Source organism: Pseudarthrobacter sp. S9, from assembly GCF_050156545.1.
Classification (GTDB): domain Bacteria; phylum Actinomycetota; class Actinomycetes; order Actinomycetales; family Micrococcaceae; genus Arthrobacter.
Window position 1 is genome coordinate 1,139,969 of record NZ_CP189576.1, and the last position, 57,671, is coordinate 1,197,639.

Annotated in this window: 42 protein-coding genes, 2 tRNA genes and 3 rRNA genes (2 of these 47 running past the window's edge); 19 read left to right on the forward strand and 28 right to left on the reverse strand. The window is 65.4% G+C overall.

Going from position 1 to position 57,671, the window contains the following annotated elements; genetic code table 11:
- On the forward strand, window positions 1–137 hold the 3' portion of the coding sequence (gene fliW / locus ACQCSY_RS05315) for a flagellar assembly protein FliW (protein WP_427133813.1). It extends 118 nt beyond the left edge of the window; the window shows 137 of its 255 coding nt (coding positions 119–255); its start codon lies off the left edge, out of view; it ends in the stop codon at window positions 135–137.
- Window positions 134–271, forward strand: a complete 138-nt coding sequence (gene fliW, locus ACQCSY_RS05320; protein WP_427133815.1) for a flagellar assembly protein FliW — start codon at window positions 134–136, stop codon at window positions 269–271. Before fliW (ACQCSY_RS05315) ends, fliW (ACQCSY_RS05320) begins: the two co-directional genes overlap by 4 nt.
- Before the next feature lie 25 nt (window positions 272–296).
- Here fliW (ACQCSY_RS05320) and ACQCSY_RS05325 read toward each other — a convergent pair whose 3' ends face one another.
- From ACQCSY_RS05325 to ACQCSY_RS05340, 4 genes are all read right to left on the reverse strand, one after another.
- Window positions 297–842: an AMIN-like domain-containing (lipo)protein gene (locus ACQCSY_RS05325; protein ID WP_427133817.1), complete on the reverse strand. Its 546-nt coding sequence runs from the start codon at window positions 840–842 to the stop codon at window positions 297–299.
- Between the two features lie 278 nt (window positions 843–1,120).
- Window positions 1,121–1,423: a DUF4193 domain-containing protein gene (locus ACQCSY_RS05330; RefSeq protein ID WP_090956868.1), complete on the reverse strand. Its 303-nt coding sequence runs from the start codon at window positions 1,421–1,423 to the stop codon at window positions 1,121–1,123.
- Window positions 1,424–1,603: 180 nt separating this feature from the next.
- Window positions 1,604–2,098 (reverse strand): GyrI-like domain-containing protein, encoded by a 495-nt coding sequence (locus ACQCSY_RS05335; protein ID WP_427133819.1) that lies wholly within the window; start codon window positions 2,096–2,098, stop codon window positions 1,604–1,606.
- A 197-nt stretch (window positions 2,099–2,295) separates the two neighbouring features.
- Window positions 2,296–3,147 carry a hypothetical protein gene (locus ACQCSY_RS05340; RefSeq protein ID WP_427133821.1) on the reverse strand — a complete coding sequence of 284 codons (852 nt, stop codon included), beginning with the start codon at window positions 3,145–3,147 and terminating at the stop codon, window positions 2,296–2,298.
- A 488-nt stretch (window positions 3,148–3,635) separates the two neighbouring features.
- Between ACQCSY_RS05340 and ACQCSY_RS05345 the strand changes: the two genes are divergently transcribed.
- From ACQCSY_RS05345 to ACQCSY_RS05355, 3 genes are read left to right on the forward strand one after another with little or no spacing between them, the layout of a single operon-like run.
- Entirely contained in the window at window positions 3,636–4,670 is a 1,035-nt protein-coding gene (locus ACQCSY_RS05345) for a nitrilase-related carbon-nitrogen hydrolase (protein ID WP_427133822.1), read from the forward strand.
- Complete coding sequence (locus tag ACQCSY_RS05350) at window positions 4,667–5,692, forward strand: agmatine deiminase family protein (RefSeq protein ID WP_427133824.1); 1,026 nt, start codon at window positions 4,667–4,669, stop codon at window positions 5,690–5,692. Before ACQCSY_RS05345 ends, ACQCSY_RS05350 begins: the two co-directional genes overlap by 4 nt.
- 13 nt (window positions 5,693–5,705) lie before the next feature.
- Entirely contained in the window at window positions 5,706–7,277 is a 1,572-nt protein-coding gene (locus tag ACQCSY_RS05355) for an APC family permease (protein ID WP_427133827.1), read from the forward strand.
- A gap of 194 nt (window positions 7,278–7,471) precedes the next feature.
- On the opposite strand, the gene ACQCSY_RS05360 is transcribed toward ACQCSY_RS05355, so the two are convergent.
- From ACQCSY_RS05360 to ACQCSY_RS05370, 3 genes are all read right to left on the reverse strand, one after another.
- Complete coding sequence (locus tag ACQCSY_RS05360; RefSeq protein WP_427133829.1) at window positions 7,472–11,005, reverse strand: choice-of-anchor D domain-containing protein; 3,534 nt, start codon at window positions 11,003–11,005, stop codon at window positions 7,472–7,474.
- A 453-nt stretch (window positions 11,006–11,458) separates the two neighbouring features.
- Window positions 11,459–11,535, reverse strand: a tRNA-Thr gene (locus tag ACQCSY_RS05365).
- A gap of 205 nt (window positions 11,536–11,740) precedes the next feature.
- Window positions 11,741–12,631, reverse strand: coding sequence for a DsbA family protein (locus ACQCSY_RS05370; protein ID WP_427133830.1), 891 nt, complete (start codon window positions 12,629–12,631; stop codon window positions 11,741–11,743).
- Window positions 12,632–12,902: 271 nt separating this feature from the next.
- Between ACQCSY_RS05370 and ACQCSY_RS05375 the strand changes: the two genes are divergently transcribed.
- The 4 genes from ACQCSY_RS05375 to ACQCSY_RS05390 all read left to right on the forward strand — a co-directional run bounded on the left by ACQCSY_RS05375 (window position 12,903) and on the right by ACQCSY_RS05390 (window position 18,099).
- Window positions 12,903–14,312, forward strand: a complete 1,410-nt coding sequence (locus ACQCSY_RS05375) for an alpha,alpha-trehalose-phosphate synthase (UDP-forming) (protein ID WP_427135691.1) — start codon at window positions 12,903–12,905, stop codon at window positions 14,310–14,312.
- On the forward strand, window positions 14,302–15,141 hold the full coding sequence (gene otsB, locus ACQCSY_RS05380; protein WP_427133832.1) for a trehalose-phosphatase: 840 nt from the start codon (window positions 14,302–14,304) through the stop codon (window positions 15,139–15,141). The genes ACQCSY_RS05375 and otsB overlap by 11 nt, the downstream gene beginning before the upstream one ends.
- 272 nt (window positions 15,142–15,413) lie before the next feature.
- Window positions 15,414–16,496, forward strand: coding sequence for an ABC transporter ATP-binding protein (locus tag ACQCSY_RS05385; protein WP_427133834.1), 1,083 nt, complete (start codon window positions 15,414–15,416; stop codon window positions 16,494–16,496).
- A gap of 187 nt (window positions 16,497–16,683) precedes the next feature.
- Entirely contained in the window at window positions 16,684–18,099 is a 1,416-nt protein-coding gene (locus ACQCSY_RS05390) for a DUF4032 domain-containing protein (RefSeq protein ID WP_427133836.1), read from the forward strand.
- Between the two features lie 59 nt (window positions 18,100–18,158).
- Here the strand turns inward: ACQCSY_RS05390 and ACQCSY_RS05395 are convergent, their stop codons facing one another.
- The 8 genes from ACQCSY_RS05395 to ACQCSY_RS05430 form a co-directional block, all read right to left on the reverse strand.
- A complete protein-coding gene (locus ACQCSY_RS05395) occupies window positions 18,159–19,529 on the reverse strand; it encodes an FAD-binding oxidoreductase (protein WP_427133837.1) in 1,371 nt (456 codons plus the stop codon).
- 58 nt (window positions 19,530–19,587) lie between these two features.
- Window positions 19,588–20,079, reverse strand: coding sequence for an SRPBCC domain-containing protein (locus tag ACQCSY_RS05400; RefSeq protein ID WP_427133839.1), 492 nt, complete (start codon window positions 20,077–20,079; stop codon window positions 19,588–19,590).
- A gap of 122 nt (window positions 20,080–20,201) precedes the next feature.
- A 5S ribosomal RNA gene (gene rrf, locus ACQCSY_RS05405) occupies window positions 20,202–20,318 on the reverse strand.
- 250 nt (window positions 20,319–20,568) lie between these two features.
- A 23S ribosomal RNA gene (locus ACQCSY_RS05410) occupies window positions 20,569–23,715 on the reverse strand.
- A gap of 541 nt (window positions 23,716–24,256) precedes the next feature.
- Window positions 24,257–25,782 (reverse strand): 16S ribosomal RNA (locus ACQCSY_RS05415).
- The 16S, 23S and 5S rRNA genes sit together here, the layout of an rRNA operon.
- A 492-nt stretch (window positions 25,783–26,274) precedes the next feature.
- Window positions 26,275–29,973, reverse strand: a complete 3,699-nt coding sequence (locus tag ACQCSY_RS05420; RefSeq protein ID WP_427133841.1) for a 1,4-alpha-glucan branching enzyme — start codon at window positions 29,971–29,973, stop codon at window positions 26,275–26,277.
- 1 nt (window position 29,974) lies between these two features.
- Window positions 29,975–31,771: a maltose alpha-D-glucosyltransferase gene (treS, locus tag ACQCSY_RS05425; RefSeq protein ID WP_427133842.1), complete on the reverse strand. Its 1,797-nt coding sequence runs from the start codon at window positions 31,769–31,771 to the stop codon at window positions 29,975–29,977.
- A 5-nt stretch (window positions 31,772–31,776) separates the two neighbouring features.
- A complete protein-coding gene (locus ACQCSY_RS05430; RefSeq protein ID WP_427133844.1) occupies window positions 31,777–33,849 on the reverse strand; it encodes an alpha-1,4-glucan--maltose-1-phosphate maltosyltransferase in 2,073 nt (690 codons plus the stop codon).
- Window positions 33,850–34,000: 151 nt separating this feature from the next.
- Here ACQCSY_RS05430 and glgP point away from each other — a divergent pair, with 151 nt between their 5' ends.
- Window positions 34,001–36,619, forward strand: coding sequence for an alpha-glucan family phosphorylase (gene glgP, locus ACQCSY_RS05435; protein WP_427133846.1), 2,619 nt, complete (start codon window positions 34,001–34,003; stop codon window positions 36,617–36,619).
- Here the strand turns inward: glgP and ACQCSY_RS05440 are convergent.
- Both ACQCSY_RS05440 and glgX read right to left on the reverse strand, forming a co-directional pair.
- The gene (locus ACQCSY_RS05440) at window positions 36,609–36,764 is read right to left on the reverse strand and encodes a hypothetical protein (protein WP_427133848.1); all 156 of its coding nucleotides are present in this window, start codon (window positions 36,762–36,764) and stop codon (window positions 36,609–36,611) included. The genes glgP and ACQCSY_RS05440 overlap by 11 nt on opposite strands.
- Window positions 36,765–36,791: 27 nt before the next feature.
- On the reverse strand, window positions 36,792–38,906 hold the full coding sequence (gene glgX, locus ACQCSY_RS05445) for a glycogen debranching protein GlgX (RefSeq protein ID WP_427133849.1): 2,115 nt from the start codon (window positions 38,904–38,906) through the stop codon (window positions 36,792–36,794).
- 135 nt (window positions 38,907–39,041) lie between these two features.
- Between glgX and ACQCSY_RS05450 the strand changes: the two genes are divergently transcribed.
- Window positions 39,042–39,851 carry a carbon-nitrogen hydrolase family protein gene (locus ACQCSY_RS05450; RefSeq protein ID WP_427133851.1) on the forward strand — a complete coding sequence of 270 codons (810 nt, stop codon included), beginning with the start codon at window positions 39,042–39,044 and terminating at the stop codon, window positions 39,849–39,851.
- A 473-nt stretch (window positions 39,852–40,324) separates the two neighbouring features.
- Here ACQCSY_RS05450 and rlmB read toward each other — a convergent pair whose 3' ends face one another.
- The 6 genes from rlmB to ACQCSY_RS05480 form a co-directional block, all read right to left on the reverse strand.
- Window positions 40,325–41,311, reverse strand: coding sequence for a 23S rRNA (guanosine(2251)-2'-O)-methyltransferase RlmB (gene rlmB / locus ACQCSY_RS05455; protein WP_427133852.1), 987 nt, complete (start codon window positions 41,309–41,311; stop codon window positions 40,325–40,327).
- A 113-nt stretch (window positions 41,312–41,424) separates the two neighbouring features.
- A complete protein-coding gene (gene cysS / locus ACQCSY_RS05460; RefSeq protein WP_427133854.1) occupies window positions 41,425–42,879 on the reverse strand; it encodes a cysteine--tRNA ligase in 1,455 nt (484 codons plus the stop codon).
- Between the two features lie 61 nt (window positions 42,880–42,940).
- Window positions 42,941–43,291, reverse strand: a complete 351-nt coding sequence (locus tag ACQCSY_RS05465) for a hypothetical protein (protein WP_427133855.1) — start codon at window positions 43,289–43,291, stop codon at window positions 42,941–42,943.
- Window positions 43,292–43,339: 48 nt separating this feature from the next.
- On the reverse strand, window positions 43,340–43,924 hold the full coding sequence (gene ispF, locus ACQCSY_RS05470) for a 2-C-methyl-D-erythritol 2,4-cyclodiphosphate synthase (protein ID WP_427133856.1): 585 nt from the start codon (window positions 43,922–43,924) through the stop codon (window positions 43,340–43,342).
- 2 nt (window positions 43,925–43,926) lie between these two features.
- Window positions 43,927–44,745 (reverse strand): IspD/TarI family cytidylyltransferase, encoded by an 819-nt coding sequence (locus ACQCSY_RS05475; RefSeq protein ID WP_427133858.1) that lies wholly within the window; start codon window positions 44,743–44,745, stop codon window positions 43,927–43,929.
- A gap of 171 nt (window positions 44,746–44,916) precedes the next feature.
- The gene (locus ACQCSY_RS05480) at window positions 44,917–45,399 is read right to left on the reverse strand and encodes a CarD family transcriptional regulator (RefSeq protein WP_026266570.1); all 483 of its coding nucleotides are present in this window, start codon (window positions 45,397–45,399) and stop codon (window positions 44,917–44,919) included.
- A gap of 327 nt (window positions 45,400–45,726) precedes the next feature.
- On the opposite strand from ACQCSY_RS05480, the gene ACQCSY_RS05485 reads away from it, so the two are divergent.
- The gene (locus ACQCSY_RS05485; protein ID WP_427135693.1) at window positions 45,727–46,281 is read left to right on the forward strand and encodes a hypothetical protein; all 555 of its coding nucleotides are present in this window, start codon (window positions 45,727–45,729) and stop codon (window positions 46,279–46,281) included.
- Window positions 46,282–46,390: 109 nt separating this feature from the next.
- Here the strand turns inward: ACQCSY_RS05485 and ACQCSY_RS05490 are convergent, their stop codons facing one another.
- On the reverse strand, window positions 46,391–47,071 hold the full coding sequence (locus ACQCSY_RS05490; protein ID WP_427133860.1) for a response regulator: 681 nt from the start codon (window positions 47,069–47,071) through the stop codon (window positions 46,391–46,393).
- The gene (locus ACQCSY_RS05495) at window positions 47,068–48,336 is read right to left on the reverse strand and encodes a sensor histidine kinase (protein WP_427135695.1); all 1,269 of its coding nucleotides are present in this window, start codon (window positions 48,334–48,336) and stop codon (window positions 47,068–47,070) included. The genes ACQCSY_RS05490 and ACQCSY_RS05495 overlap by 4 nt, the downstream gene beginning before the upstream one ends.
- Before the next feature lie 207 nt (window positions 48,337–48,543).
- Between ACQCSY_RS05495 and phoU the strand changes: the two genes are divergently transcribed.
- On the forward strand, window positions 48,544–49,206 hold the full coding sequence (gene phoU / locus ACQCSY_RS05500; RefSeq protein WP_427133862.1) for a phosphate signaling complex protein PhoU: 663 nt from the start codon (window positions 48,544–48,546) through the stop codon (window positions 49,204–49,206).
- 108 nt (window positions 49,207–49,314) lie between these two features.
- On the opposite strand, the gene ACQCSY_RS05505 is transcribed toward phoU, so the two are convergent.
- A complete protein-coding gene (locus ACQCSY_RS05505) occupies window positions 49,315–50,061 on the reverse strand; it encodes a phosphoglyceromutase (RefSeq protein ID WP_427133864.1) in 747 nt (248 codons plus the stop codon).
- A 115-nt stretch (window positions 50,062–50,176) separates the two neighbouring features.
- On the opposite strand from ACQCSY_RS05505, the gene ACQCSY_RS05510 reads away from it, so the two are divergent.
- Complete coding sequence (locus tag ACQCSY_RS05510; RefSeq protein WP_427135697.1) at window positions 50,177–51,085, forward strand: class I SAM-dependent methyltransferase; 909 nt, start codon at window positions 50,177–50,179, stop codon at window positions 51,083–51,085.
- A gap of 46 nt (window positions 51,086–51,131) precedes the next feature.
- Here the strand turns inward: ACQCSY_RS05510 and ACQCSY_RS05515 are convergent, their stop codons facing one another.
- Entirely contained in the window at window positions 51,132–51,494 is a 363-nt protein-coding gene (locus tag ACQCSY_RS05515) for a DUF2516 family protein (RefSeq protein WP_427133865.1), read from the reverse strand.
- A gap of 9 nt (window positions 51,495–51,503) precedes the next feature.
- Window positions 51,504–52,724 carry a trans-sulfuration enzyme family protein gene (locus ACQCSY_RS05520; protein WP_427133867.1) on the reverse strand — a complete coding sequence of 407 codons (1,221 nt, stop codon included), beginning with the start codon at window positions 52,722–52,724 and terminating at the stop codon, window positions 51,504–51,506.
- 88 nt (window positions 52,725–52,812) lie between these two features.
- Here ACQCSY_RS05520 and tmk point away from each other — a divergent pair, with 88 nt between their 5' ends.
- The 5 genes from tmk to ACQCSY_RS05545 form a co-directional block, all read left to right on the forward strand.
- Window positions 52,813–53,493 carry a dTMP kinase gene (tmk, locus tag ACQCSY_RS05525; protein WP_427133868.1) on the forward strand — a complete coding sequence of 227 codons (681 nt, stop codon included), beginning with the start codon at window positions 52,813–52,815 and terminating at the stop codon, window positions 53,491–53,493.
- On the forward strand, window positions 53,490–54,632 hold the full coding sequence (locus ACQCSY_RS05530) for a DNA polymerase III subunit delta' (RefSeq protein WP_427133870.1): 1,143 nt from the start codon (window positions 53,490–53,492) through the stop codon (window positions 54,630–54,632). Before tmk ends, ACQCSY_RS05530 begins: the two co-directional genes overlap by 4 nt.
- Window positions 54,633–54,742: 110 nt before the next feature.
- Complete coding sequence (locus ACQCSY_RS05535) at window positions 54,743–56,326, forward strand: alpha/beta hydrolase (protein WP_427133872.1); 1,584 nt, start codon at window positions 54,743–54,745, stop codon at window positions 56,324–56,326.
- Window positions 56,327–56,484: 158 nt separating this feature from the next.
- Window positions 56,485–56,557: transfer RNA gene (locus ACQCSY_RS05540), tRNA-Thr, on the forward strand.
- Between the two features lie 626 nt (window positions 56,558–57,183).
- Window positions 57,184–57,671: the 5' portion of a hypothetical protein gene (locus ACQCSY_RS05545; protein WP_427133874.1), read on the forward strand. It continues 322 nt past the right edge of the window; 488 of the gene's 810 nt are visible here — the first part of the coding sequence; its start codon is at window positions 57,184–57,186; its stop codon lies beyond the right edge, outside the window.

The window sequence follows — 57,671 nt, forward strand, 5'->3', positions numbered from 1 at the left end:
AGGCCGGCACCACCCCGGTGCGGCTGTTCCTGGCCGACGCGGCCGTATTTGTCCCGAGCTACACCCCGCCGATTCCGGCTGCCTCGCTGGAAGCCCTGGGACTGGAGCCGCGCGAGGCCCCCAGGTGCTCGTTGTGATCAACCACTCCGCCGGAACCACCACGGTCAACCTCATGGCCCCGATTGTGCTCAACCCCGGCACCCGCCGCTGCACCCAGCTCGTGTTGGACGGCCGCGACTACCCGCTCCGGGCGGACCTCAACTCGCTGTAGCGGGAACTCGCTTCAGCCCCAGCCATCACCAGAAGTGGGCGACGTCGATCACGAGGCGTGAACCGGCGTCCGGCCCGGGCAGGGTGAACACCCGGAACGGCAGACGCGCACGCACCCCGAGCCCCAGGCTGGTATAACCCTCGAAGCTGCCGGCCCAGGCCACCTGCCGGAACGTCTGATAACCGGTCACGTTGGTCAGCTCGTTCTTGTCCGCGGGGTTGTACGTGGAATTGCCGTTGTCGTCGTAAGCCGGGGCGTTGACCGTGAACTGGATGAAGGCCTGGCCCCTCAATGGGACCGGCAGCCCCGAACCGTCCTGCACCACCTGGGGCACATAGCGGGCGGTGTAGCCGGCCACGGGCCCGTTGAGCTCGATGACCAGCCGGTCAAAGCAGTAGTGCTGCCCGGTGCGGACGTTGACCACCTTTGCCTGGCTTATGGCAGGATCTGTCTTGACCAGCGATCCCCACACCAGTCCGCAGTAGGAGTCTGCAGCGGCCGCGCCGGGTGCAAGCAACCCCAGGCCCAGGCCCATCACAACGGCCGCCAGCCATACCTGAATCTTCTTCAACTCGGCCACCCCCTCAAACGATCAGACACTTCAAGCGTAAGATTGCCGGAGCCTGCCGACGAGGCCTCCGGCGACTTCGGCGCCCAACCGTTAGGCTGAGCGGCGCCTGGTCACAAGACGGTATTCGCGCCGTCGTCGAAGTCGTCGACGCCGTCGTCCACGCGGTTGACGAATGAACCAGGGAACGGCGAAGCGCCGGCACCCTTGCGGGTCCGGCGCTTCGCGGGGCCTTGCTGTGACGCCAGCTGCCGTGTAGCTGCTGGCGGACTGGAGGGCTCCTAGCCCTCGCAGTCGCGGCAGTACTTCATGCCATTCTTCTCCCGGGCGACCTGGGACCGGTGGCGGACCAGGAAGCAGGAGGAGCAGGTGAATTCATCGGACTGCTCGGGAACAACAATGACAGTCAGCTCTTCGCCGGACAGATCCGCGCCGGGAAGATCGATGCCTTCTGCGGTGTCGTTCTCGTCGACGTCGATAACAGCAGTCTGGGCGCCGCCGCCGCGGGACGCCTGAAGGGCCTCCAGCGATTCAGCGGGAGACTCTTCTTCTGTCTTGCGTGGGGCGTCGTAATCGGTAGCCATTTCGGGGTTCACTTTCGTTGCTGCGCAGCACCATTTCAGGCACCTCAGTGAAGCAGTTTAGGTCATTATGCACGCAGTTGGAGAATAGTGTGTTTAAAGCGACACTATGAGTCGCCCGCGAGTGGCCCATGCGTCTTCAGGGCGCGCGATCCAGACCGCGCGGCAGTCGTGTCACACCGTTCAGGCGACCGGCCAGACGACGAGTGTCTGCCACTTGGCAGGGTCCGGTTCGGTTGCCGGATCGCTGAGGTAGTACTCCCACATCGCGTCCCCGGGGGTCACGCCCTCGGCCTGCATCCGGGCCAGGATCGCGCCGTAAGTCTGCTGCAGCGAGTCATACGGGCCGATGTGCATCGCCTCGAAGGCCGGCCCTGCGGGGAGCGTTCCGGCCGTCACCCCGGTGTCTCCGCCGCCTGCTCTCGTGAACGCCGCGGCCAGCGGGAAGCCGGCTTCGACGTCGACGACGTCGGTGGGCATCCCCCGGTACAGCGCGAACGGTGGCCCGGCCAGCTGGACATGCTGTTGCTGCACCGCCCCCATGACCGCCCTGAAGGCGCGGCCGAAGAAGTCGCGCAGGGCGTTCATCGGGACTGTTTCCCGCACCACCGCCGTCGGCTGTTCCTTGAGCTCGGTGGACTTGATGTCCGGTGTCGTTTCCGGGTTCGATTCACTCATACGCCAAGAGTCCGCCGTCCGGTATCCGCGGACTGGGGCCTAACGTCCCGGCGCCCTTGACCGGGCACCGGCAGGCTTCTGTGTGCCTCAATGATGACGGGAGATGTTCACTGACTCATTCAAGGAGCTTCCCGGATTGTCGAACCAGGCTGGGCCGGTTCCGGAGAGACCAATGACCGTGACGGCGATTGCCGCCATCAGGGGGAGCGCGCGGACGTGGGCGGACCCGGCTGCAGCCCGTTGGCGTTGGTGGCAGCGTTCTTGAAGCACGCGTCCAGGGCGGCCTGATTGACCGTCGTGGTGGTGTTCACCGGCGTGGGCATGCACAGGCTCCGGACGCCGACGCGTACTGTCCGGTCCGGCTGGCTCAGCAGCCCGTTGGGTGCCTTGGTGGCACGCAGGCGGGCCCCGGTGTCCGCCCCGGTGCTGTCATGCAGACCGGCGATCTTGGGATCGTTGAGCTGGACTGTCACGGTTCCGCCGGCGGCGTTGGCCACCTGGAGGGAACCGTTGGCGTAATCCAGGGCGGTGATCACGCCGCGGCCGCCGTTCAGTGTCTGCTGGGATATGAAGGCCAGGGCGGCAATGTGGCGGGTGCCGACGATATTGCCCACCGCCTGCGGCTCCAGATCCTTGGTGGGCAGCGGTGCGCTGCCGCCGGTCCCCTGGACGAACTGCGCCCAGCTCAGCGTGTTGGCCAGCATCTGGAAGACCAGATTGCACGGGATGGTGATGAGGACGCCGTTCAGCGTGACAGTCCCACCGAACGCGGCCGGATCGGTGATGGAGGGACAGTCGGCGTTGCCGACCGTGGCGTTCTGCGCGAGACCGGTGTCATCGAAACCGTGGAGCTGCGCAGCCGGAACGGAGAAAGCCGGCGTCGGCAGGGTGGGCACGACCCAAGGTGAGACTGCCCCTTTGGGCGGCTTCGCTGTGCCGCCGCCCTTGGCGACGGCCGGACCAACACCGGCGGTCACGACGAGACCGGCCGCCGCGAGCACCACGACCAGTTGCCGGAACGATGTCGGTCCGGTGGAGTGTTTCGTCATGGTCTATCCCTTCAGAGAACATCAAACGGTGTACGGGGCCCGGAAGGAACGTAGGAGCCCAGCCCTCTAAAAACTTCGCCCATGAAGTTGCCTCGACCGCAGACGGCCGGAGAGCAGACGGCCCGTCATTCCTGCGGTGACGCCGACGGTGAAATCCGACTATCACCCCGCATCCTGCGTCGATGGTCAGCCGTCGCATCTAACGGCTCCGTCGGGAGCTTTCCACGCCCCGGTTGGAAAACCTTTGGACAGCTGACCATGGATTCATGCGGGGACTTTCAAAATGGGTCGGTCAGCCCGCCGTCAGCCCTCAGCAGAACCTCAGGGTGGCCAGCCGGTCCGCAGGCCGCGGGAGTGGCCCGCGGCGCATGCCGCTTGCAGTCACAAAATGAACTTTAATCATTTAGGTCTTGCCTTCCGATGCGATGTGGCCTCATACTAAATGAACGTTATTCATTTAGTGACCGCCGTCTCCTTGGAGTAGTAAATTGATCGAGATCACCTGCCTTGATTCGCCAGCTTCCCTGGCCCGGACAGCGCCGTCTTCCCGCCCGGCACTGCGGATCGGCGTGGTCCAGCACCGCTGGCACCGCAGCATGGCCGCCCTCCGCGCCGAACTGGATGAGGGAATCGAGCGCGCCGCACGGCTGGGTGCCACTGTTGTCTTCCTGCCGGAGCTCACGCTCTCCCGCTATCCCGCGGACAGGCTCCCCGAAAACGACACCTCACGGTCAGGAGCCACCCGTCCCCGCCCGTCAGACACAGCCGAAGACCTGCTCACTGGCCCGACGTTCCGTTTCGCTGCAGATGCGGCCCGCCGGCACGGGATCTGCGTCCACGCCTCGCTCTACCAGAGAGCCGATAATCCGGACGGATCGGACGACGGGCTGGGCCTGAACACCTCCATCCTGGTTTCCCCCGAAGGTGAGCTGCTGGCGCGCACCCACAAGCTGCACATTCCGGTCACCGCCGGCTACTACGAGGACAAGTTCTTCCGCCAGGGCCCGGACACCGGCGACGCCTACGAAGTCCACTCCCCCGTCGAACTGGGCGGCGCCAAGCTCGGCATGCCCACCTGCTGGGATGAGTGGTTCCCGGAGCTGGCCCGCCTGTACTCCCTGGGCGGCGCCGAGATCCTGGTCTACCCCACCGCGATCGGCTCCGAACCGGACCACCCGGACTTCGACACCCAACCGCTCTGGCAGCAGGTAATCGTCGGCAACGGGATCGCCAACGGCCTGTTCATGGTGGCCCCGAACCGCTGGGGGGACGAGGGCGGACTGAACTTCTACGGTTCCTCCTTCATCTCCGATCCCTACGGCCGGATTCTGGCCCAGGCCCCGCGGGACGAATCCGCCGTCCTCGTCGCGGATCTGTACCTGGACCAGCGCAAGGACTGGCTGACGCTCTTCCCTTTCCTCGCCACCCGTCGCCCGGAGACCTATGCCCGGCTCATCGAACCCGTCCGCCACGACGCGCCGTTCGGCGGCGTAACACCGATGTACCTGGAGGCGTCCGCATGAGCGGCTGGCGTATGCCGTCGGAGACGGCACCCCAGGACCGAGTCTGGATGGCGTTCCCGACAGGCGGCTACACCCTCGGGGAGTCGGACGAAGAAGCCCACGCCGCCCGGTCCGTCTGGGCCGCCGTCGCGAACGCCGTCGTGGAGTTTGAACCGGTCACCATGCTGGTGACGCCCGACGACGTCGAGACCGCCCGCCGCTACCTTCACCCGGACATTGAGGTGCTCACCGCCGAACTGAATGACGCGTGGATGCGCGACATCGGCCCCACGTTTGTCCTGGACGCCGGCGGCCGGCTCGGCGCCGTGGACTGGGTCTTCAACGGCTGGGGCGGCCAGGACTGGGCCGCCTGGGACAAGGATTCACTCGTGGCCGCGGAGGTCTCGGCGCGCTCCGGGGCAAGCCACGTCCTCTCGGCACTGGTGAATGAAGGCGGCGGCATCCACGTGGACGGTGAGGGAACGGTGCTCGTCACCGAGACCGTGCAGCTTGACCCCGGCCGCAACCCCGGGCTGGACAAGGCGGACGTCGAGGCGGAGCTGGCCCGGACCATCGGCGCCAGCCACGTTGTCTGGCTCCCCCGCGGGCTGACCCGGGATTCGGAGCGGTTCGGAACACGCGGTCATGTGGACATCGTGGCCGCCATCCCGTCGCCAGGCACGCTGCTGGTACATTCCCAGCAGAACCCGGAGCATCCGGACTTCGAGGTCAGCCGGGAGATCCTCAGCCACCTCGCCACCACCAGGGATGCTGCCGGCCGCGAGTGGAACATCATCGAGGTGCCCGCCCCGGAAACATTGACGGACAGCGAAGGCTTCGTCGACTACAGCTACATCAACCACCTGGTGGTCAACGGAGGCGTCATCGCCTGCACATTCGCGGACCCCATGGATGAGAAAGCCCTGCGCATCCTTGCGGACGCCTACCCCGGCCGCAAGGTCATCGGCGTCGACGCCCGCGAGCTCTTTGCCCGCGGCGGCGGCATCCACTGCATCACCCAACAACAACCGGCTGTCTCCTAGAGAAGGGTCTGACATGAGTCAAACGATCGGCCGCGAGCGCGGCGAGGACACACCACCCGATCTGGCGGATGCGCCCGGCTCGAAACACGGCATCACAGGCAAGGGACTCAAGGGTGGCCAGCTCGGCCTGCTCGCCGTCGTAGTCCTGGGCATCTCCTCGGTGGCGCCGGCGTACAGCCTGACCAGTTCGCTGGGACCCGCCGTCAGCGCCGTGGGCGTGCAGCTGCCAGCGATCTTCATCATCGCGTTCATCCCCATGATCCTGGTGGCGTTCGCCTACCGCGAGCTCAACGCCGATTCCCCGGACAGCGGCACCACCTTCACCTGGGCCACCAAGGCCTTCGGCCCGTTCGTCGGCTGGATGGGCGGCTGGGGACTCCTGGCGGCAAACATCATCGTCCTGTCCAACCTGGCGGGTGTCGCGGTGGACTTCTTCTACCTCTTCCTGGCTCAGGTGTTCGGCAATCCCGAGCTGGCGGACCTGACCTCCAACAAGGCGCTGAACATCGCCACCTGCCTCGTGTTCGTGGCACTGGCCGTCTGGGTCAGCTACCGCGGCCTGCACGCCACCAAGCTGGTCCAGTACAGCATGGTCGGGTTCCAGGTCGTGGTCCTGGCAATCTTCATCGTCATGGCGCTCACCCACGCCGCCTCCGGGGATTCCCCCACCGCCATCGGTTTCAGCTGGGACTGGTTCAACCCCACGAAGATCGAGAGCTTTGAGCAGTTCACGGCCGGTATGTCCCTGGCGGTCTTCGTCTACTGGGGCTGGGATGTCTGCCTGACCGTGAACGAGGAGACCAAGGGCGGCAAGGGAACTGCCGGCAAGGCGGGCACGACGACGGCGATCGCCGTCCTCGGCCTGTACATCGCCGTGATCGTGGCAACCATGATGGTGGCCGGCGTGGGCGGGGACGGCATCGGGCTGAACAACCCGGACAACCAGCAGAACGTCTTCGCCGCGCTGGCCTCCCCCGTGATGGGCCCGTTGGCCATCCTGATGTCCCTGGCTGTGCTGTCCGGCACCGCATCATCCCTGCAGTCCACCATGGCGTCCCCGGCCCGCAGCCTCCTGGCTATGGGCCACTACGGGGCGTTGCCGCCGCGCTTCGCCACGGTCAGCAAGCGTTTCGGTTCGCCAGGCTACGCCACGGTCATCGCCGGCGTGATCTCCGGCGGGTTCTACGCGGTCATGAAGGCGGTCAGCGAAAACGTCCTCAACGACACCATCATGGCCCTGGGCCTCATGATCTGCTTCTACTACGCCCTGACCGCGTTCGCCTGCACGTGGTACTTCCGGCACAGCTTGTTCTCCAGCGTCCGCAACTTCTTCATGCGTCTGCTGTTCCCTGTGATTGGCGGACTCGTGCTCACCGTGGTGTTCTTCCAGACGGCGGTGGACAGCTGGGCGCCCGAGTTCGGCAGCGGTTCGGAGATCTTCGGGGTGGGCCTCGTGTTCATCATCGGGATCGGAATCCTGGCGCTGGGCGCGGTGGTCATGCTTCTCACGGCCCGGCTGCACCCGGGATTCTTCCGCGGCGAAACCATCCGGAGAGACACGCCTGCGCTGGTGATTCCGGAGTAGGCTCCGGCTGACCCGCCCCGCGCGGCCACCCTCGCGGCGACCCGCGCGGCCACCCTCGCGGCGACCCGCGCGGCCGCCCTCGCGGCAGCGAAAAACCCCGCCAGTTCCGATGCATTATCGGAGCTGGCGGGGTTCTGCGTCCTGCGATCCGCGGCGGGGTCCTGTCGGATTCAACCCCGGGAACGGCGCTAGCGCTATCCGCTAACCACGCCCGTCGTCGAGCTCCAGACCAGCCGGCCGCCGCGGAAATCCGATTCACGGCCGACGGGAACTGCGAACTCGTCGGTGATTGGGTAGCCAAGGCTGCCCGTCTCCCGACCGAGCGCGGCCCACTTGGCCCGTATCAAACCGTGGACCTCGTGAGCCCCGGTCGTTGGCGTCCAGTAGATCGAGCCCCCACCCGAACCGGAGAAGTCGTTGAACCGCCCCACCCCACCCGCTGTGCCCGTCTCGTCGGTCACCGGATAGCCAAGCTTGCCCGTCTCCCAACCGAGCGCGGCCCACTTGGCCCGGATCAAACCCCGCACCTCGTGCGCCCCGGTCTTTGGCGTCCAGTAGATCGAGCCCCCACCCGAACCGGAGAAGTGGTTGAACCGCCCCACCCCATCCGCCGTGCCCGTCTCGTCGGTCACCGGATAGCCAAGCTTGCCCGTCTCCCAACCGAGCGCGGCCCACTTGGCCCGGATCAAACCCCGCACTTCATGCGCCCCGGTCTTTGGCGTCAAGTAGATCGAGCCCCCACCCGAACCGGAGAAGTGGTTGAACCGCCCCACCCCATCCGCTGTGCCCGTCTCGTCGGTCACCGGATAGCCAAGCTTGCCCGTCTCCCAACCGAGCGCGGCCCACTTGGCCCGGATCAAACCCCGCACTTCATGCGCCCCGGTCTTTGGCGTCCAGTAGATCGAGCCCCCACCCGAACCGGAGAAGTGGTTGAACCGCCCCACCCCATCCGCCGTGCCCGTCTCGTCGGTCATCGGGAAGCCGAGGAAGCCGGCGGCACCACCCGCCGCGCTGTAGCGGGCGAAGATCGAACCGTGGACTTCATGCGCCCCGGTCGCTGCCGACCAGCAGATCACCCCTTTCGTGTAATCCTGACACTTCCCAGCTGCCACGGGGTATTCTCCGGTGAGCGCTACCCCGAGGGTCGACCCCAGGTTGCCGGCGCCGCTCTCCTTTGCTTTGACAGCGATTGGGTCGTCGGTGCCGTTGCCGGTGAGCATCACCTTCATCGCGCCCTGGCCGTCGTCCGCGGTGATCAGATAGTACGTGTCCAGCGTCCCGGCCTGCCCGATGGCCGACGGCGTGAAGGTCACACTTTGGAAGGCGGAGTCACCCGCGGGGATTTTCAGGCCCTCGGAAATGGGAGTGGCCGTTGTGAAGACCCCTTGCGGCGCCTTGGCCTTGGTGATGGTCATTGGGACGTTTCCGGTGTTTTGAATCGTGAAGTCCCTGGTGGCCGATAGCCCCACGGGGACGTCACCAAAGTCCAGCGAGGACGGCAGCTGCAGGTGCGCCGTTCCGGACACGGCGGTGGCGGTCACAGGCACAGTCACCGGACCGCGGTCGCTGACGACCGTCAGCGAGTCTGCCACCGGATCCGCCGTCGTGGGACTGAAGGTGAGGGAGACCGGCACTGACGCGAGGGGTTGGATCTGCTGTCCCACCGCGGGCAATGTAGCCGGGTCTACAGTGAGCTGTGAGTTGGCCGGCAAGGTGACGCCGGTGATCGTGGCGACGGTTGTGCCGGTGTTGACGATGTTCACTGTCTGCCGGCTAATCGTCTGTGTCGGCACGTCGGTGAACTCGACCATGGCCGGAGTCGCACCCAGGCCGTCCTTCGTGCCGGTCCCATGGACACCAATGAGGTCTGTCTCGCCGTCGGACGCCGTGACCGTCAACGTGCCGTCGGCCTGTCCGGCAGCCGTCGGCGAGAAGTTCACCGGGACCGTGAGGCTGCCGCTCGACGCCAGCGTCTGAGGCAGGGAGACCGAACCGATGCCGAATGGGGCACCTGTCGTGATGGAGTTGACGGTTACGGCTCGCGAGGCGGTGATCGTCACCGTTGCGGTTACGGTGGAACTGACCTCGGCGCTGCCGAGGTCAGTGTTCTTCGCCCCTACCGCTGAAGTTGTCGGGGCACCGAAGGCGAGCACATGCCCGTCGCGGGTGCCGACGTACACACGGCCGTTGTCAGTGGCCACCGACGAGAACTTGGCCCCTGTACCAAGGGGGGCGCTGAATACTTGCGTGAGTTTCCCGGTGTTGTCCGGGAGTGCCCGGTAGGCCCGCAATTCCGCACCAGTCCCTGTCGGTCCGCTGACGTAGACCACCCAGACAAGGGCGGAAGAATCGTCCGTGCCGTTGGAGGTCACTGACGGTGCACCCGAGCTGAACCCGAACGTGCCGGTTGACGTCCCGACCGAGGCGAGCTTGATGCCGCCCGTGATGCTCGGCAGGAGCTTGTGCGCGCGCAGGTAACCCTTGCTCTCGACGGTGTAGATGTACCCGCCGTTGCTCGTCCCGAGGAATGCGGGCCGTCCCCACACTCCGTTATACGGGCCGGCTTCGTCGAGGATGGCGTCGGTTCCGCCGTCCCCCTGCCCCATGCCGCCCAGGTTGTCTCGGTCCAGCAGGTAGACGTGTCCGTCCTTGCCGACCTGGGCCATCAGGTGCGGGTGCGCCGCGGTGCCATAGCCGTCCGGGATCCCGATCGGTGCCCCAGAACCCAAGTCGGCGTCGTTTAGGTTCAGCTTGGCGTTGGCGGCGGGGCTGAAGAAGTCAGTGGGCTTCAGGGTGCCGTCCGCGCCGACCTGGAGCCGGACCACGGACTCCGCCAGGGTGGCCGGGGGCGATGTGCCCGGGCCGGGCTTCGGGGAGATGCCGTTCCCGGTGGAGAACAGGATCTGACCGGCACCGTCGGACACCAGTCCTCCGCCGGATTGCCAGATCCCCCCCTCCGCGAAGCCATTGCCTGACTCGGTGGCCCACATCGTTGTCTGCTGGCCGCCGGTCGACACCCCGACGACGTAGCCGACGAAGGGGACGACGTCGCAGTGGCTCGCGAAACCCGCGTATACGACCCCGTCCATGAGCAGCAGCCCAGGCCGCTGCATCGCGGTCATCGCGTTGAACGGGCGGCTCGGGTCGTTCGTCGGTGCGCCGCTGATGAGGACGGGGAACCCGGGCTTCTCCGCTCCTGTGACCACATCGAGAGAGTGCATATACCAGTGCGGGAGCTGGACAGTCGCTCCGTCATTCGTCTTCGCCAGCAGGAAGACGCTCTTCGTAGCGGGGTCGTACACCGGGGTGGACGTGATTCCAATATTCGGAGTGAGGTCGCCGCAGCCCACGGTCGACGCCGGCCACGCCGGCCCGAGGTTGCGCGACCACTTCGCCGCGCCCGTGATGCCGTCCAGCCCGTAGACGGCATTGTTTTCAGTCGCGGCAATCACGGTGCCGCCCACCACAAGTGGCTGGGCATAGACCTGCCCGTCCACGGGTGCCGAGAACAGTTTGCCGAAATTCGAGGATGCAACCGACGATGGCGAGAGCGTGGGCTCGTTGCTGTCCCACCCCGTCCGCAGCGAAGTGTGGGCGATCGTCCCCACGTCCGCGGCGGCGATGCCGCTGACGTACAGCGGGGCAAGTGCGAGGAGTGCCGATACAACGGCGGCCCATGCACGTAGGGGCCGGCGAAAGACGCCCTTTTCACTGTGGACAGTACTCAACACCCAAGGTTTTGGTTGACCACGCATATTGGAGACCCGCTTCTAAGCGCCGTTGAACTGACTCGATGGAAGGAGCCTAGGTACCGGAAACGAGCCGCACAGGAGTGGCGCCTACCCGTCTTCTGGCGGCGGACTCTCACTTTTCAGCCAGCGCTACTTGCCCGGTGTGTGCACGGATCCAAGTGACTACTTTGTTGGCTGGAAGCTGAGACGGCGGCGGGTTCCACTGCGCGGGGCGATCGCGTGCGCCGCGTCGGTCGCCAGCGCGGTGCAGAACCCGTCGGGGTAGCGATGCATGGGGCCCCTGTGAGCTTCGCTTGGATGAGGCCGAGAGGGTGGTGACCGGGGCGCGTGTTCCCTAGGTGAGCGCCTCTTTCGGCGTACGGCGAATGGAAAAAAGAAAAGCCCCTGCCGCAGCCCGACCGGGCTCTGACAAGGACTTTCTGATTTCGTTGGGGCCCCCTGTCGGATTCGAACCGACGACCCCCGCTTTACAAGAGCGGTGCTCTGGCCAACTGAGCTAAGGAGGCATTCCTGTGCCGTCCGGTACCCGGCCGCAACAGGGCCGGCGCCTGGACGCTAGATAAGGTTAGCCCACGGACGCCCAGTGGTAAAACGATGGCAAGAACGCAGGCTGCGGAGCAAGAGGAGGGCCCTGTCCCGGACAAATCCTGGACCGGGCCCTCCTGACGCCCGTGCGCGGCGCCGGGCCCGGCGCGCCGCTTCTTGCCGGCGTTACTTCTTCGCGTCGATGGCGGCCTGCAGGAACTTGTCGAACGGAGTCTGGGCGCTATCACCCTTGCCCCACTGCTTGCCCTCGACAAACACGCTCGGCGTGCCCGTGACACCAATCACTTGTGCTTCCTGCGTGGTGTGCTTCACGTAGGGGCGGTAGGTCTTGTCATCCACGCACTTGTCGATGCTCTTGGCCCCGGCATCCGTGGCCATCTTCTTCAGCTCCGCGTCGGACAGGCCGGCGGAGCCTTCGGCGGGCTGCTTCTCAAAGAGCGCGTTGAAGAAGCCCGAGTACTTGTCCGGGGACCCGTTCACGACGCAGGCGACAGCATTGGCCGCGCGGGAGGAGTAGTTGGTGGTGGACCGGTTGTCCAGGAAGCCCAGCGCGCGGTATTCCACCGTGATCTTGCCTTCGTTGCGCAGCTTCGTGAGCGCCTCGTTATACTGCGTCTCGAAGTTCTTGCACACCGGGCAGATGAAGTCGATGTAGAGAACCACCTTGACCGGCTTGCCGGCTTCGGCCTCGGCGCCGGGCGGGGTGACCTCTGCCGGCGGCGTGCCCGGAGCGGAGGGTAGGTCAGCGATTTTCACCGTGCCGGGATCGGACTTCGCGACGTCGGTATTGGCCAGCAGCGTGACACCGCCGTGAACGTTCCCGTTGGCCGGGGTGGACCCTTCGTCGGCGATCGGCTCGTTGTTCTTGATGCCCGTGGCGACCACGAGGGCCACGATCGCGAGGATGGCCACAACGGCCACGACAATGCCCCAGCCGATGAGCAGCTTGTTGCGCTTGTCCTTCTTCAGCTGAGCCTCGCGGATCTCACGTGCTTTCTCGCGGGCCGCGGCAGTGCGCTCTGCCTTGGACTGTCGGGGTTCGTTTGCGGGGCTCATTAGTTCCTCGTGTCGATCGGCCTGGGAAGGTCCACCCAGTGGCAATTTCATCATTTTAGGGGAGAAAACCGAGAGCTTGCGCTTTCAAGTTTCCTTCCAGCCTCCCCAACGGACGAATAGCACGGAAGATTCCGTGCGGCTAGGGTGGGTTGAGAGCCACGAGCGACCCCAGGGGGCACCAATGGAAGCAACCAAAAAGGCGGACCCGCAAGCCGGGGCCGAGGCCGGACGTGACGGTCGCGCCGAGGAAGCAGCAGCCCAGTACGACTTCATGGTGGTCTCCAACCGCCTGCCCGTTGACCGTTGTTCGACGGACGAGAGCGGGTGCGAGGACGGCTGGCGCCGTTCCCCCGGCGGACTCGTGACGGCGCTGGCGCCGATGATGACCAAGACCGAAGGCGCCTGGGTGGGCTGGCACGGCGCACCCGACGAGACCGTCACGCCCTTCAGCCACGGCGGCATTGACCTCGTCCCCGTCCAGCTGAGCACGGAGGACATCGAGCATTTCTACGAGGGCTTCTCCAACGCCACTCTGTGGCCGCTCTACCACGATGTGATCGCCCCGCCGGAGTTCCACCGGACCTGGTGGGACTCGTACCGGAGGGTGAACAGACGGTTTGCCGACGCCGTCATCCGCCACGCGAACCCTGGCGCCACCGTCTGGGTGCAGGACTACCAGCTCCAGCTTGTCCCGAAGATGCTCCGTGAGGCGCGCCCGGACCTGAGGATCGGGTTCTTCAACCACATCCCGTTCCCGCCGCCGGAGATTTTCGCGCAGCTCCCGTGGCGCCGGGCGATCATCGACGGCTTGCTGGGCGCCGACCTCGTGGGCTTCCAGCGCAGCAGCGACGCCGGGAACTTCATGCGCTCGGCCCGCCGCTTCCTGGGCGCCAGCGTCAAGCAGCAGCAGATCCACGTCAGGGGAATCGACGGCCACACCACCCATATCGCCCGCGCCCAGGCGTTCCCCATTTCCATCGATGTCAAGCAGATCAGCGAGCTGGCGCGGAAGCCCGAAGTCATTGAGCGCGCACGCCAGATCCGCCGGGACCTCGGGAATCCCCAGACCATCCTGCTCGGCGTCGACCGTCTCGACTACACCAAGGGCATCCGCCACCGGCTCAAGGCCTACGAGGAACTGCTGGCGGAAGGCAAGGTCACGGTGGAAAACGCCTCCCTGATCCAGGTGGCCAGCCCCAGCCGGGAACGCGTGGAGCAGTACCGCCTGCTCCGCGAAGAAGTCGAGGGCACCGTGGGCCACATCAACGGCACCTACGACACCATGGAGAACACGGCCGTCCGCTACCTGCACCACAGCTACCCCATCGAAGAAATGGTGGCACTGTACCTGGCCGCGGACGTCATGCTGGTCACCGCACTGCGCGACGGCATGAACCTCGTGGCCAAGGAATACGTCACCGCCCGGACGAACAATGACGGCGCACTGGTGCTCAGTGAATTCGCCGGCGCCGCCGACCAGCTCAAGCAGGCCCTGCTGATGAACCCGCACGACATCGACGGCCTCAAGGACACCATCATGAAGGCCGTCAATATGCAGCCGGCCGAGGCGGGCCGCCGGATGCGGGCCATGCGCAAGCAGATCCTGGATCACGACGTCGACCTCTGGTCCTCCGATTTCCTGACCGCGCTCGATGAGAAGGTGGTCCGCGATGACTTCTGAGGCGGCCGGTGCCGGCGAGGCCGGCACGAACAATTCAGGCATGACGCCGCTCTCGCTCTCCCCCGAGCTGCTGGAGGCGGTGCACCGCGTCGCCGGCACCGAACACCTGCTGGTGGCGATGGATTTCGACGGCACCATGGCGCCGCTCGTGGATCATGCTGCCGACTCGCGCGCGCTCCCCCGGTCGGCGACCGCCTTCGCCTCGCTGGCGGAACTTCCGCAAACGACGACGGCGCTCATCTCGGGACGGGCCCTGGCCAGCCTGCGGGCGGTCGCCCTCCCTCCGGAGAACACCCTGCTAATCGGCAGCCACGGGGCGGAAGTCTGGATGGGCCCGGGTTCCTCCCAGTTGGTGCTCGACGACGCCCAGCGGGTGATGCTCGCCAGCGTCCGTGAGGTGCTGGAGGAGATCGCCGGCGAGGCGCCGGGAACCCTGCTGGAGGACAAGCCGGCCGGCGTCGTGCTGCACACCCGACTGGCGGCCGACGACGTCGCCGAAGATGCCGTGGCCGCGGCCCGTGCCGTCCTGCAGGACCGGCCCGGCGTCTTCCTGAAGACCGGTAACCGCGTCCTGGAGACCTCCGTGGTCCATGCCTCCAAGGGCGAGGGCGTCGCCTTCCTGCGGCAGGCGACCGGTGCCACGGCCATGGTCTTCGCCGGCGACGACACCACCGACGAGGACGCCCTGGGCAGGCTGGTCCCGGGCGACCTTGGCGTGAAGGTGGGACTCGACTTCACCCAGGCCCAGTTCCGGGTGGAGTCCCCGGTCCACATCTGCGAGCTGCTCGAAGCGCTGCTGCGGGAGCGCAAACGGGCTCTCAGGTCCTGAGCTGTTTTGCCGGGTAAACGAGGCGGTCAACCGAGCCGGGTAAGCAGTATCACATGTGACATCTGTAACATTTTGGTCCTAATGCCATATATCTGACATACTCTGTCAGTGATGTGGCGCACAATTACCGTGCGGCGTCATTGGATACTCCTCGGCTTCGGCCGGGGAGTATGCGCACGCTTGATGCTTACAACTGAATAAACAACTGAATACAAAGAACCATTCACTACGGATCGTCCGGCACGTACCTGCCGGTGAAGGGATTGATAACTGTGGCTACAGTTACTTTTGATAACGCTACGCGTCTGTACCCGGGCACGGATAAGCCCGCTGTTGACAAGCTCAACATTGAAATCGCCGATGGCGAATTCCTGGTCCTCGTCGGACCCTCAGGCTGTGGAAAGTCGACCTCCCTGCGCATGCTTGCGGGTCTCGAGGACGTGAACTCCGGCCGAATCCTCATCGGCGACCGCGATGTCACAGACGTGCCGCCCAAGGACCGCGACATCGCCATGGTTTTCCAGAACTACGCCCTGTACCCGCACATGACTGTCGCGGACAATATGGGCTTCGCGCTGAAGATCGCCGGCATCAGCAAGGAAGAGCGTGCGGAGCGCGTCCGTGAAGCCGCCAAGCTGCTGGACCTCGAGCCGTACCTGGACCGCAAGCCGAAGGCACTCTCCGGCGGCCAGCGCCAGCGTGTCGCCATGGGCCGTGCCATTGTGCGCAACCCGCAGGTCTTCCTCATGGATGAGCCGCTGTCCAACCTCGATGCCAAGCTCCGTGTGCAGACCCGCACCCAGATCGCGTCCCTGACCCGCCGCCTGGGCGTCACCACCGTCTACGTGACCCACGACCAGGTCGAGGCCATGACCATGGGTGACCGCGTAGCTGTGCTGAAGGACGGCCTGCTGATGCAGGTGGACACCCCGCGTAACCTCTACGACAAGCCGAAGAACGTCTTCGTGGCCGGCTTCATCGGCTCCCCGGCCATGAACCTGCTGGAGCTGCCGGTGGTCGACGGCGGCGTGCAGTTCGGCGGCACCGTCTACCCGGTCCCGCGCGACGTCCTCGAAGAGGCTCACGGCCAGACCGTCACCCTCGGCTCCCGCCCTGAGGACCTTGAGACCGTGGCGCAGGGCGACGGCCTCCAGGTTGAGGTCGACGTCGTCGAAGAACTCGGCGCCGACGCCTACGTTTACGGCCACACCACGCTGGACGGCCAGAGCCACGACATCGTGGCCCGCGTCGACGGCCGCCGCCCTCCGATGAAGGGTGAATCCATCTGGGTCCGTCCGCAGTCCGGCCACGTCCACCTGTTCGACACCAAGACGGGCCTGCGCCTGGGCGACTAGCCTCCATCGGGTGGCTGAGCCCCGGGGGTTGAGCCTGTCGAAACCACCGCGAACGGCACCCGAACATCGCATCCGGCGGCGGTCCTCCCCAATGGGAGGGCCGCCGTCGGCGTTTAACTGCGCCCTTTGATCTAAGTGCCCGGCCCGTTCGTTAGGGCCGTTGCCCTTCGTACGGAAGAATTGGTTCATGACCGAGGAAAACAATGCCCGATGGCACGACGAACCCACCGACTACGGTCAGATCGGCAAACTGCCGCGGTTCGAAGCCGCCAGCGCCAACGATGAGAAGGCCTCCGTCGCCTCCAGCTCGCTGAGCATCACCGCTGCCGCCACCGATCCCGAACTGCTGGATCTGCCATGGCACATCGCTCTGGAGGACTGGCCGGCCGAGTACCTCGCCGCCCTCCCCCGCGGCATCTCCCGCCACATCGTGCGCTTCGCCCACCTCGGCGGGTCCGTCATTGCGATCAAGGAAACCTCGGAGCACATCGCCCGCCACGAGTACCACATGCTCCGCAAGCTCGCCCGGCTGGACGTCCCCTGTGTGGAGCCGGTCGCCGTCATCACTGGGCGCACCACCCCGGACGGCCGGCCGCTGAACCCCGTGCTGGTCACGCGGCACCTCAAGTTCTCCATGCCGTACCGCGCGCTCTTCTCCCAGATGCTGCGCAAGGACACCCTGACCCGCCTTATCGATGCACAGGCCCTCCTGCTGGTCCGGCTGCACCTGATCGGCTTCTACTGGGGCGACGTCTCGCTCTCCAACACCTTGTTCCGCCGCGACGCCGGCGCGTTCGCCGCCTACCTGGTGGACGCCGAGACCGGCGAACTGTATCCGGACCTCTCCACCGGCCAGCGCGAGTACGATCTGGAAATCGCCCGCGTCAACATCGCCGGCGAGCTCATGGACCTCCTCGACGGCGGCCTCATCGAGGAGAAGGTGGATCCGGTGGCCACGAGCGAACTCATCATGGACAGCTACCGGCGCCTGTGGACGGAACTGACCGAGAAGGAGTCCTTCGAGATCGGTGAACGCTGGCGTGTGGCAGCCCGCATCCGGCGACTCAACGAGCTGGGGTTCGACGTCGAGGAATACATGATCAAGACCACACAGAACGGCTCCACCATCCAGCTCCAGCCCAAGGTGGTGGACGCGGGACACCACCAGCGCCGGCTGCTCCGCCTCACCGGCCTGGACGCCCAGGAAAACCAGGCCCGCCGGCTGCTGAACGACATGGACTCGTTCCGGGCGGACAACAACCCGGGGATGGACGAGGAATACAGCGCCCACCTGTGGGTCAGCCAGATCTTCGAGCCGGTTGTCCGCTCCATTCCCCGCGACCTCTCCGGCAAACTCGAGCCGGCGGAGGCCGTGCACGAGATCCTGGAGCACCGCTGGTACATGTCCGAAAAAGAGAACCGGCACATCCCGCTGGCCGAGGCTGTGCAGTCCTACATCGACTCCGAGCTGCGCCACCGCCGGGACGAGGCGGCCATCATGCTCAACCCGGACACGGAACTGCTGAAGATCCTCGAGGTAGAGACCGAGGAATCGCGCTACGGCGCCGAAGCCGACGACGAATACCCGGACGCCGACGACTGAGCTGTATGACTGAGCTGTACGGCGCACCGGAGCACATTGACCGGGATTAAATTGAAGGGCTAAATTGCCTTGCCAGGGTTGAGGATGCCGGCGGGGTCGAACAGCTCCTTGATCCGGTGCTGCAGCTCGCGCACCGGAGCCTTCTGCTCAAGCCCGAGCCAGCGCAGCTTGTACTGGCCGATCCCGTGTTCCCCCGTAATGGTGCCGCCCATTGCCAGGGCCACGGTGATGGATTCGTCCAGGGCCGCACCGAGTCGGGTCATGGCGTCGCCGTCCACTGCGTTGCCCACACGGTCCACCCAGAAGGTAGGGTGCAGGTTCCCGTCGCCGGCGTGCGCCACGACCTTGAGCTGGACCTGGTGCGCCGCTGCCATGGCCTCGAGGGCCGCCACATAGTCCACCAGCCGCGAGCGAGGCACGGCGACGTCCTCCCCCACCCGGTATTCGTCGTCCACCTCCACGCCGCGGCTGTTGCGCCGCAGCTCCACGAGCTGCTCGGCCTCCGCGTTGGCCTCCGCCGTGACCACCGCACCGCCGGCCGCGAGCACCGGCCGGATGGCTGCCGCCTCCGCCGCGGCGCCGAAGCCGTCGGTCTGGATCAGCAGCAGGGACGCACCCCGCGAGGACAGGTCCGAACCGTGCACGTCATCGAGCCGGGCGAGCGAGCCGCCGTCGAGCAGTTCCATGATGGCGGGCTGCACGCGGGCCCTTCCCACGGCGAGGACGCCCGCCGCGGCACTGCGGAAATCCGGATAGAAGGCGGCGATCGTGTGCACCTCCCGCGGCAGGTACTTAAGGCGGACCGTCACGCCGACGACGATCCCCAGGGTCCCCTCCGAGCCGACGAACAGCCCGGTCAGATCATAGCCCGCGACGCCCTTGAAGGTCTGGTGGCCGGTGTGGATGAGGGAGCCGTCCGCCAGCACGACGTCGAGGGCCAGGACGGAGTCCCGCGTCACCCCGTACTTCGCGCAGCGCAGCCCACCCGCGTTGGTGGCCACGTTGCCGCCGATGGTGGATATCTTGAAGCTGGCCGGGTCCGGGGCATACATGAGCCCGTGCACGGCCGCGGCGGCGTTGAGGTCCGCGTTGATGACGCCGGGTTCGACGACGGCGGTCTCGTCATCCGGGTTGAGGTCCAGGATGCGGTTCATGCGTTCAAGGCTCAGCACGACGCAGCCCTCAGTGGCATGGGCCCCGCCGGAAACACCGGTGCCTGCCCCGCGCGCGACGACAGGCACACCGTGCGCCGCGCAGGCGCTGACTGCGGCCTGGACGTCGGCCACGGATTCCGCACGGACCACGGCCTGCGGCAGCTGGTAGTCCAGCACCGGGGCCTGGTCCACGGCGTGGGCGGCCAGCGTGATGGCGTCCACTGCGACTTTCGCCGCGCCTAGGACAGTGGTCAGTTCCTCAACGATGCTGCTCATGCGGCCTCCGGTTCCATCACTTACGGCCTTCAGGCGCCGGATACTGGGCCGTTGGACCTCAGTCATCCGAACCGCCCATGAACCGGACGAAGCGCTCCAGGACACCGGGCCAGCCGGCCTCGTACTCAGCCCGCGTTGCGGCCGGGTCCTCGGCGCCTTCCCAGCCGGTATGCACCAGTCGAAGCTCGGCACCGCCCTCGACCGCTTGGAAAGCTACCCGGAGCTCGGTTGACCACAACGCCGAGGTTGCCGGGTGCCAGGAGGCGTGGAAGGACAGCGGGGGCTGCCAGTCGTCGATCGAGCCCCAGATCGCCGTCCGGCCGTCGTCTGCCGTCTCCACGATCAGGTTCTCTTCAAACTCGACGTAGGAGCCGGTGCCGTACACACTGTGGTCTTCAAGGGGCCACCAGAGGTGCGCGTGTTCCGTGAAGCCCATGAAAGCCCTGGCGACGGTGCCAGGGACCACTACTGTGCAGATGACGGGGTCCAGCCCGTCCGCGGGCTGCGGCTCCGGGCTAGCGGAAGAGGCATGGCTGAAGAGGTTGTCCATGGGGACCAACTCTACCCGGGACGGCCGGCGCAGCCCGAGCCGTCGGCCTCGGGCGCTTACTTTTTAGGTGTTAAATGGCTCAGGCCCCGACATTCCTTGTCGGGGCCTGGGCTCTAATTTATGTCCGGCGGTGACCTACTCTCCCACACCCTCCCGGGTGCAGTACCATCGGCGCTGTGGGTCTTAGCTTCCGGGTTCGGGATGGGACCGGGCGTTTCCCCCACGCTATGACCGCCGTAACCCTTCGTCCCGTCCCGCCGGGTGTGCCCGGGGGTGGGAAATCTGTGGTTACAACAAATGTGGTTCCACCGTTGCCTGACCTGGGCCGGGCGTGGTGGTGTTGTTATTGTGTTGTGGTTTTTGTTCCCTGGAACAACTATACCGGTAAGGGTTTGTTGTCTGGGAACCACATAGTGGACGCAAGCAGTCTTGTTTTCTTTTTTACCGCCGTTGGTGTGAACGTCTTTTGACGCCGTTCACCGGTGGTGTGTGGTGTAAGTTATCGGCCTATTAGTACCGGTCAGCTTCACGAGTCGTTGGTCCTCGCTTCCACATCCGGCCTATCAACCCAGTGGTCTGGCTGGGGGCCTCTCACACACAAGGTGTATGGAAATCTCATCTCGAAGCGAGCTTCCCGCTTAGATGCTTTCAGCGGTTATCCCATCCGAACGTAGCTAATCAGCGGTGCACTTGGCAGTACAACTGACACACCAGAGGTTCGTCCGTCCCGGTCCTCTCGTACTAAGGACAGCCCTTCTCAAATTTCCTGCGCGCGCAGCGGATAGGGACCGAACTGTCTCACGACGTTCTAAACCCAGCTCGCGTACCGCTTTAATGGGCGAACAGCCCAACCCTTGGGACCTACTCCAGCCCCAGGATGCGACGAGCCGACATCGAGGTGCCAAACCATGCCGTCGATATGGACTCTTGGGCAAGATCAGCCTGTTATCCCCGAGGTACCTTTTATCCGTTGAGCGACGGCCATTCCACAATGTACCGCCGGATCACTAGTCCCGACTTTCGTCCCTGCTCGAGATGTCTCTCTCACAGTCAAGCTCCCTTGTGCACTTACACTCGACACCTGATTGCCAACCAGGCTGAGGGAACCTTTGGGCGCCTCCGTTACTTTTTAGGAGGCAACCGCCCCAGTTAAACTACCCATCAGGCACTGTCCCTGACCCGGATTACGGGCCGAAGTTAGATGTCCAAAGTGACCAGAGTGGTATTTCAACGATGACTCCACCCGGACTGGCGTCCGGGCTTCCACGTCTCCCACCTATCCTACACAAGCCACTCCGAACACCAATACCAAACTATAGTAAAGGTCTCGGGGTCTTTCCGTCCTGCTGCGCGTAACGAGCATCTTTACTCGTACTGCAATTTCGCCGAGTTTATGGTTGAGACAGCGGGGAAGTCGTTACTCCATTCGTGCAGGTCGGAACTTACCCGACAAGGAATTTCGCTACCTTAGGATGGTTATAGTTACCACCGCCGTTTACTGGGGCTTGAATTCTCAGCTTCGCCTTGCGGCTAACCGGTCCTCTTAACCTTCCAGCACCGGGCAGGAGTCAGTCCGTATACATCGTCTTGCGACTTCGCACGGACCTGTGTTTTTAGTAAACAGTCGCTTCCCCCTGGTCTCTGCGGCCCCTGCACGCTCCGGACAGCAAAGTGTCCATCACGCTGGGGGCCCCCTTCTCCCGAAGTTACGGGGGCATTTTGCCGAGTTCCTTAACCATAATTCTCTCGATCGCCTTAGTATTCTCTACCTGATCACCTGTGTCGGTTTGGGGTACGGGCGGCTGAAACCTCGCGTCGATGCTTTTCTCGGCAGCATAGGATCACCGAATCCCCCCTCACGGGGGTCCCGTCAGATCTCAGGCATCATGAACGGCGGATTTGCCTACCGTTCGCCCTACATCCTTAGACCGGGACAACCATCGCCCGGCTCGGCTACCTTCCTGCGTCACACCTGTTAATACGCTTGCCTCCCGGGATCAGGTCCCGCGCTCCACCAAAACCCGCACATCCCGAAGGACGATCGGGCAGGTTTCGGGCGGTTAGTGTCCCCGTTCGGCATGGACGGTTTTTCACCGGTACGGGAATATCAACCCGTTGTCCATCGACTACGCCTGTCGGCCTCGCCTTAGGTCCCGACTTACCCAGGGCAGATTAGCTTGACCCTGGAACCCTTGATCATTCGGCGGACGGGTTTCTCACCCGTCTTTCGCTACTCATGCCTGCATTCTCACTCGTGTGGGCTCCACCGCTGGTTTACACCGCGACTTCACTGCCCACACGACGCTCCCCTACCACTCCGGACGCCTGAACCAACCCACAAGGGGCGGCTTGGCTGTTGTCCGAAATCCACAACTTCGGCGGTGTACTTGAGCCCCGCTACATTGTCGGCGCGGAATCACTTGACCAGTGAGCTATTACGCACTCTTTTAAGGATGGCTGCTTCTAAGCCAACCTCCTGGTTGTCTTCGCAACTCCACATCCTTTCCCACTTAGCACACGCTTAGGGGCCTTAGTTGGTGGTCTGGGCTGTTTCCCTCTCGACTATGAAGCTTATCCCCCACAGTCTCACTGCTGCGCTCTCACTTACCGGCATTCGGAGTTTGGCTGACGTCAGTAACCTTGTAGGGCCCATTAGCCATCCAGTAGCTCTACCTCCGGCAAGAAACACGCAACGCTGCACCTAAATGCATTTCGGGGAGAACCAGCTATCACGAAGTTTGATTGGCCTTTCACCCCTACCCACAGCTCATCCCCTCCATTTTCAACTGAAGTGGGTTCGGTCCTCCACGACGTCTTACCGTCGCTTCAACCTGGCCATGGGTAGATCACTTCGCTTCGGGTCTAGATCACGCCACTGCAACGCCCTGTTCAGACTCGCTTTCGCTACGGCTTCCCCACACGGGTTAACCTCGCGACGTAACACTAACTCGCAGGCTCATTCTTCAAAAGGCACGCCGTCACAGCTACTTGTGATTACTCACGGCTGCTCCGACGGATTGTAAGCACACGGTTTCAGGTACTGTTTCACTCCCCTCCCGGGGTACTTTTCACCTTTCCCTCACGGTACTGGTCCGCTATCGGTCATTAGGGAGTATTTAGGCTTATCAGGTGGTCCTGACAGATTCACACGGGATTTCTCGGGCCCCGTGCTACTTGGGATACCTCCCAGGCGGTGCACAACATTTCGGTTACGGGGCTCACACCCTCTACGGCCGGCCTTTCAAGACCGTTCACCTATGTCCACACTCTCACCTTCCCAGCCCGGCAGAGCTGGTATGGAAAGTCCCACAACCCCGACCATGCAACGCCCGCCGGCTATCACACATGGAACGGTTTAGCCTGATCCGCGTTCGCTCGCCACTACTGACGGAATCACTATTGTTTTCTCTTCCTGCGGGTACTGAGATGTTTCACTTCCCCGCGTTCCCTCCACGCACCCTATGTGTTCAGATGCGGGTCACCACGTCGCCTTGCGACGCGTGGCGGGGTTTCCCCATTCGGACACCCTGGGATCACAGTCCGGTTATCGACTCCCCCAGGCTTATCGCAGATTCCTACGTCCTTCTTCGGCTCCTAATGCCAAGGCATCCACCGTGTGCTCTTAAAAACTTGACCACAAAAGATCAAAAACTACTTCACGAGAGAACCACGGAAACCACACCGCAACCAGCCACACCCGAAGGCACAACCAAGTCCACGGCACAGATCCAGGTTCATATTCTTGGAAATTGCTTCTTATAAAAGATGCTCGCGTCCACTATGTAGTTCTCAAACAACAACCCCGTACCCCACACCCCACACACACCCCCAAGGGGCTCCGTGCATGATCGGCGCGGCCAGGAAACCAGAAACAAACGTCCCGCACCGCACACCCGCCACCGACAAAACGGGAACAGGCATGCGCCGCGGTCCTGTTGCCTCAGGACCCAACAGTGTGCCAAACACTACCCGGCAGCATCAATCCGGTGACGTTCCAGGACCCTCCCCGAAAGGAGTGTCCGTACTTGTTACCGGCCCGTGCCGCCAGGCACCTATTCGTTGATATTCCACCCGTGAGCACCCGCCGCAGAACAATCGTCTGCGCAGCGGGCATATACTCCTGACAGACTCTCGCATCCCGCATACACGGGACAGACAGCCTGTAGGTGCTCCTTAGAAAGGAGGTGATCCAGCCGCACCTTCCGGTACGGCTACCTTGTTACGACTTAGTCCCAATCGCCAGTCCCACCTTCGACAGCTCCCTCCCACAAGGGGTTAGGCCACCGGCTTCGGGTGTTACCAACTTTCGTGACTTGACGGGCGGTGTGTACAAGGCCCGGGAACGTATTCACCGCAGCGTTGCTGATCTGCGATTACTAGCGACTCCGACTTCATGGGGTCGAGTTGCAGACCCCAATCCGAACTGAGACCGGCTTTTTGGGATTAGCTCCACCTCACAGTATCGCAACCCTTTGTACCGGCCATTGTAGCATGCGTGAAGCCCAAGACATAAGGGGCATGATGATTTGACGTCGTCCCCACCTTCCTCCGAGTTGACCCCGGCAGTCTCCCATGAGTCCCCGCCACTACGCGCTGGCAACATGGAACGAGGGTTGCGCTCGTTGCGGGACTTAACCCAACATCTCACGACACGAGCTGACGACAACCATGCACCACCTGTGAACCGGCCGCAAGCGGGGCACCTGTTTCCAGGTGTTTCCGGTCCATGTCAAGCCTTGGTAAGGTTCTTCGCGTTGCATCGAATTAATCCGCATGCTCCGCCGCTTGTGCGGGCCCCCGTCAATTCCTTTGAGTTTTAGCCTTGCGGCCGTACTCCCCAGGCGGGGCACTTAATGCGTTAGCTACGGCGCGGAAAACGTGGAATGTCCCCCACACCTAGTGCCCAACGTTTACGGCATGGACTACCAGGGTATCTAATCCTGTTCGCTCCCCATGCTTTCGCTCCTCAGCGTCAGTTAATGCCCAGAGACCTGCCTTCGCCATCGGTGTTCCTCCTGATATCTGCGCATTTCACCGCTACACCAGGAATTCCAGTCTCCCCTACATCACTCTAGTCTGCCCGTACCCACCGCAGATCCGGAGTTGAGCCCCGGACTTTCACGGCAGACGCGACAAACCGCCTACGAGCTCTTTACGCCCAATAATTCCGGATAACGCTTGCGCCCTACGTATTACCGCGGCTGCTGGCACGTAGTTAGCCGGCGCTTCTTCTGCAGGTACCGTCACTTTCGCTTCTTCCCTACTGAAAGAGGTTTACAACCCGAAGGCCGTCATCCCTCACGCGGCGTCGCTGCATCAGGCTTGCGCCCATTGTGCAATATTCCCCACTGCTGCCTCCCGTAGGAGTCTGGGCCGTGTCTCAGTCCCAGTGTGGCCGGTCACCCTCTCAGGCCGGCTACCCGTCGTCGCCTTGGTGAGCCATTACCTCACCAACAAGCTGATAGGCCGCGAGTCCATCCAAAACCGCCGTAAAGCTTTCCACCCCCCGCCATGCGGCAGGAAGTCATATCCGGTATTAGACCCGGTTTCCCAGGCTTATCCCAGAGTCAAGGGCAGGTTACTCACGTGTTACTCACCCGTTCGCCACTAATCCCCCCAGCAAGCTGGGGATCATCGTTCGACTTGCATGTGTTAAGCACGCCGCCAGCGTTCATCCTGAGCCAGGATCAAACTCTCCGTTGAAGTAAAACAAAAACAGACACAACCAACACCCCCGGGAAAACGGGAGAAGAAGGCTGCACAAAATTTGAAACCAGCCAAAAACACCAGACCACACCACGGGGTGGCACGGTCCGGCAAATTCAACCAATCCATATAAATAAATTGGTATCAACAAACTTGGCACACTATTGAGTTCTCAAACAACAGACACACCCGGCACCCCCACAACCATCTATCGGTCGAGGATCGCTCCGGAGCAACTTTCCAAACTTACCCGGCCGCTTCACCCTTGTCCAATCGGCGATCCCGACTCAGTGATGCCATGGGCACCTGCGTCTTCGTTGCCGTTCAACTCCGGGGAGCAGCGCGGAAATAAACTCTACCACCACTTGGGCCCGGTGACAAAGCGTCCCCGATTGGGTTGCCGAAAAGCCCGGAATCACGGGGATTCCGGGCTCTTCACTCGCGGTCGCGCCGGGCGTCGCCCGGACTGCCGGCTCCCCGGAGTGCCGGCTAGGCGAGCGGCTTGAAGTACGCGGCACCCAGCGGGGGCAGCGTGACCTTGAGCGTGGCCGGCTGTCCGTCCAGGCCGCCATCGGTCGCTGTGAGTGTGCCGGCGTTCTCCACACCGGAACCGCCGTAGCTGGCGGCGTCGGTGTTCAGGACTTCCTGCCAGCCGCCGGCGGACGGCACACCGAGGAGATAGTCCTTGTGCGGGCCGCCCGAGAAGTTCATGGCACACACCAGCGGGTTCCCTTCCGCGTCACGGCGGATGAAGGTGAGCACATTGCGGTCCGAGTCACCGCCGTTGATCCACTGGAAACCGTCGGGTTCGTTGTCCCGCTCGTAGAGGGCAGGAGTCGAGCTGTAGAGCGCGTTCAGGTCCTTGGTCAGGAGCTGCACGCCGCGGTGCGCCGGGATATCGGCCAGCCACCAGTCCAGGCCATGCTGCTCAGACCACTCCGCCTCCTGGCCGAACTCGGTGCCCATGAAGATCAGCTGCTTGCCGGGGTGGGCCCACTGGTAACCCAGGAAGGCGCGGAGGTTCGCCAGCTGCTGCCAGCGGTCCCCCGGCATCTTGCGCAGCATCGAACCCTTGCCGTGCACGACTTCGTCGTGGCTGATCGGCAGGAGGAAGTTCTCCGTGAAGGCGTAGACCATGGAGAACGTGATGGTGCCGTGGTGCCATCTGCGGTTATAGGGATCCTCGGCCATGTACTTGAGCGAGTCGTGCATCCAGCCCATGTTCCATTTGAGGCCGAAACCGAGGCCGCCGTGGCTAGTGGGCGCGGTGACGCCGGGGAACGCCGTGGATTCCTCGGCGATCATGACCGCGCCGGGATGGGTCTTGTAGACCGTGGCGTTGACCTCCTGCAGGAAGGAGATGGCCTCCAGGTTTTCGCGTCCGCCGAATCGGTTCGGCTGCCACTGCCCCTCTTCGCGGGAGTAGTCAAGGTACAGCATGGAGGCGACGGCGTCGACGCGCAGGCCGTCGATATGGAATTCATCGAGCCAGTAGAGCGCGTTGGCCACAAGGAAGTTGCGGACTTCGCGGCGGCCAAAGTCGAAGATCAGCGTTCCCCAGTCGGGGTGTTCGCCTAGGTTCGGATCGGCGTGCTCGTACAGGGCTTCGCCGTCGAACCGGGCCAGGGCCCACTCGTCCTTGGGGAAGTGTGCCGGGACCCAGTCCAGCAGTACGCCGATGCCCGCCTGGTGGAGTTCATCCACGAGGTGCCGGAATTCATCCGGATGCCCGAAGCGTGATGTCGGGGCGAAGTAGGACGTAACCTGGTAGCCCCAGGATCCGCCAAAGGGGTGCTCGGCCACGGGCATGAACTCCACATGGGTGAAGCCCAGCCACTTGACGTACTCCACGAGTTCCTTGGCCAGCTCACGGTAGCCCAGGCCAACGCGCCAGGAGCCGAGGTGGACTTCATAGACGCTCATGGGCGAATTGTGGGGATCCCGGGCGGTCCGAGCCTCCATCCACTCGGCGTCCTTGAAGGCGTAGGAGGGCTCCACAACCCGGGACGCCGTCAGCGGCGGGATCTCGGTCCCGAAGGCCAGCGGGTCCGCCTTCTCCACCCAGTAGCCGTGCCGGGTCCTGAGTTCAAACTTGTAGCACGCCCCTGCTACAACGCCGGGGATGAACAGTTCCCACACCCCGGTGGAGCCGAGGGAGCGCATCGAGAACTCCCTGCCGTCCCAGCCGTTGAAGTCGCCCTTGACGCGGACCGCCTGGGCGTTCGGCGCCCACACCGCGAACGACACACCGTCCATGTCGCCAAGTGCGGACTTGTAGTGCTGCACGTGAGCGCCGAGCACGTCCCACAGTCGCTCGTGCCGGCCCTCCCCGATCAGGTGCAGGTCCACCTCACCGACGGTCGGAAGGTAGCGGTAGGGGTCGTCGGCAGCCTGCGGCTCGTGGCCCTTGTAGGTCACTTCGAGGCGGTAATCCGGCACGTGGCCGTGCTCCAGCGGTTCCAGCACTGCCACCCACACGCCGCCGGATTCATGGGTCATGGGAACCATTCCTGCCGCCGTGACGACTGAGACGGCTTCAGCCAGGTGCTTCACCGTCCGGATCGTGACATGGCCGTGGTCATCAAGGTGTGCACCCAGGACCGAATGTGGCGCGTGGTGTTCGCCGGACGCGACCCTCGCAAGGGTGTCCGCGTCCACCGGGAGTGGAGCGCCGGGCCGATCGATACGTGCTGATCCTGTCATTGTTATACCTTCCGCTGCGGCTTCGGCGGCTACGCCGGAACCTGTACTGCCGAGGAGACGACGTGATGCATTCACCGGGATGGAGAGCCAATCCGGTCTGTTCCTTAACTCATAAATCACTTCATAGAGGGCCTTGTCGAGCCACAGCGCCACAAAGAGCGGCGCGTCGCGGTGGATGCTGCCGGGGATGACCTCGGCGTAGCCGGCCAGGAAAGCCTCGGCGCAGTCGTCCACCCACGTCGCCGGCACCACGGCGCCGGGATACTCCCGCTCGGCTGCACCGGCGGCGTAGTCGAAGGACCGCAGCATGCCCACGACGTCGCGGAGCGGCACGTCGGCGAAATTGCGTTCCGGGATGGGCCGGAGGGGCTCCCCCTCGAAGTCGAGGATGGCCCAGCGCGGCGCCTTCCCGGAGTCTTCCGGGACCTGGAGGATCTGTCCGAGGTGGAGGTCGCCGTGGATGCGCTGCAGGGGGCCGGCGCTGCTGCCTTCAAGCCGCACGAGCAGCCGGTCCAGCGCGTCACCGTAGGGCCCGACGGCGCTTCCGGCTTCGGCCCAGGACTGCCGGACGCGCCGGGCGACTCCGGGAGCGATGTCGCGGCCCGGCACGGATTCGGAGGCGATGCCCAGTGCCTGGGCCAGCCGCCGGTGCACCGTGGCCGTGGCGACACCGAGCGCGTGCGCTTCGGCGGCGAATCCGGTGCCGGTGCGTGCCGCGTCCACGGCCAGCTGCCAGGCGTCGAGGCCGCCGGCGAGGAATTCGTGCGCCACGGCCAGCTCGCCGTGCGCGGGACGGGTGCCGCCCGGATGGTCGCCCGTCCCCCATTCGCCGGTGACCCAGCCGAGGGTCGCCGGGACTTCGGCGGTGCGTCCCGCGGTCAGTGCGGCGCCGATTTCCACCTCCGGGTTCTGGCCTTCGGAGAGCACGCGGAAGAACTTCACGATGGCGGCCGAGCCGCCGTCGTCGACGATCACCGAGCTGTTCGACTGTTCGCCGGAGAGCACCTTGACCGTGCCGGTTGCCAGCGGCAGGCGGTAGCCGGACTCGACCAGGTGGCCGGTGGCGTTCCCGGACGGCGTGGTCCCGCCGCTGCGCATGAGTTCCAGCCACGCGGCGACGAAGGCGGGGTCGTGCACGCCGTCGTAGACCCAGCGGCGGGCAGCCTCCCCGGCTGCACTTTCGGCTGGACCACCGGAGCCGGAGCCGGGAAGTTCGCCGATCAGGGCTGACTCCGCACCGGGCAGGGGTGAGCGGCGGAAGCTGAGCGGCACCTGGACAGTGTCGGTGCGGCTACCTTCGGCGGTCGGATACGTCACCGCGACCAGCAACACCTCAAGCTCGGCCCCGCCGCGGCCGTCATCCAGGCGCAGGCCGCCGGCCGGCTCGAAGGTGAACTCCGCGCTCTTGACCGGGAACCAGCGCTGGCGGGGAAGCCAGGCACCGAGCAATCCGCCAAGGGCTGGGGTAAGGGTCGGTCGGGTCATCTCAGCCTTCGATGGACAGGATAGGCATCGCCTGCGTGAACGGTGACGCCGGGTTGGACGCTGCCGAGCGGATCCGCAGCCAGAAGAAATCGTGGCTGCCCAGGGTCAGCGTCAGTGTTCCGTCCTCGCCGATGGCGGGGAACGCCTGGCCGCCGAAGACATCCCGGAGGCCGCGTCCGGCGTAGTTCGGCACCCGCAGGGTGGTGGCCACTGGGTGCTGGGACAGGTTGAAGGTGCACAGGATGGTCTCGCCGTCCTCGCCGGCCGCGTTGCCTTCCGGAAGCTCGCGCAGGTAGGCGAGGACGACGTCGTGATCGGCTTCGACGTGCTTGAACGAGCCGAGCCCGAAGGCGGGGTGGTTCTTGCGGACGCTGAGGATCTGGCGCGTCCAGCGCAGCAGCGAGCCCGAATGGGCAGCCTGGGCCTCGACGTTGGCCATGCTGTAGTTGTAGACCAGCGACTGGATCACCGGAAGGTAGAGCTTGCCCGGATCAGCATGGGAGAAGCCCGCGTTGCGGTCCGGGTTCCACTGCATCGGGGTGCGGACGGCGTCGCGGTCTTCGAGCCAGATGTTGTCGCCCATGCCGATCTCGTCCCCGTAGTACAGGAACGGGCTGCCGGGCAGGGACAGCAGCAGGGCATGGATGAGCTCGATCTCGGACCGGGAGTTATCCAGCAGCGGGGCCAGCCGGCGCCGGATGCCGATGTTGGCGCGCATGCGCGGATCCGGCGCGTACCAGCCGAGCATGGCTGCGCGTTCGTCGGCCGTGACCATTTCCAGCGTCAGTTCGTCGTGATTGCGCAGGAAGGTGCCCCACTGGGCGCCTTCGGGAATGTCCGGGGTGTCCTTCATCGTCTCGATGATGGGTGCGGCCTTCTGGTCCCGCAGCGCGTAGTACAGGCGCGGCATGATCGGGAAGTGGAAGGCCATGTGGCATTCCGGTTCCTCTTCGGTGCCGAAGTATTCAACCACTTCAGCAGGCGGCTGGTTGGCTTCGGCGATGATCACGCGGCCCGGGTAGCTGTCATCGACCATCTTGCGCAGCTTGCGCAGGAAGTCGTGGGTGGCGGGCAGGTTCTCGCAGTTCGTGCCCTCCTCCTCGAAAAGGTACGGGATGGCGTCCGCACGGAAGCCGTCGATGCCCTGGTCCAGCCAGAACCGCACGACGTCGAAGAGCGCGTCAATGACCTTGGGGTTCTCGAAGTTGAGGTCCGGCTGGTGGCTGAAGAAGCGGTGCCAGAAGAACTGGCGCCGGATGGGATCGAAAGTCCAGTTGGAGACCTCCGTGTCCACGAAGATGATGCGGGCGTCTTCGTACTTCTCGTCGGTGTCACTCCACACGTAGAAGTCGCCGAAGGGTCCGTCCGGGTCCTTGCGCGATTCCTGGAACCAGGGGTGCTGGTCCGAGGTGTGGTTCAGCGGCAGGTCGATGATCACGCGCACGCCGCGGGCGTGGGCCTCCGCCACGAGCCGCTTGAAGTCACTGATGGTGCCGAACTCGTCCAGCACGGAGTTGTAGTCGGAGATGTCGTAACCGCCGTCGCGGAGCGGGGACTGGAAGAACGGCGGCAGCCAGAGGCAGTCCACCCCCAGCCACTGCAGGTAGTCGAGTTTTTCGATCAGGCCGTGGAAGTCGCCCGAGCCGTCCCCGTTTCCGTCGGCAAAGCCACGGACCAGCACCTCGTAGAACACCGCCTTCCGGTACCAGAAAGGATCGTGCTGGAGGCCGGGTGCGTTCAGTTCAAAGGTCCCCTTCGGGCTGAAGTGCTGGCTGGGGTTCTGCGCGCTGAAACTCACTGGCACTACCTCCGGATGCTAAGAATGTGTGCGGGCTCGACGTGCGCGTCCAACCGGACGTAGTTGTACTCCCCCCATTCCCAGCTCTCGCCGGTCAGCAGATCCTCCACCATGAAACCGCCGTTATGCGTCAGGTTGTCCGGATCCAGCTCCAGCGCCGCCAGGTCCAGGGAAACGGTGCTCTCCCGGATTCCGTGCGGGTCCACGTTGACCACAATGATCAGGGTGTCCTTCGTGCCGTCGGGGAGCGTCTTGTGCTTGGAGTACACCACGGTGGCGTTGTCCGTGCTCTGGTGCAGCGTCAGGTTCTGCAGATCGCCCAGGGCCGGGTGCGTGTGCCGGATCTCGTTGAGCCTCGTCAGGTACGGGGCCAGCGTCCGCCCGGATGCGGCCGCCGCGTCCCAGTCCCGGGCCTTGTACTCGAACTTCTCGTTGTCGATGTACTCCTCGGCACCCGGCCGGGCCACGTGTTCGTAGAGCTCGTAGCCGGCGTAGACGCCCCAGATCGGGCTCGCCGTGGCGGCCAGCGCAGCGCGGATCTTGAACGCCGCGGGACCGCCGTACTGCAGGTACTCGGTGAGGATGTCCGGGGTGTTGACGAAGAAGTTCGGTCGGAAGTAGGCCGGGGATTCGTGGCTGACCTCCTGGAAGTACTCCTCAAGCTCCTCCTTGGTGTTCCGCCAGGTGAAGTAGGTGTAGGACTGCTGGAACCCGGCCCGGCCCAGGGCGTGCATCATGGCCGGGCGGGTGAACGCCTCGGCGAGGAAGACGACGTCGGGATGCTTCTTGTTGACCTTGGCGATCAGCCATTCCCAGAACCACACCGGCTTGGTGTGCGGGTTGTCCACGCGGAAGATCTTGACGCCGTGACTCACCCACAGGAGCACGATGCGAAGGATCTCGTTGGACAGCCCGGCGGGATCGTTGTCGAAATTGAGCGGAAAAATGTCCTGGTATTTCTTCGGCGGGTTCTCGGCGTAGGCGATGCTGCCGTCCACGCGGGTGGTGAACCACTCCGGGTGGCTTTGGACCCAGGGGTGGTCCGGTGCGGCCTGCAGCGCCAGGTCCAGGGCGACTTCCAGCCCCAGCTCTCCGGCCCGCGCCACGAAGGCGTCGAAGTCCTCGAAGTTTCCGAGGTCCGGATGGATGGCGTCATGGCCGCCCTCCTTGGCGCCGATGGCCCAGGGGGAACCGGGATCGTGCGGTCCGGCCAGCAGGGTGTTGTTCGGGCCCTTGCGGTACTGGGTGCCGATGGGGTGGATCGGCGGCAGGTAGATGATGTCGAAGCCCATGGCGGCGACGGCGTTAAGCCGTTTCGCCGCGGTCTGGAAGGTGCCGGACTTCCACTCGCCGGTGGCGTGGTCGCGGACTGCGCCCTCGGAGCGCGGGAAGAATTCGTACCAGGCGCCCCGGCCGGCGAGCTCCCGTTCCACCAAGAGGGGGTACTGCTCGGAGACCGTTAGGAGTTCCCGGACGGGCTGGCGTTCGACGACGGCGGCCACCTCGGCGCTGAATCCGGCGGCCAGGCGATCCTCTGGTGTCCGGGAAGTGTCTGACAGGACGACGACGGCCATCCGCAGGGTCCGCCGGTCAGCCGACGGGCGGGTGGAGTCCTCGGATGCTTCGGCGAGCAGCGCCGCGCCTTCGGCCAGCATCAGCTCGACGTCGATGCCGGCCTCCACCTTCACCTCGGCGTTGTGGTGCCAGGTGCGGTAGCGGTCGTGCCAGGCTTCGATGACGAAGGACCAGTTGCCGGTGGCGGGCGGAGTCAGGAGACCCTCCCAGCGATCCGTGCCCAGGCCACGGCTGCCGCGGGGCGGGGCGAGGCGGACGCGCTGCCGCTCTTTTCCGCGGGGGTCGAGCAGGACTGCGCTGACGCCGAGCTGGTCGTGGCCCTCCCGGAAGGCGGTCGCCCCGACCACGAGGCTTTCGCCCGCAACGGCTTTGGCAGGGAACTTTCCGGCTTCCACAGCAGGCTGCACGGCGGTGATCGGAAAGCGGCCAAATCGAAGGCCATCCGTGATCAGGGCCTTTGGCTTTTGCTTGGACACGGCACTGGTTCGCGAGTTATTCGTCACAGGCTCGACGTTATCTACAAAACGGACAGAATGCTAAGGCTGCGCCGGTATTCCGGGGGTTTCCGGTTTTTTCCGGACGGCAATCCGTCATTTAGCGGAAAGAACCCTAAAGCGGTTCCGGGGCACCCACATGTCCGTTAGTGTTTCGCTGGTGAAGGCAATCCGCAGATTTACCGTCCGAACCGTTCTCCCGGAGTCAATCCGGCCGCTGGCCCGGCTCGCCACCAACCTTCGGTGGTCCTGGCACCGGCCCACCCGGGAGCTTTTTGAGGGGCTCAACCCCGGGATCTGGGCTGAGAGCTCCCACGACCCCGTGACATTCCTGGGCCTGGTCAGCAGGGAAGAGCTGCAGCGGCTCGCGGCGGACCAGGAAGTGGTGAACCGCGTCCACGCGGCTGCCGACGATCTAGACAGGTACCTGGAACAGCCCCGCTGGTACCAGACCCTGGGCGAGGGCGCTCCGTCCTGCATCGCCTACTTCTCGCCCGAGTTCGGCATCACCGAAGTCCTGCCCCAGTACTCGGGCGGCCTCGGCATCCTGGCCGGCGACCATCTGAAGGCAGCCTCGGACCTCGGCGTGCCGCTGATCGGCGTCGGCCTCCTCTACCAGGCCGGCTATTTCAAGCAGTCGCTCTCCCGCGACGCCTGGCAGCAGGAAACCTACCCGGTCCTCGATCCGGACGGCCTGCCCCTGACACTGCTGCGCGAGGCAGCCCCCGACGGCAACGGCAAGCCCATCCAGATCTCTCTCCCCCTCCCCCAGGGCCGCCGGCTGCTGGCGCACGTGTGGCGGGCCGACGTCGGGCGCATTCCGCTCCTGCTGCTGGACTCCAACGTTCCGGGCAACGACGACGCCGCCCGCGGCATCACCGACCGCCTCTACGGCGGCGGCGGTGACCACAGGCTGCAGCAGGAACTCCTGCTCGGCATGGGCGGGGTCAAGGCGCTGCGGGCGTTCCAGAATCTCACGGGCGTCCCGGCGCCCGAGGTGTTCCACACCAACGAAGGCCACGCCGGCTTCCTGGGCGTCGAACGGATCCAGGAAATGATGTCCGCGGCGGAGCCCCTGAGCTGGGAAGAAGCCCTGGCCGCGGGACGGGCCTCGACGGTGTTCACCACCCACACCCCGGTCCCGGCCGGGATCGACCGCTTTGAGATCCCGCAGATCCAGCACTTCTTCGAGGCAGGACTGGCTCCGGACGTCCCGGTGGCAAAGATCCTGGATCTGGGCCGGGAAGACTTCACGGACGGCAACCCCTTCGTGTTCAACATGGCGGTCATGGGCCTGCGGCTGGCGCAGCGGGCCAACGGCGTCGCCAAGCTGCACGGGGTGGTCTCCCGCGGGATGTTCTCAGCCCTCTGGCCGGGATTCGACCACTCGGAAGTGCCCATCACCTCTGTCACCAACGGCGTGCACGTCCCCACCTGGGTGGACCCCCGCGTCTCCGAACTGGCCCGCGACCAGTTCGGCGCCGAGGCCGAGGCGCAGGGCCGCTGGGACCTTGCCTACAACGTCACCGACGAAGTCCTCTGGGCGCTCCGCCGCGAGATGCGGGTTTCCCTGGTGGAGGACGTCCGGCGCCGCCTCCGCGCCGCCTGGAAGAAGCGCGGCGCGGCCGACGCCGAGCTGGCCTGGACGGACGCCGTGCTGGATCCGGACATCCTGACCATCGGTTTCGCCCGGCGCGTGCCGACCTACAAGCGGCTGACCCTGATGCTCCGCGACCCCGCACGGCTCAAGGCCCTGCTGCTGCACAAGACGCACCCCATCCAGCTGGTCATCGCCGGAAAGTCGCACCCGGCCGACGACGCGGGCAAGAAGATGATCCAGGACTTGGTCCGGTTCACCGACGACCCTGCGGTGCGCCACCGGATTGCGTTCCTGCCCAACTACGACATCGCCATGGCCCGGACCCTGTTCCCAGGCTGCGATGTGTGGCTGAACAACCCGCTGCGCCCGCTGGAGGCCTGCGGAACCTCCGGCATGAAGGCCGCCCTGAACGGTTCGCTGAACCTCTCGGTCATGGACGGCTGGTGGGACGAGATGTACGACGGCGAGAACGGCTGGGCGATTCCGACCGCCAACAACGACGCCTCCCCCGAGGAACGCGACGACATCGAGGCGGCGGCACTCTACGAACTGCTCGAAACGCAGGTGGCACCGCGGTTCTACGGCCTGACGGTCTCCGACGGCGCAGGCGCGGCCGGGCCCTCACAGTCCGGCCCGCAGAAGGTCCCCACGCACTGGGTCTCGATGATCAAACACACGATGTCCCACCTCGGCCCGGCCGTCTCCGCGGACCGGATGCTCAAGGACTACGTCAACGTGCTGTACCGGCCTGCCGCGGTTGCGGGACGCCATGCCGTGGCGGACAACTATGCCCAGGCAAAGGCCCTGGCAGCGTGGACCTCAAAGGTCCGGGCCGCGTGGCCCCAGATCCAGGTGGAACACGTGGACTCGGTGGGTGTCTCCGAGGACCCGCAGATCGGCGACCTCCTCCAGGTGAACGCCTACGTGGCCCTGCACGACCTCTCACCCGACGACGTGTGCGTTGAGGTGGCCTACGGCAAGGCCGGGGACAGCGACGAACTGGCCGACATCACGGTCGCCGAGCTGAAGTCCGCCGAGGACCTCGGCAGGGGCCGCCACCTCTTCAGCGGCACCCTCGTGATCGACCGCTCCGGATCCTTCGGCTACACCGTGCGCGTGCTCCCCACGCACGAGGCCCTGGCGTCGAAGGCCGAGCTTGGCCTGATCGTCAACGCCTGAATCTCGGTGGCGCCGTCTGGCGGGACGTCGCCAGGACGGCCCGCCGGGTGTCCGCGGCTGGGATCGGCACGGCGCGGCGGCCGGCGTCGTCGATCTGGTCCTTCAGCTCTTCAATGGTCCAGGCGTCTGCCGAGAAAATCTTCATGGGGTCCCTACTTACGGGCGGTAGAGCCTATGTGCGGTAGATGTTGATGGTGTTGGACTGAACCACATCCCGCTCTCCGGAGGAGACTCGGACGCCCTGGCGCCGGTCGTGGAGATCAGAGGTGGTCAGGCGCAGTTCGAAGAGCCGGTGGCCGGTGCCGTCCTCGTTGCTGAGGGCGGGCAGCGTGACCTTGGCGTCCTCGGCGCCGCCGTTGACCACCACCAGCCCGTCCACATGGCCGTCGTCGGAGCCCAGCAGGAGCTGGACCACGCGGTGGCGGGGATCCTCCCAGCTGTCGCTGGACATCGGTTTGCCGTTCGCATCGAACCAGTGCAGGTAGGTCTGGTTCTCGCGCGCCGGGTAGTCGTTTGGTTGACCGGCCAGGAACTCCTTGCGCAACCGGATCACGCGTTTTGTGGTGCGCAGCATCGCGTGGGATTCCGGCGTGGTGGTCCAGTCGATCCAGGCGATGGGGTTGTCCTGGCAGTAGGCGTTGTTGTTGCCCTGCTGGGTCCGGCCGATCTCGTCCCCGGCGGTGATCATGGGCACGCCCAGGGAAATCATGAGCGAGGCCATCAGGTTGCGGCTGGTCTGCGCACGCCGGGCAAGTATGTCCTCGTCTTCCGTCGGGCCCTCGAAGCCGTGGTTGTAGCTGCGGTTGTCGCCATGGCCGTCGCGGTTCTGTTCACCGTTGGCCTCGTTGTGCTTGCGGTCGTAGGACACCAGGTCCGCCAGCGTGAAGCCGTCGTGGGCCGCGACGAGGTTGACTGAGGCCAGCCTGGAGCGTCCCGAGGGTTCGAACAGTCTTGCGGAGCCGCAGAGGGCGTCCGCCAGGCGGGCCACCGAGCCGCCGTGGCCGCCGGCGTCGATCGCGGCGCGGTCGGCGAGCCAGAAGCTGCGGACGGCGTCGCGGAAGTGATCGTTCCAGTCCACCCAGCCGGCCGGGAACCGGCCCGTCTGCCAGCCGCCGTAGCCCACGTCCCAGGGCTCGGCGATCAGCTTGGTGCCGGACAGGACAGGATCGGCGGCGATCGCGAGAAGGAAAGGGTGCCTGGGATCGAAGTCATTGGCCGCATTGCGGCACAACGTCACGGCGAGGTCGAAGCGGAAGCCGTCGATGTGGAACTCCGTCGCCCAGTACCGGAGCGAGTCCAGCACCAACTGGACCACGCGGGGGTCTCCGAAGTTCAGGCTGTTCCCGCACCCGGTGGTGTCCACGTACTTGCCGTGGCCATCGGTGCGGTAGTACTGCATCTCGCCCAGGCCGCGGAAACTCAGGGTCGGTCCGTCCGTGCCGCCCTCAGCCGTGTGGTTGTAGACGACGTCGAGGATGACTTCGAGCCCGGCGGCATGCAGCAGCTTGACCATGCCCTTGAATTCGTCCTGGACCGCGTGCACGCCGGCAGCCTGCGCGGCCTCGGTGGCGTAGCCGGGGTGCGGGGCGAAGAACGCGGCCGTGTTGTAGCCCCAGTAGTTCGTCAGCCCCAGGTTCTGCAGGTGCGGCTCATCCACGTGGAAATGGACGGGCAGGAGCTGGACCGCGGTGATGCCGAGCGCGATGAGGTGCTCGATCATGGCCGGGTGCGCCATGCCGGCATAGGTTCCCCGGAGCTCTTCCGGAATGTCCGGGTGCAGCTTCGTCTGGCCGCGGACGTGCGCCTCATAGATGATGGTGTTGCGCCACGGCACGCGGGGGCTGCGGTCCGTGCCCCAGTCGAAGTCGCCGGCCATCCGGACGCTTGTGATGAAATCGTCGCGTTCGTCCACGGCCCGGCCGTAGGGGTCCAGCAGCAGCGGCTGCCCGCCGTCGGCGTCGAAATCCGTCGCCGGCATGGGCAGCGGCAAAGCCTCGTGTTCCGGAGAAGCCCGGAAACCGTAGCGCGAACCGGCGGGGATGCCCTCCACAATGCCGTGGTGGACGCCGTCGGTCACATTGGGCAGGGTCTTCACCTGCCAAGTTCCCCCGGGTGCCTGATAGGCGATCTCGAGGGTGGTCACGCCGGGGGCGTACACGGCCACGTTGGCGAACGCACCTTGAGGGTCGTCCGTTGCCGGCGCCCCGGTAAGCGGAACGCTGATCCCCAGCGGAAACGCCCGTGAGGCGTCTACGGTGGAAGCTGTGTCTACAGAAGGCATAACCATTGCCTAAAGCTTAGCCGTGACGAACAAACGGGCCCCTGTTTTCGTTTTCATGACGATGTGGAGTGTACGGACGCTGTGCAGTCTACGGAATAGCATCGATGCATACTGGAAAGAAGCGCCGAATTGGAGGTAATTGTGCGAGTTGCACTGGCCCAAATCATCACCGGCCGCGATCTTGCCGGAAATCTAGCTCTCGTGGAGGACTACGCCCGACAGGCCAAGGGCGGCGGCGCGGAACTGGTGGTGTTCCCCGAGGCTGCCATGCGTGCCTTCGGCAATTCATTGCTGGACATCGCCGAGCCCCTGGACGGTCCGTGGGCCTCGCGCGTGCGCGCCATCGCAGCGGAACTCGGAATCGTGATCGTCGCCGGAATGTTCACACCCGGATCCGTGTCCGAGGGCGGCGCCCGCAAGGTGCGCAACACCCTCCTGGCCACCGGCCCCGGCGTGGAGGCCAGCTACGACAAGATCCACCTCTTCGACGCCTTCGGCTTCGCGGAGTCGGACACCGTCGACGCCGGCACCGAGCCCGTCACCTTCGAGGCGGGCGGCGTGAGGTTCGGCCTCGCCACCTGTTACGACATCCGTTTTCCGGACCTGTTCACGGAGAACGCGGACCGCGGCGCCCAGGTGAACATCGTCTGCGCCTCCTGGGGCTCCGGCCCCGGCAAGGTGGAGCAGTGGAAGCTGCTGGCCCGCGCCCGCGCCGTGGACTCCACCACCCTGGTGCTGGCCTGCGGCCAAGGCGACCCCGCCAGCCACGGCATCCCCGCCAAAGGTGCCGCCCCCACAGGAGTGGGGCATTCCGTGGTTGTCTCCCCGTTCGGAGACGTCCTGGACGAGCTCGACGGCGGCCCGGGCCTGCTGTTCGCGGAGCTGGACACCGCCGTCGTCAAGGAAGCCCGGACCAAACTCCCGGTCCTCGCCAACCGGCACCGGTTCTAAGTGGGCTCCTGCCGCTGTGGTCGCCTCCGCGTGCACCGTCGCTGTGGTCGCCTCCGCGGACACCGGCGCCTTGCCGTCGCTTAGACACCTCCCGTCGCCTACTTCGGCCGCGGGCGGCCTTATCCGGCTCTTTTCGGCGATGCGCTCCTTAGCAAGACCCCGGCGCCCGCTCGATGATTGGTACCGAGCGCTGAGGTGCTCCACACGAATGTCGCCCCCCACGATCGCAGTTAATAGGCAAACGCTCCCTCACGAGATGTGACGGAGCGTTTGTCATATACCGGCGAAAGGTGAGGAACCGTCAGAGCCGGAAACGGAGTTTTGCTAAGGAGCGCATCGCCGACCAGAGACGGTGGAGGCCGCCTGCGGCCGTAGGCGTCGGCGGAAGGTGTCTAAGCGACGGCAAAACTGCGGTTGCGGCGGACCCAACCACAACTCCGTTTTCGGCGGACCAGGCCGAGACCCGGCACGGACTACTTCGCAGCGCGCTGCCTTGAGATCTCGTACAGGGAGATGCCGACGGCCATCGAGGCGTTGAGTGATTCCATGGCGGAGTCGATCGGGATGGAGACGATCTGGTCGCAGTTTTCGCGGACCAGGCGGCTCAGGCCCTTGCCCTCGGAACCCACCACGAGGCACACCGGCTCGGTGGCCAGGGCAAGGTCCGGCAGCGAGACGTCGCCGTCGCCGTCGAGCCCCAGAACATAGATGCCCATGTTCTTGAACGCCTTGAGCGTGTTGTTCAGGTTGGCGGCACGCGCAACCGGCACGCGCACGGCCGCGCCCGCACTAGTCTTCCAGGCTGAGGCAGTCACGCCGACGGAGCGGCGCTCCGGGACGATGACGCCGTGGCCGCTGAAAGCCGAAACCGAGCGGATGATCGCGCCGAGGTTGCGCGGATCGGTGATGCCGTCCAGTGCGACGAAGAGCGGCGCGTTGGCGACGTGGCCGCGCTTCCAGCTCGCCAGGGTTTCCTCCGCGAGCTCGTACGCGTCCTGGTATTCGTACGGCGGGATCTGCAGCACGAGCCCCTGGTGGATGGCGTCCTCGGTCATGCGGTCCAGCTCCGGCTTGCCCGTTTCGAGCAGGGGAATGCCGCGCTCGGCCGCGAGCTTGAGGGATTCCTTGACGCGGTCATCCATCTCGATGCGGATGGCAACGTGCAGGGCCTTGGCCGGGATTCCGGCGCGCAGGGCCTCGACGACGGAGTTGCGTCCTGTGACGACTTCCTCCGTGGCACGGCCCTTGGGGCCGGAGCGGGCACCGGCGCTGCGGCCGGTGCCGGCACGCTTGGCCTCGGAGCGTTCAGCGAGCTGCTTGCTCTTGAACGCCTTGTGGTACGGGCGGTCCTCCGCCTTGGGAGTGGGGCCCTTGCCCTCGAGAGCCTTGCGGCCGTGACCGCCGGTTCCGACGGTGGGGCCCTTCTTCATTTTGACCGACCGGCGACCGTTGTTGGCCATGAGTTCCACCCTTGCTTTGATGATAAGTCTGACCTCCAGTCTACTGACTCGAGTTAAATCCTCGACCGCAGGGGGTTGGGGCAGTGGATGTCAGGCTTCGCGGCGGCGGTTTTTCAGCCGCGCTTGAGGCTCCAGCTCGCTCCGTCGGGACCGTCCTCGACGACGACGCCGGCAGCGGTCAGGGTGTCCCGGATGGCATCGGACGCGGCCCAGTCCTTGCTGGCCCGGGCCTCTGCCCTGGCCGCGAGCTGCGCCTTCACCAGGCTCTTCAGCGCTTGGTCTGCCGTTCGATCCACCCCGGGGTTCCTCACTGCGTCGATTCCCAGGACATCCAGCATTTTCGCCGTGGCAAACATCGCGTCTTGAGCCACATCCAGGTCACCCGCTGCCAACGCCGAATTCCCGGTCCGCACCGATCCATGAAGAACCGCCAAGGCCTGGGGCACATTCAGATCGTCGTCCATGGCTGCGGCGAAAGCGTCCGGAACTTTTATGCGGTCCAGCCATATGTCGCCACCGGCAGGAAAGAACTTCTCCCGCGACTTGGAAAGGAAGCCGTCGATCCGCTCGACGGCGGCGGCGGCCTCCTGCAGGGAGGTGGGCTGGTAGTCCAGCACCGAGCGGTACTGTGCCTGCCCGAGGTAGTACCGGACCACCCGCGGCGGGGCCAGCTCCAGCATCTCGGCCGGACTGACGGTGTTGCCGATCGATTTGGACATTTTTTCACCCGCGTAGGTGACCATGCCGTTGTGCATCCAGAAGTTGGCGAAGCTGTGGCCCGCCGCCTGGGACTGCGCCATCTCGTTCTCATGGTGGGGGAAGCGCAGGTCCAGGCCGCCGCCGTGGATATCGAACTCAGAGCCAAGGTACTTGGTGACCATTGCGGAGCATTCGAGGTGCCAGCCCGGACGGCCGGCGCCCCACGGCGAGGCCCAGCTCGCCGACGTCGGCTCCCCCTCCTTGTAACCCTTCCACAGCGCGAAGTCCCGGGGGTCCTTCTTGCCGCGGGGGTCGGCATCCTGAGCGCCCTGCATGTCATCGAGCTTCTGCCGCGTCAGAGAGCCGTAGGCTTCCCAGGAGCGCACGTCGAAGTAGACGTCGCCGGAACCGTCCGGCGACGGGTAGGCGTGGCCGCGATCGATCAACTGTTGGATCAGGGCGTGCATCTCGGGGATGTGGCCGGTCGCGCGCGGCTCGTAGCTCGGGCGGGACACGCCGAGGGTGTCGTAGGCCTTGAGGAATTCTTGCTCGTAGCGGTAGGCCAGCGCCCACCATTCCTCGTTGCGGACGGATCCCGGCTCGTCCTCGAAATCCGGTTCGAAAGAAGCCGCAGACTTGGCCAGGATCTTGTCGTCGATGTCGGTGACGTTCCGGACGGCGGTCACGCGGAAGCGGCGGTACTGCAGCCAGCGGGTCAGCTGGTCGAAGGCGATGGCGGAGCGGATGTGCCCGACGTGCGGCATGCCCTGCACCGTGGCGCCGCAGTAGTACAGGCTCACGTTGCCCGGTACCAGGGGGACGAAGTCGCGGACTTCGGCGGATGCTGTGTCGTAAAAGCGCAGGGTCACCGCTCCAGATTAGCGGATGCTCCCTCGCGAACTGACCGGCGGCCGCCCCGCGCCGGCACGCCTACTTGCAGTACTGGCCGATCTTGTTGATCTGCTCCGTGAGCTGGGCCGTCTGCTCGGCGGTCTGAACTCCTGTGGCACTGTCCCCCACCTGCTTCATGATGTCGGCCATCTTCTGGATCGGGGCCGCAACCTCCGGAGCTACTTTGTCCGCGACCTCCTGGTAGTGCTTTCCGATCTGGCCCGCCTGCTCCTGGGGGCTGCCGGTGGTGGGCACGAAGGTATCGGTGTTAAGGAACGTGCAGCTTTCCTCGACGCTCATCTTCGGCGTCGGGCTGGGCGTCGCGGAGCCGGCACAGCCGGTCAGCAGCATTCCTGTCAGGAGGGCGACGGCGGGCAGCAGCTTTTTCACGGCAGGTCTCCTGGGGTTCGGAATGGGTGTTCGGAAGGGGGTGTCCCCTCAAGCGTAGGTGACGGGCGCCAGAGCTGCTTGGCCGACCGGATAGACGAGCGCCGTTGCCACGGCCGAGATGCCCTCGCCGCGGCCGGTGAATCCAAGCCCGTCGCTCGTTGTGGCCGAGACGCTCACCGGCGCCCCGGCAGCATCGCTGAGCACCCGCTGGGATTCCTCCCGCCGGGGGCCGAACTTGGGAAGGTTGGCCACGAACTGCACCGCGATGTTTCCGATCTCGAATCCTTGGGCGCGGACGATCCTGGCAGCCTCGGCCAGAAGGGTCACCCCTGATGCCCCGGCGTATTCCGGCCGGTCGGTGCCGAAATGCGTACCGAGGTCCCCGATTCCGCAGGCCGAGAAGAGCGCGTCGGCGGCGGCGTGCGCCACGGGGTCGCCGTCGGAATGGCCGGCCAGTCCCCGCTCGCCGTCCCAGAACAGGCCGCCGAGCCAGAGGGGCTGGGGCTCGTGCTCGGCAGCGTAGGCGTGGACATCGATCCCGATTCCCGTCCTGGGGATGACGGGGACGCTGTTCCGCGATGTTCCGTTCCCGGGTGTTCCGTTCCCGGGTGTGCCGCGCTGTTGATCCGTCATGATCAGCCTTCCACCCAGCGTCCGCCGAGAGGTCCCTCGAGGAGGCCCTCGGCAAGGATCAGGTCCAAAGGGGTGGTGATTTTCAGCGACTGGCTCGCGCCGCGCACGGCATGGACGGGAACGCCGAGGAGCTCAACCAGCATGGCGTCGTCCGTGACGGCGGCGGCCTGGACGGCGTTGAACCCGGCCAAAGCGTCGTGGGCTCGGATCAGGGTGGCGAGGGCAAAACCCTGCGGGGTCTGCACGGCCCGGAGCGACTCCCGGGGTGCGGTTCCGGTGACCAGTTCCGGGGCGATCGCCACGCCGTCGCCGGTGGTCGGTTCCACGGTCTTGACGGTGTCGACGACCGGTATTACCGGAATGACGGCCGCCGCGCCGGCGGCGAGTGCATCGGCCACCCGGTGAAAGACAGACTCCGGCGTCAGGGCACGGGCCGCGTCGTGGACCAGGACGGACTGTGTTTCGGGCAGTAGCGCCGCCATTGCGGCGCGGACGGAATCAGCGCGGCTGGCGCCGCCGTCGACGACGGTCACGACGGGAAGCTGCACGCTGTGCCCGGCCGCGGCGTTGCGGCGGTGCCCGGCCTTGAGGTCCCGGGCAAAGGCGTCGCACAGCGCCTGCAGTTCAGCGTCGCCCTGCGGGATGGCCACGCAGATCTGCTGTGCGATCCCGGCGGCGACGACGCCGCGCAGAGCATGGGTCAGGATGCTCTCTCCGCCCAGCGGCACCTTGGCTTTCGGCATGCCGTAGCCCAGGCGCTGGCCGGAACCGGCAGCCACAACGATGACCGCGATGACGGGGGTTGTCGATGCAGTGTTCATGCGCACAACACTACGTCCCAGCCGCGCGCCGGCACCCAGCTGGCTGGCACTTGTTGTCGTTCTGGGCGCTCAAAACGACAACTACTGCGAGCCAGTTGGGATGAGCCGGGACACGAATCCGGGCAAAAAGAAGCCCCGGCGGCCTTATGCCACCGGGGTTCGATTCTTATGTTAGGAAGCCAGGACTTCGTCGAGAACGCTTGCAGCTTTCTCTTCATCCGTCTTTTCAGCCAGCGCCAGTTCTGAAATCAGAATCTGGCGGGCCTTGGCCAGCATGCGCTTCTCCCCTGCGGAGAGACCCCGATCGTGATCACGGCGCCACAGGTCGCGGACGACCTCTGCCACCTTGATGACGTCACCGGAAGCAAGCTTTTCCAGGTTTGCCTTGTAACGACGCGACCAGTTGGTGGGCTCCTCAGTGAACTCGGCCCGCAGCACGTCGAATACGTGCTCCAAGCCTTCCTTGCCCACTACGTCCCGGACCCCAACTAGGTCAACGTTTTCTGCTGGAACTTCAATGGTCAGATCACCCTGAGCCACCTTGAGCTTGAGATACATCTTCTCTTCGCCCTTGACAGTGCGCATCTTGATTTCTTCAATTTTGGCTGCACCGTGGTGAGGGTAAACTACTGTCTCGCCGACCTCAAAAACCATGTGGACATTCCCCTTTCCCGCAGACCAGTTTATCACGATTAAGGCATATGATTGCCATGGATCAGGCCCGGGAACCGCATGAATCCGGGGAAAATGGCCTCAATCGACCCCCTCAAACCTCTTGACGGATGCGGATAATAGTGCATGCGGCCCCAGCTGCCAAGAGGTTTCGGCCCGGCCGGCAGTGCGCCGGCCCGTCGCTCTGCGCACGCTTATGTGTACTGGCTGTGTACCGCCGGAATCCTTGTTTGGGCCCGATTGCGGCTAGGCTATGGCTGAATAATGTTTCAAGACTCTCAAGGAGTGCGTGACGTGCGTTTCACTGCGATGAACCGGGGCCAGCGCGGCAAGCTGGCAATGGCAACGGCTGCGCTTGGCATCGGCCTGCTGTCAGTGACCGGCTGCGGCTACATCAACCCACAGCAGACCTCGGAGCAGTACTCGGCGTCGGACGGCACCCGCACGGATCTCGGCCCGCTGCAGCTGCGCAATTTCATGATCATTTCCGACGGCGAAAACAAGCCGGGCCGCGTGATTGGCGCCGTGTACAACTCGTCGTCGAAGGACGTATTGCTGACCATCAGGGGCGCCGGTGGATCGCAGACCCAGGTTGCGGTCAAGAAGAACTCGTACACCCTCCTCAACGACTCCACGGCTGAAGCGGTCCTCAGCACCACCGGCGGCAAGCCTGGCACCGTAGTCGAGGTCAACATCTCCGAGGACGGCACCAGCCAGACGGCGAAGTTCAAGGTTCCGGTCATGGACGCCACGATCGTCGATTACAAGAAGTACCTGCCGACGCCGGAGCCCACCCCCTCCAGCACGGCCACCTCGGGTACCGCGACGCCGAGCCCGACGCCGAGCAGCACCGCGAGCCACTAGTCTTCGCACAAATGGAGGGGCACCCGCCGGGTGCCCCTCCATTTGTGTTCCGCCGGTGTGTAGCCTTCCTTGCAGGCTTGCCTGCCGCCTAGGTGCCGTTTCCTAGCTCTTAGGGCTCGAACTTGTAGCCCAGCCCGCGGACTGTGATCAGGAACCGCGGGGCCGAGGGATCCGGCTCGATCTTGCTGCGCAGGCGCTTGACGTGGACGTCCAGGGTCTTGGTGTCGCCCACGTAGTCCGAGCCCCAGACCCTATCGATCAGCTGCCCACGGGTCAGGACGCGGCCGGAGTTCCGCAGCAGCATCTCCAGCAGCTCGAATTCCTTCAGCGGCAAGGAGACTTGTTCCCCTCCGACGCTGACCACATGCCGCTCGATATCCATCCGGACGGGACCCGCCTGCACCGTGCTGGCAACCAGTTCCTCCGGCTCACCCTGGCGGCGCAGCACGGCCCGGACCCTGGCGACGAGTTCCCGGGAGGAGTAGGGCTTGGTGACGTAGTCGTCGGCGCCCAGCTCCAGCCCCACCACCTTGTCGATTTCAGAGTCCTTGGCCGTCAGCATGATCACGGGAACGCTGGAGCGCTGCCGCAGCTGGCGGCAGACCTCGGTGCCGGATTGTCCGGGCAGCTGCAGGTCCAGGAGGACCAGGTCGGCGCCGTTGCGGTCGAATTCGGTGATGGCGTCAAGACCGTTGTCCACGACCTCCACCTCGAAGCCTTCCTTGCCCAACAGATAGGACAGCGGGTCGCTGAAGGACTCTTCGTCCTCGACTATAAGAATCCTGCTCAAGCGCTAGCTCCTTGTTCATGGACGCCGGCGGCGTCGCGACTGTTTGGTCCCGCGGGCCGGGAGGCGGGATGGGTGGCGGCCTGTGTGGCGGTCCGGGAGGCGGGCCGGGCCGCGGGCTTGCGGGCCTCGGGGGCGTCGCCGTCGTCCTGGCCTTCCATCTCCGGAAGCCGGATGGTGAAGGTGGAACCCTGCCCAGGCTGCGACCAGAGCGTCACCTCGCCGCCATGGTTGGAAATGACATGTTTGACGATGCTCAGGCCCAGGCCGGTGCCGCCGGTATGGCGCGACCGGGCGGCGTCCACACGGTAGAAGCGTTCGAAGACGCGTTCCTGGTCCTCCGGGCTGAGTCCTTCGCCCTGGTCCGTCACGGACACGGCAACCAGTCCGTCCTTGGACCGCACGCCGACGCCCACCTTGGTGTTGTCCGGGGAATAGCGGATGGCGTTATCGATCAGGTTGCGCAGCGCGGTGACGAGCAGGTCCTGGTCGCCGTACACCATCGTGTCCGCGTGGCCGCCGACGACGAGCCGGATGTTCTTGCTTTCCGCGGGCAGCTGGGAACGGTCCACGGCCTCGGACACCACCGTATTGATGTCCACCGGACGTCCCTGCTGGGTAACATTCGCGCCCTGCAGCCGGGAGAGTTCAATGATGTCCTGCACGAGCGCCGCGAGCCGCGCGGATTCCTTGTGCATGCGCTTGGCAAAGCGCCGGACGGCCTCTTCGTCGTCCGCGGATACCTCCAACGCCTCCGCCAGCAGGGAGATCGCCCCCACCGGCGTCTTCAGTTCGTGGGAGACGTTCGCAACGAAGTCGTTGCGGACTTCCTCGGTGCGGGTGAATTCGGTGCGGTCGTCGGCGAGCAGGAGGATATATTCCTCGGCGATCATGGCCGCCCGGATTTGGACCACGATGGTTCCCTGGCCGAGCGGGCCGCGCGGCAGCTCGAGCTGCTTTTCGAGGATGACCCCGTCCCGCCGCACCTTGGCCGTCATTTCCAGCAGCTGCTGATGGACCACCGTGTGCCCGCGGACCAGTCCGTAGGCGTAGGCGGCGGGGCTGGCGCGGACCACGCCGTCGATGGCATCGACGACGACGAAGGCCCGGCCGACGACGGCCAGCACCTCTGCTGCCCCCTCGGGGAGCGAGGGATCGTCGACGTCGACGTCGACGATTTGCCGTTGCTGCTCGCTGACCCTGAACGCGAGCATGCCGAAGATGCCAAGCGAGAGGCCGATCAGGCCGGCGATCACGCCGATGAGCATTGGATCCACGGCTCCAGCTTATGCTCTGCTTTACGGCCGAAACTGTAATCTCCTGCGATTCCGGCGCCGGTTCAGCTAACGTTCACCTATTGGGGCGTAACAGTTCACCGGACACTGGAAGAGTTGACAGTTGAAGCGCCGCTAGGTGAACCGAAATAGGCAGGCCACTTCAGTGGCAGGCAGTATTTCCGAGGAAAGGACGCACACGTGCGTAAGGTTTTTCAGGAGGAGCTCGCCCAAGTGGGGGAACAGCTCGTCGATATCTCAAAGCTGGTCACTGAGGCCATCGAAAAGGCCACCACCGCCTTCGAAGGCGCCGACATCGATCTGGCCGAGGACGTCATCGCCGCCGATGCCCGGATCGACTTCCTGCAGAACAGCCTCGACGAGCGCGCCATCGACATCCTGGCCCTGCAGGGCCCGGTGGCCAGCGACCTGCGCATGATCGTGGGCTCGCTGCGGATGAGCGCCTCACTGGAGCGCATGGGCGACCTCGCCCGCCACCTCGCGCAGCTCGCCCGGCTCCGCTACCCCGCGACGGTCGTTCCGGCCCAGCTGCACGAGACGTTCAAGAGCTTCGCCGAGCAGGACCTGCTGATCGCCAACAAGCTCACCGTGCTGCTGGAAACCCGCGACCTCGAAGTTGCCCGCGACATCATGAAAGCCAACAGCGCCGTCAACGATCTTCACTTGAGCGTCTTCAAGGCGATCGCCCGCAGCGACTGGCAGGAATCCCCGGCCACGACCGTCGACGTCGCCCTCGCCAGCCGCTACTTCGAGCGCTTCGCCGACCACGGCGTCTCCGTCGCGCAGAAGGTCACCTACCTGGTCACCGGCGCCTGGCAGCCGAACAGCATCGAACACAGCTGACGTCTGCTCCCGGGCTTTCAACCAGCAGAACGGCTCAATAGGCAGAACGACGGCGTCCGGTCACCTTGGGGGTGGCCGGACGCCGTCGTCGCATCCGCGGGTGAGGCTTTACCTCTTGCCCTGGTTGGCGACTGCCTTGATGGACTCGGCCGCGGCCTCGGGGTCGAGGTAAGCGCCCCCCGGGGTGATCGGCTGGAAGTCCTCGTCCAGTTCGTAGACCAGCGGGATGCCGGTGGGGATGTTGAGGCTGGCGATGTCCTCGTCGCTGATGCCGTCAAGGTGCTTGACGAGGGCCCGCAGCGAGTTGCCGTGGGCGGTGACCAGGACGGTCTTGCCGGCCTTGAGGTCTTCCTTGATGTCTGATTCCCAGTACGGCATAAGTCGGATCAGCACGTCCTTGAGGCACTCGGTGCGGGGCATGGCGTCGCCCAGGTCCGCGTAGCGGGGGTCGCCCACCTGGGAGAATTCGGAGTCGTCGGCCAGGGGCGGCGGCGGGGTGTCGTAGGAGCGGCGCCACAGCATGAACTGCTCTTCGCCGTATTCGGCGAGGGTCTGGGCCTTGTCCTTGCCCTGCAGCGCGCCGTAGTGGCGTTCGTTCAGGCGCCAGTCGCGCTTGACGTCGATCCAGCCGCGGTCCGCAATGTCGAGGGCCAGGTTCGCCGTGTTGATGGCCCGCTTCAGCCGTGAGGTGTAGAGGATGTCCGGGAGGATGTTGTTCTCCACGAGAAGCTCGCCGCCGCGAACCGCCTCAGCGCGGCCCTGGTCGTTGAGGTCAACGTCCACCCAGCCGGTGAACAGGTTCTTGGCGTTCCAGTCGCTGTGGCCGTGGCGCAGCAGAATCAGCTTGTAAGTCATGGTTTTCATCCTAGCGGAGCGGCCGCGGGCGTTTCCGAGCATTACATTCCCGCTCCGCACGTGGCCGCTCCAGTCAACGCGTCGGAGGATCGCCGGAGGATAGGGTGGGGCTGTGGTGCAAAAGGCTGAACGGGTGGACGCCGCCCGGAGTAAGGGCGGGTCCGCCGGCGGGGCCAGCAGCGGCGCAGGCAGCAGCGGGGGTAAAGGCGGCACCGCCGGAGGATCCAAGGGCCGCGTCCAAAGCGGCAGGCCCGTAGGGAACGTGACCCGCGGGACCACCAATCCGAACCGGATGCGCCGCCTAGACCGCTGGCTGACTGGACCGCAGGCATGGCGGTTGCGCGCCGCGGCTGATCCGCTCGTGGTCGACCTGGGCTTCGGCGCTTCCCCGGCCACCGCCGTCGAACTCTTCGAGCGGCTGTCGGTGATCCGTCCGGACGTGCGGGTGGTGGGCATCGAAATCGAACCGGACCGCGTCCGGCTGGCCAAAGCGCTGGAGCGGCCGGGGCTCAGTTTCCAGCTGGGCGGCTTTGAGCTTCCCGTGGCCGGCCGTCCCGTGCTGGTGCGCGCCTTCAACGTGCTGCGGCAGTACGAGGAAGCCGATGTCCGGGACATCTGGCGGCTGGTGCAGGGACGGCTGGCTCCCGGCGGCCTGTTCATCGACGGGACCTGTGACGAGATCGGGCGGCGTGTCACCTGGGTGGCGCTCGACGCCGAGCGGCCGCTGAGCCTGAGCGTGTCCCTTCGGTTTGGCGCATTCACGCTGCCCTCGGACGTTGCCGAGCGGCTCCCGAAGGCGCTGATCCACCGCAACGTTCCGGGCGAGAAGATCCATTCCTACCTGCAGGCGATGGACAAGGCCTGGCTGGAGGCGGCGCCGCTGGCCTCGTTCGGGAACCGGCAGCGCTGGTCAGCAACTTGCCGCGCACTGCTCGACGGCGGCTGGCCCGTCCAGGACGGCCCGTCCCGTTGGCGGCTGGGCGAGCTGACGGTGGGCTGGGACGCCGTGGCGCCGGGAAACTAGGACGGGGTTTCGACGGGCTCAACCACCGGCGGCCGGTGGGTGGGGGTCACCAGGGGCCGTAGGGTCCCGTGTTGCGGTTCCCGCCGCGGCCGGCGTCCTTGACCGCGGGGCGCACGTCGGCGAGGTACACGGAGGCAGCCGTGACGGCGGCGAGCCCGAACAGGCCCAGCGTGCCGATGCCGCCACCGCCGCCGCCCAGCTGGGAAACCAGGGAGAGCAGGCCGATGGCCATGGCACCGCCGGTCAGCGCAAGCCAGAAGGTCTTGGTCCGCTTGGACACGGCTTCAAACGCGTTGGCCTTGTGGCGGAGGCAATCAAAGAACGCCCACACCTCAAGGGCCACGGCTACGACCGCCAGGACCAGGTAAACCCCGGTTTCGACATAGTAAATCAGTATTCTTCCGTCCACTCCCCCAGCCTAACCGTCCAGAGTGCCCAATGCCTGTTCCAAATCGGCCCAAAGGTCTTCCACGTTTTCGATCCCGACGCTCATCCGGACGAGGTTGTCCGGAACGCTGGCCGGCTCGGCCGTATGCCGGCGGCGGCGCTCGATCAGCGATTCCACGCCGCCCAGGGATGTGGCGGGAAGCCACAGCTGGAGGGCGCGGATCATGCGGTCGGCCGCCTCCGCACCGCTGAGTCCAGCGTTGAGGCCACCGTTCTGCCCGCCGTCACGGCCCCTGACGGCGGCGACTTCGATGCAGAGCACGGACCCGAACCCCTTCATCTGGGACTTGGCCCGCTCATGCCCCGGGTCCGAGGCCAGTCCGGGGAAACGGATGCCGGCAACTCTCGGATGCCTGCTCAGCCGCTCCGCCAGGACAGCTGCCGATGCCTGCGAGCGCTCGATGCGCAAGGCCAGGGTACGCAGCCCGCGCAGCGCCAGCCACGCCTCAAAGGGTCCGGCGATGCCGCCGTGGATGGTGCGGTGGTGCAGCAGCGTGGCGCGGAGCCCGGCGTCGGACGTCACTAGGGCGCCCAGCACGACGTCGGAGTGCCCGGAGAGGTACTTCGTCACTGAATGCAGGACGACGTCGGATCCGAGGGCCAGGGGCTGCTGTACGAGGGGGGTGGAGAAGGTGTTGTCGGCGACGACGATCGCTCCCGCCTCATGCGCCGCCGCGGTCAGCACCCTGAAGTCCGCGACGCCGAGCATCGGGTTGGTGGGGCTTTCCAGCCACAGCATGCTGGCGGGGCGGCCGCCGGCGGGCGCGAGCTGCGCCAGAACGGCGTCGGTGTCCGCGATGTCCACGGTGCGCAGTTCCAGGAAGCCTTTCTCCGCCAACTCGGTTGCCATTACCAGCGAACCCGCGTAGCTGTGGGATGGCATCACGAGCGCTCCCTGCGCCGGCACCAGGGACAGGGCCGAGCTCACGGCGGCGAGCCCGGAGGCGTACAACAGGCCGGGCAATTCCGCCCCTTCAAGCTGGCCCAGGGCCTCCTCGAAGGGGTCCCACGTGGGGTTGGAATACCGGCCGTAGCCGCGGTCGCCGTCGCCCAGCGGTCCGGTGCCGAAATAGGTGGACGACAGCACCAGCGGAGGGTTGACCGGTTCATCGCGTCTGCGCGGCGGACGGCCGGCCGCCACAACCACCGTTTCTGCGGAGAGCGCTGCTGCCTGTTCTTCGGAAAGACTCATGGTGACAGGGTACGTCGGAGCCCCGCGGGGCACCCAAGGCGTTACGCACGGGCACTATGGTGTCGGTGATTGTCGGTAGTCTAGAACCGTGACTACCCAGAACCCCGGACTGTTGCCCCGACTGTCCGCCGGACTGTTCATTGCCTTCGAAGGCGGCGACGGCGCCGGCAAATCCACCCAGGCGGCAGAACTGGCCGGGGTCCTTGAGTCGCGCGGCCTCACGGTGCTCCGGACCCGCGAACCCGGTGGCACCCCAATCGGCGAAAAGCTGCGTTCCCTGGTGCTGGATCACGGCCACGGCCACATCGACGCCCACACGGAGGCCCTGATCTTCGCGGCTTCCCGCGCCGCCCACGCAGGCCAGGTCATCCGCCCAGCCCTGGAGCGCGGCGAGATCGTCCTCACCGACCGGTACATTGACTCCTCGGTCGCCTATCAGGGCGCGGGCCGCGGCCTCGGCACGGATGCTGTCCGCGACATCAACGAATGGGCCACCTCCGGCCTCCAGCCGGACCTTACGGTGCTGCTCGACGTCGATCCCGCGGTTGGCCGGCGCCGGCGCACCGCGGGCGACGCTGCGGAAGACCGCCTCGAATCCGAGGCCGATGAGTTCCACGCCCGGATCCGGGCAGCGTTCCTGGATCTGGCCGCGGCCCGGCCGGAGAAGTACCTGGTACTGTCGGCGCACCTGCCCGTTGCGGAGCTCGCCGCACGGATCCTCGAGCGCGTGGAGCCGTTGCTGGCGCTGACCCCAAGCAGGACGGCATGACTGTCTGGGACGACCTCCAGGGCCAGCCTGCCGTTGTGGCCCAGCTGCGACAGGCGGCCCAGGGCGAAGGGCTCACGCACGCGTGGCTCTTCACCGGCCCGCCCGGGTCCGGCCGCTCCAACGCCGCGAAAGCCTTCGCCGCCGCCCTGAACTGCGATCAGGAGGACGTCACCCTGCGCGGCTGCGGCGAGTGCGCGGCATGCCTGACCATCCTCGGCGAAACCCATTCCGACGTCGCATTCGTCCGCACCGAAAAGGTCACCATCACCATCGACGAGGCCCGCGAGCTCGTGTCCACCGCGGGGAACCGCCCGTCCTCGGGCCGGTGGCGCATCATCGTGGTGGAAGACGCGGACCGGATGGCCGAGCGCACCACCAACGTCCTGCTCAAGGCGATCGAGGAACCCACCCCGCGCACAGTGTGGATGCTCTGCGCCCCCTCGCCTGCCGATGTCCTCGTGACCATCCGTTCCCGCTGCCGCCCCGTGGCGCTGCGGCTTCCGCCCGCGGCCGACGTCGCGGCCCTCCTGGTCAAGCGCGACGGCGTGGACCCGGACATCGCGGAACGTGCCGCCCGCGCCGCGCAGAGCCACGTGGGCATCGCCCGCCGCCTTGCCCGGGACCCGGAGGCCAGGGAGCGCCGGCTTGAAACCGTCCGGTTCCCGCTGGCCCTCCGCGGCGTCACGGCGGCAGTCCTGATGGCAGAAAAACTGGTCAAGATCGCCACCGAGGAAGCCAACAGCTCCAACGACGAGCGCGACGCCGCCGAGAAGGCCGCACTGTTGGCCACGCTCGGAGCGCCCGAGAGCGGCACCCTGCCCCCGGCTATGCGCGGCCAGGTGAAGCAACTGCAGGACGACCAGAAGCGCCGCGCCAAGCGCTCCGTCACCGATTCCCTTGACCGCACGCTGACAGACCTGCTGTCCTTTTACCGGGATGTCCTGATCATCCAGATGGGGAACGCAGTGGAACTTGTCAACCTTGAACTGAGAAGCGAACTCGAAGACTTCGCCACTCGTTCCACCGCCGAAGTCACCCTTGCCCGCATGGACGCGATCAACACAGCCCGCAAACGGATCACCACCACCAACGTCGCCCCGCTGCTGGCCATCGAGTCGATGGCCGCCAGCCTCATCTGACCGCCCCGTACGAACCACCCACGGGACGGCATCTGGCGTTCCCATGGCCCACACAAACTATCCGCCCAGGCGACCCCTTCGCTCCGTTCCTACCCTCCAAGGAGAACCGCATGAAGCCTGCTCGACCTCAGCCCGCAAGATTCCGATCCGTAGCGATCGGCGTGCGGGCCGTCGGCACTGTGGCTCTGGCTCTGGCCATCGCCCTGACGCTGGCCTCGTGCAGCCTCTTCGGCGGCGGAAACGGCGGGTCGAAAGCCGATAAGTCGGGGCAGGCTGATCCCTCGATCGCCGCCGCGGCACCGGCTGAGCTTCGCAGCTTCTACTCCCAGACGATCAATTGGACGCCCTGCGAAAAAGACTTCCAGTGCGCCAAAATCAAAGTCCCCCAGGACTACAGCAAGCCCGACGGCGGCAGCATCGAAATTGCCGCCCTCAAGCTGCCCGCCAAGGGCAACAAGAAAGGCAGCCTCCTGGTCAACCCCGGCGGCCCCGGCGGCTCGGGGTATGACTTCGTCAGGGATGCCGGCACCACCAACATTTCCGACAGGGTCCGGGCGAACTACGACCTCGTGGGCTTCGACCCGCGAGGTGTGAAGCGCTCCGCTCCGGTCACCTGCCTCACCGACCAGGAACGCGACGCGTCCCGCGCCAAGACCTACGCCCTGGACACCGACGCCGGGCTGGAAGCGGCCCTCGCGGACAACAAGGCCATTGCGGCCAAGTGCGTGGAGAAAACGGGCCCGGTCCTGGGCCATATTGATACCGTGAGCGCGGCCAAGGACCTCGACATCCTGCGCGGGGTGGTCAACGACAGGAAGCTCAATTACCTCGGCTACTCCTACGGGACGCTACTGGGCTCCACCTACGCCTCCCTGTTCCCGGACAACGTGGGCCGGATGGTCCTGGACGGCGCCCTTGACCCGTCGCTCAGCTACGAGGAACTGACCAGCGGGCAGGCCCGGGCTTTCGAAAAGGCCATCAGCGCCTACGTGGCAAACTGCCAGCAGGACAAAGGGTGCCCGTTGAGCGGCAGCACGGAGGAGGGCGTCCAGCAGATCCGCAATGCCATCCAGGCAGCGGAGGCCAACCCGCTGCGGGCGAAGGACGGCCGGATGGTCTCGGCGTCGACGTTCGTCAGCGGCCTCATCATCCCCCTTTACAACAACGACAACTGGCCGATCCTGACCAAGGCGCTGGCCAGGGCCATGGCCGGCGACGGCACGAGCATGCTGCAGCTGGCCGACTTCGGCGCAGACCGGGAACCCAACGGCACGTACTCCTCCAACAGCACCTTCGCCTTCAACGCCATCAACTGCCTGGACTACCCGATGGTGTCCGACACGGCATCGATGCGGACCGAAGACCAGAAACTGCGCCAGGAATCCCCCACCCTCGGCTATTACTTCGCCTACGGCGGCAGCAACTGCAAGGACTGGCCGTACAAGAACGTCCGGACCCCTGCACCGGTGGAATACAAGGGGTCGGCCCCGATAGTGGTGGTGGGAACCACCGGAGATCCCGCCACCCCCGTGGAATGGGCGGGCGCACTGCGCAAGCAGCTCGGGAATGCCTCGCTGCTGACGTGGAAGGGCGAGGGTCACACCGCGTATGGCCGCTCCAACAGCTGCATCGGCAACGCCGTTGACGGCTACCTGATCGACGGCAAGGCCCCCGCGGACAACACCGTCTGCTAGGTCCCGGGCGCTCAGCCGCCGGCGTCGGGTAAGTCGTCTGGGCCGTTTGCCGGGGCCTTTCTTGGAGTCCACGGCGGCTCATTTTGACCCGGGCGCCGGGACTCCATTACAGTTATCTCTTGCATGATCCGCGCGGTTCGCCGGGTTTTCATGTGGTTGCTTCCTTAGCTCAGTTGGTAGAGCGTCTCACTCGTAATGAGAAGGTCGCCAGTTCGATTCTGGCAGGAAGCTCTGGATTCAAGGATTCTCCCCTCACTTGGGATTCGCCCGGCACGTTTACGGCGCACATTGGTGGGAGTGAGCCCGGGTTTAGCTCACTTCATGACCGGAGCGAGCTTCGGCTTTATGGCGACTCCAAATCCGTTCAAGACCGCCTGAAGCCAGTCGAGAGCCCGTAACAATGGGTTCCGGGTTCGAGTCCCGGGGGTGCACCAACAAAAACCCCGCCTTTCAGGCTTAGCTGACTGACGAACGCGGGGTTTTGTTATGCCCAAATTCTCGGAAGTAAGGCGTACATGCCCTCCCTACCGGGGGAACACGACTGGAGGCCCACCCCGTGCCCGGGTGGACCTCCACTGGTGGGAGCAGGTCGGCTTCGCGGGTGAAGGAGCACCGTATCCGGCCTTACCGGCCCTGAAAGCAGCCGGTTTGACCCCCAAGGCAAATTGCGGAAGATCTGTGATCTTCGCCAGTACGACGCGGGCCTGGTCGACATCACCCAGCCCGGAATCTCACCCACCGTGCGTGGGACCCACGCCGTGTGGAGACGCGGTGCCCGGACTCTAGCCTCTTGACCGGGGCCGGCGACGGCCACATGCTGGTCCTTGTTCGTTTGCCGCCTGATCGGAAGGCCCGCCATGTCCACTACCTGCAGCACGCCCTTTTTGTCTCGATTCCGCTGGCTGGTCGCCGTCGCCGCGACCGTGACGCTGATGCTCCTGGCCGTTCCGGCTGAAGCCGCGACAGCTGCTGGGCCCGGCAACGACGTGTCCTGGCCCCAATGCGGGAAGGCCATGCCAAAGGGACAGACGTTCGGGATCGTCGGCGTCAACAACGGCCTGGCGAACACCACCAATCCGTGTTTGGCCACTGAACTGTCGTGGGCCGGCACGTCGAGGGGCGGAACCGGCCAGCCCGCGGTCGCCTTGTATGTGAACACGGCAAACCCCGGAACCGCCGGATCCTGGTGGCCGACCAGCAACACCTATGGCGGGACGACAGTATCCAACCCATACGGCCAGTGCACCAACGGTTCCGTCGGAGCTGCCTGCTCATACATGTACGGGTATGCCAAGGCCTATGACGATGCCAACATTCGCGGCGTTAGCAACCCCTCCGCCTACAA

Coding starts and splice junctions, on each gene's coding strand:
- ACQCSY_RS05330 (WP_090956868.1), bottom strand. CDS start 1,423: ATGGCTACCGATTACGACGCCCCACGCAAGACAGAAGAAGAGTCTCCC.
- ACQCSY_RS05335 (WP_427133819.1), bottom strand. CDS start 2,098: ATGAGTGAATCGAACCCGGAAACGACACCGGACATCAAGTCCACCGAG.
- ACQCSY_RS05340 (WP_427133821.1), bottom strand. CDS start 3,147: ATGACGAAACACTCCACCGGACCGACATCGTTCCGGCAACTGGTCGTG.
- ACQCSY_RS05350 (WP_427133824.1), top strand. CDS start 4,667: ATGAGCGGCTGGCGTATGCCGTCGGAGACGGCACCCCAGGACCGAGTC.
- ACQCSY_RS05355 (WP_427133827.1), top strand. CDS start 5,706: ATGAGTCAAACGATCGGCCGCGAGCGCGGCGAGGACACACCACCCGAT.
- ACQCSY_RS05370 (WP_427133830.1), bottom strand. CDS start 12,631: ATGAGCCCCGCAAACGAACCCCGACAGTCCAAGGCAGAGCGCACTGCC.
- ACQCSY_RS05375 (WP_427135691.1), top strand. CDS start 12,903: ATGGTGGTCTCCAACCGCCTGCCCGTTGACCGTTGTTCGACGGACGAG.
- otsB (WP_427133832.1), top strand. CDS start 14,302: ATGACTTCTGAGGCGGCCGGTGCCGGCGAGGCCGGCACGAACAATTCA.
- ACQCSY_RS05390 (WP_427133836.1), top strand. CDS start 16,684: ATGACCGAGGAAAACAATGCCCGATGGCACGACGAACCCACCGACTAC.
- ACQCSY_RS05395 (WP_427133837.1), bottom strand. CDS start 19,529: ATGAGCAGCATCGTTGAGGAACTGACCACTGTCCTAGGCGCGGCGAAA.
- ACQCSY_RS05400 (WP_427133839.1), bottom strand. CDS start 20,079: ATGGACAACCTCTTCAGCCATGCCTCTTCCGCTAGCCCGGAGCCGCAG.
- ACQCSY_RS05420 (WP_427133841.1), bottom strand. CDS start 29,973: ATGACCCGACCGACCCTTACCCCAGCCCTTGGCGGATTGCTCGGTGCC.
- ACQCSY_RS05440 (WP_427133848.1), bottom strand. CDS start 36,764: ATGAAGATTTTCTCGGCAGACGCCTGGACCATTGAAGAGCTGAAGGAC.
- glgX (WP_427133849.1), bottom strand. CDS start 38,906: ATGGTTATGCCTTCTGTAGACACAGCTTCCACCGTAGACGCCTCACGG.
- rlmB (WP_427133852.1), bottom strand. CDS start 41,311: ATGGCCAACAACGGTCGCCGGTCGGTCAAAATGAAGAAGGGCCCCACC.
- ispF (WP_427133856.1), bottom strand. CDS start 43,924: ATGACGGATCAACAGCGCGGCACACCCGGGAACGGAACACCCGGGAAC.
- ACQCSY_RS05475 (WP_427133858.1), bottom strand. CDS start 44,745: ATGAACACTGCATCGACAACCCCCGTCATCGCGGTCATCGTTGTGGCT.
- ACQCSY_RS05480 (WP_026266570.1), bottom strand. CDS start 45,399: ATGGTTTTTGAGGTCGGCGAGACAGTAGTTTACCCTCACCACGGTGCA.
- ACQCSY_RS05485 (WP_427135693.1), top strand. CDS start 45,727: ATGAACCGGGGCCAGCGCGGCAAGCTGGCAATGGCAACGGCTGCGCTT.
- ACQCSY_RS05495 (WP_427135695.1), bottom strand. CDS start 48,336: ATGCTCATCGGCGTGATCGCCGGCCTGATCGGCCTCTCGCTTGGCATC.
- ACQCSY_RS05505 (WP_427133864.1), bottom strand. CDS start 50,061: ATGACTTACAAGCTGATTCTGCTGCGCCACGGCCACAGCGACTGGAAC.
- ACQCSY_RS05520 (WP_427133867.1), bottom strand. CDS start 52,724: ATGAGTCTTTCCGAAGAACAGGCAGCAGCGCTCTCCGCAGAAACGGTG.
- ACQCSY_RS05530 (WP_427133870.1), top strand. CDS start 53,490: ATGACTGTCTGGGACGACCTCCAGGGCCAGCCTGCCGTTGTGGCCCAG.
- ACQCSY_RS05535 (WP_427133872.1), top strand. CDS start 54,743: ATGAAGCCTGCTCGACCTCAGCCCGCAAGATTCCGATCCGTAGCGATC.